The organism is Ruegeria sp. AB7 (genome assembly GCF_056542625.1).
The window spans coordinates 1,066,717-1,123,981 of sequence record NZ_JBQGAC010000001.1 but is presented as its reverse complement, the minus strand read 5'-3'; the positions used below and the strand labels follow the sequence as shown (position 1 = coordinate 1,123,981).

Annotated in this window: 53 protein-coding genes and 5 pseudogenes (2 of these 58 running past the window's edge); 27 read left to right on the top strand and 31 right to left on the bottom strand. The window is 53.7% G+C overall.

The annotated features are described in order from the left end of the window. Together ACR0EN_RS05640 and ACR0EN_RS05635 are read right to left on the bottom strand one after the other, a co-directional pair. Positions 1–44: the 5' end (the start) of a carbohydrate ABC transporter permease gene (locus ACR0EN_RS05640; RefSeq protein ID WP_170819495.1), read on the bottom strand. 904 nt of this gene lie to the left of the window's left edge; only the first 44 of its 948 coding nucleotides appear in the window; its start codon is at positions 42–44; its stop codon lies off the left edge, out of view. 79 nt (positions 45–123) lie between these two features. After that, complete coding sequence (locus ACR0EN_RS05635) at positions 124–1,443, bottom strand: extracellular solute-binding protein (RefSeq protein WP_170399683.1); 1,320 nt, start codon at positions 1,441–1,443, stop codon at positions 124–126. 399 nt (positions 1,444–1,842) lie between these two features. On the opposite strand from ACR0EN_RS05635, the gene ACR0EN_RS05630 reads away from it, so the two are divergent. Continuing rightward, positions 1,843–2,622: an MOSC domain-containing protein gene (locus ACR0EN_RS05630; protein ID WP_170819494.1), complete on the top strand. Its 780-nt coding sequence runs from the start codon at positions 1,843–1,845 to the stop codon at positions 2,620–2,622. 443 nt (positions 2,623–3,065) lie between these two features. Continuing rightward, positions 3,066–3,688: pseudogene (locus tag ACR0EN_RS05625) on the top strand (IS6 family transposase); the annotation flags it as partial. Positions 3,689–3,993: 305 nt separating this feature from the next. Here the strand turns inward: ACR0EN_RS05625 and ACR0EN_RS05620 are convergent. Together ACR0EN_RS05620 and ACR0EN_RS05615 are read right to left on the bottom strand one after the other, a co-directional pair. After that, a complete protein-coding gene (locus ACR0EN_RS05620) occupies positions 3,994–7,608 on the bottom strand; it encodes an autotransporter domain-containing protein (RefSeq protein WP_480585602.1) in 3,615 nt (1,204 codons plus the stop codon). Positions 7,609–7,960: 352 nt separating this feature from the next. After that, positions 7,961–8,863 carry a LysR family transcriptional regulator gene (locus ACR0EN_RS05615; protein WP_480585599.1) on the bottom strand — a complete coding sequence of 301 codons (903 nt, stop codon included), beginning with the start codon at positions 8,861–8,863 and terminating at the stop codon, positions 7,961–7,963. A 107-nt stretch (positions 8,864–8,970) separates the two neighbouring features. On the opposite strand from ACR0EN_RS05615, the gene ACR0EN_RS05610 reads away from it, so the two are divergent. The 3 genes from ACR0EN_RS05610 to ACR0EN_RS05600 are packed head-to-tail and all read left to right on the top strand — an operon-like array spanning position 8,971 to position 12,083. Further along, the gene (locus ACR0EN_RS05610; protein ID WP_170819491.1) at positions 8,971–9,594 is read left to right on the top strand and encodes a glutathione S-transferase; all 624 of its coding nucleotides are present in this window, start codon (positions 8,971–8,973) and stop codon (positions 9,592–9,594) included. A 12-nt stretch (positions 9,595–9,606) separates the two neighbouring features. After that, complete coding sequence (locus ACR0EN_RS05605) at positions 9,607–10,083, top strand: nuclear transport factor 2 family protein (RefSeq protein WP_170567713.1); 477 nt, start codon at positions 9,607–9,609, stop codon at positions 10,081–10,083. A 26-nt stretch (positions 10,084–10,109) separates the two neighbouring features. After that, a complete protein-coding gene (locus tag ACR0EN_RS05600) occupies positions 10,110–12,083 on the top strand; it encodes a pyridoxamine 5'-phosphate oxidase family protein (RefSeq protein WP_480585596.1) in 1,974 nt (657 codons plus the stop codon). Positions 12,084–12,396: 313 nt separating this feature from the next. On the opposite strand, the gene ACR0EN_RS05595 is transcribed toward ACR0EN_RS05600, so the two are convergent. Continuing rightward, on the bottom strand, positions 12,397–13,392 hold the full coding sequence (locus tag ACR0EN_RS05595) for an AraC family transcriptional regulator (RefSeq protein ID WP_480585594.1): 996 nt from the start codon (positions 13,390–13,392) through the stop codon (positions 12,397–12,399). Positions 13,393–13,529: 137 nt separating this feature from the next. Here ACR0EN_RS05595 and ACR0EN_RS05590 point away from each other — a divergent pair, with 137 nt between their 5' ends. After that, complete coding sequence (locus ACR0EN_RS05590; RefSeq protein ID WP_480585591.1) at positions 13,530–14,357, top strand: NmrA family NAD(P)-binding protein; 828 nt, start codon at positions 13,530–13,532, stop codon at positions 14,355–14,357. A gap of 28 nt (positions 14,358–14,385) precedes the next feature. Beyond that, positions 14,386–14,820 carry a DUF4345 domain-containing protein gene (locus tag ACR0EN_RS05585; RefSeq protein WP_480585588.1) on the top strand — a complete coding sequence of 145 codons (435 nt, stop codon included), beginning with the start codon at positions 14,386–14,388 and terminating at the stop codon, positions 14,818–14,820. A gap of 99 nt (positions 14,821–14,919) precedes the next feature. Here the strand turns inward: ACR0EN_RS05585 and ACR0EN_RS05580 are convergent, their stop codons facing one another. Both ACR0EN_RS05580 and ACR0EN_RS05575 read right to left on the bottom strand, forming a co-directional pair. After that, positions 14,920–15,411 carry a P-loop nucleotide/nucleoside kinase family protein gene (locus ACR0EN_RS05580; protein ID WP_480585585.1) on the bottom strand — a complete coding sequence of 164 codons (492 nt, stop codon included), beginning with the start codon at positions 15,409–15,411 and terminating at the stop codon, positions 14,920–14,922. 16 nt (positions 15,412–15,427) lie between these two features. After that, positions 15,428–16,327, bottom strand: coding sequence for a LysR family transcriptional regulator (locus ACR0EN_RS05575; RefSeq protein ID WP_480585581.1), 900 nt, complete (start codon positions 16,325–16,327; stop codon positions 15,428–15,430). A 96-nt stretch (positions 16,328–16,423) separates the two neighbouring features. Here ACR0EN_RS05575 and ACR0EN_RS05570 point away from each other — a divergent pair, with 96 nt between their 5' ends. Then, positions 16,424–17,071: a class I SAM-dependent methyltransferase gene (locus ACR0EN_RS05570; protein ID WP_480585579.1), complete on the top strand. Its 648-nt coding sequence runs from the start codon at positions 16,424–16,426 to the stop codon at positions 17,069–17,071. 297 nt (positions 17,072–17,368) lie between these two features. Here ACR0EN_RS05570 and ACR0EN_RS05565 read toward each other — a convergent pair whose 3' ends face one another. The 7 genes from ACR0EN_RS05565 to ACR0EN_RS05535 all read right to left on the bottom strand — a co-directional run bounded on the left by ACR0EN_RS05565 (position 17,369) and on the right by ACR0EN_RS05535 (position 22,606). Then, positions 17,369–17,545 carry a hypothetical protein gene (locus ACR0EN_RS05565; RefSeq protein ID WP_223117796.1) on the bottom strand — a complete coding sequence of 59 codons (177 nt, stop codon included), beginning with the start codon at positions 17,543–17,545 and terminating at the stop codon, positions 17,369–17,371. Positions 17,546–18,037: 492 nt separating this feature from the next. Then, on the bottom strand, positions 18,038–18,895 hold the full coding sequence (locus ACR0EN_RS05560) for an SDR family oxidoreductase (RefSeq protein WP_170819486.1): 858 nt from the start codon (positions 18,893–18,895) through the stop codon (positions 18,038–18,040). 63 nt (positions 18,896–18,958) lie between these two features. After that, entirely contained in the window at positions 18,959–19,522 is a 564-nt protein-coding gene (locus ACR0EN_RS05555) for a TetR/AcrR family transcriptional regulator (protein WP_170403683.1), read from the bottom strand. Positions 19,523–19,528: 6 nt separating this feature from the next. Then, positions 19,529–20,590 (bottom strand): NAD(P)/FAD-dependent oxidoreductase, encoded by a 1,062-nt coding sequence (locus ACR0EN_RS05550; protein ID WP_170819485.1) that lies wholly within the window; start codon positions 20,588–20,590, stop codon positions 19,529–19,531. A gap of 3 nt (positions 20,591–20,593) precedes the next feature. Further along, positions 20,594–21,277, bottom strand: a complete 684-nt coding sequence (locus ACR0EN_RS05545; protein WP_170423940.1) for an SDR family NAD(P)-dependent oxidoreductase — start codon at positions 21,275–21,277, stop codon at positions 20,594–20,596. 3 nt (positions 21,278–21,280) lie between these two features. Next, complete coding sequence (locus ACR0EN_RS05540; RefSeq protein WP_170511673.1) at positions 21,281–21,949, bottom strand: cupin domain-containing protein; 669 nt, start codon at positions 21,947–21,949, stop codon at positions 21,281–21,283. A gap of 36 nt (positions 21,950–21,985) precedes the next feature. Next, complete coding sequence (locus ACR0EN_RS05535) at positions 21,986–22,606, bottom strand: glutathione S-transferase (RefSeq protein ID WP_170567688.1); 621 nt, start codon at positions 22,604–22,606, stop codon at positions 21,986–21,988. A 160-nt stretch (positions 22,607–22,766) separates the two neighbouring features. Between ACR0EN_RS05535 and ACR0EN_RS05530 the strand changes: the two are divergent. Next, positions 22,767–23,473: pseudogene (locus tag ACR0EN_RS05530) on the top strand (IS6 family transposase). 433 nt (positions 23,474–23,906) lie between these two features. Here the strand turns inward: ACR0EN_RS05530 and ACR0EN_RS05525 are convergent. The 3 genes and pseudogenes from ACR0EN_RS05525 to ACR0EN_RS05515 form a co-directional block, all read right to left on the bottom strand. After that, positions 23,907–24,200, bottom strand: a complete 294-nt coding sequence (locus ACR0EN_RS05525) for a hypothetical protein (RefSeq protein ID WP_170818006.1) — start codon at positions 24,198–24,200, stop codon at positions 23,907–23,909. Beyond that, positions 24,166–24,299: pseudogene (locus tag ACR0EN_RS05520) on the bottom strand (IS5/IS1182 family transposase); the annotation flags it as partial. The pseudogene ACR0EN_RS05520 and the gene ACR0EN_RS05525, both read right to left, overlap by 35 nt. A 366-nt stretch (positions 24,300–24,665) precedes the next feature. Further along, positions 24,666–25,742, bottom strand: coding sequence for a TIGR00180 family glycosyltransferase (locus ACR0EN_RS05515; protein ID WP_480585570.1), 1,077 nt, complete (start codon positions 25,740–25,742; stop codon positions 24,666–24,668). A gap of 589 nt (positions 25,743–26,331) precedes the next feature. Here ACR0EN_RS05515 and rfbF point away from each other — a divergent pair. The 5 genes from rfbF to ACR0EN_RS05490 are packed head-to-tail and all read left to right on the top strand — an operon-like array spanning position 26,332 to position 30,989. Further along, entirely contained in the window at positions 26,332–27,096 is a 765-nt protein-coding gene (rfbF, locus tag ACR0EN_RS05510) for a glucose-1-phosphate cytidylyltransferase (protein WP_170627351.1), read from the top strand. After that, positions 27,081–28,142 carry a CDP-glucose 4,6-dehydratase gene (rfbG, locus tag ACR0EN_RS05505; protein WP_480585566.1) on the top strand — a complete coding sequence of 354 codons (1,062 nt, stop codon included), beginning with the start codon at positions 27,081–27,083 and terminating at the stop codon, positions 28,140–28,142. Before rfbF ends, rfbG begins: the two co-directional genes overlap by 16 nt. Further along, positions 28,139–28,681 (top strand): dTDP-4-dehydrorhamnose 3,5-epimerase, encoded by a 543-nt coding sequence (gene rfbC, locus ACR0EN_RS05500; protein WP_170399817.1) that lies wholly within the window; start codon positions 28,139–28,141, stop codon positions 28,679–28,681. Before rfbG ends, rfbC begins: the two co-directional genes overlap by 4 nt. Further along, positions 28,678–29,889: a class I SAM-dependent methyltransferase gene (locus ACR0EN_RS05495; protein ID WP_170818004.1), complete on the top strand. Its 1,212-nt coding sequence runs from the start codon at positions 28,678–28,680 to the stop codon at positions 29,887–29,889. Before rfbC ends, ACR0EN_RS05495 begins: the two co-directional genes overlap by 4 nt. Beyond that, on the top strand, positions 29,886–30,989 hold the full coding sequence (locus ACR0EN_RS05490; RefSeq protein ID WP_170627347.1) for a DegT/DnrJ/EryC1/StrS family aminotransferase: 1,104 nt from the start codon (positions 29,886–29,888) through the stop codon (positions 30,987–30,989). The genes ACR0EN_RS05495 and ACR0EN_RS05490 overlap by 4 nt, the downstream gene beginning before the upstream one ends. On the opposite strand, the gene ACR0EN_RS05485 is transcribed toward ACR0EN_RS05490, so the two are convergent. The 5 genes from ACR0EN_RS05485 to ACR0EN_RS05465 are packed head-to-tail and all read right to left on the bottom strand — an operon-like array spanning position 30,986 to position 35,440. Next, positions 30,986–31,672, bottom strand: coding sequence for a metallophosphoesterase family protein (locus ACR0EN_RS05485; RefSeq protein WP_170399826.1), 687 nt, complete (start codon positions 31,670–31,672; stop codon positions 30,986–30,988). The two genes, ACR0EN_RS05490 and ACR0EN_RS05485, sit on opposite strands and share 4 nt — an antisense overlap. After that, positions 31,653–32,642, bottom strand: coding sequence for an ATP-grasp domain-containing protein (locus ACR0EN_RS05480; RefSeq protein ID WP_480585563.1), 990 nt, complete (start codon positions 32,640–32,642; stop codon positions 31,653–31,655). Before ACR0EN_RS05480 ends, ACR0EN_RS05485 begins: the two co-directional genes overlap by 20 nt. A 24-nt stretch (positions 32,643–32,666) precedes the next feature. Further along, positions 32,667–33,386: a class I SAM-dependent methyltransferase gene (locus tag ACR0EN_RS05475; protein ID WP_170399832.1), complete on the bottom strand. Its 720-nt coding sequence runs from the start codon at positions 33,384–33,386 to the stop codon at positions 32,667–32,669. A 27-nt stretch (positions 33,387–33,413) separates the two neighbouring features. After that, on the bottom strand, positions 33,414–34,571 hold the full coding sequence (locus ACR0EN_RS05470) for a class I SAM-dependent methyltransferase (RefSeq protein ID WP_480503416.1): 1,158 nt from the start codon (positions 34,569–34,571) through the stop codon (positions 33,414–33,416). A 26-nt stretch (positions 34,572–34,597) separates the two neighbouring features. After that, positions 34,598–35,440, bottom strand: coding sequence for a phytanoyl-CoA dioxygenase family protein (locus ACR0EN_RS05465; RefSeq protein ID WP_480459948.1), 843 nt, complete (start codon positions 35,438–35,440; stop codon positions 34,598–34,600). A gap of 470 nt (positions 35,441–35,910) precedes the next feature. On the opposite strand from ACR0EN_RS05465, the gene ACR0EN_RS05460 reads away from it, so the two are divergent. Next, positions 35,911–36,663: a CmcI family methyltransferase gene (locus ACR0EN_RS05460; protein WP_170399841.1), complete on the top strand. Its 753-nt coding sequence runs from the start codon at positions 35,911–35,913 to the stop codon at positions 36,661–36,663. Further along, a complete protein-coding gene (locus ACR0EN_RS05455) occupies positions 36,660–37,382 on the top strand; it encodes a WbqC family protein (RefSeq protein WP_170627340.1) in 723 nt (240 codons plus the stop codon). The genes ACR0EN_RS05460 and ACR0EN_RS05455 overlap by 4 nt, the downstream gene beginning before the upstream one ends. 1,027 nt (positions 37,383–38,409) lie before the next feature. On the opposite strand, the gene ACR0EN_RS05450 is transcribed toward ACR0EN_RS05455, so the two are convergent. Then, on the bottom strand, positions 38,410–38,754 hold the full coding sequence (locus ACR0EN_RS05450; protein WP_170818002.1) for a hypothetical protein: 345 nt from the start codon (positions 38,752–38,754) through the stop codon (positions 38,410–38,412). A gap of 131 nt (positions 38,755–38,885) precedes the next feature. Further along, positions 38,886–39,080, bottom strand: a pseudogene (locus ACR0EN_RS05445) (hypothetical protein); the annotation flags it as partial. Positions 39,081–39,363: 283 nt separating this feature from the next. Between ACR0EN_RS05445 and ACR0EN_RS05440 the strand changes: the two are divergent. Next, a pseudogene (locus tag ACR0EN_RS05440) lies at positions 39,364–40,070 on the top strand (IS6 family transposase). Between the two features lie 60 nt (positions 40,071–40,130). Here ACR0EN_RS05440 and ACR0EN_RS05435 read toward each other — a convergent pair. The 5 genes from ACR0EN_RS05435 to ACR0EN_RS05415 all read right to left on the bottom strand — a co-directional run bounded on the left by ACR0EN_RS05435 (position 40,131) and on the right by ACR0EN_RS05415 (position 44,444). Then, positions 40,131–40,646, bottom strand: a complete 516-nt coding sequence (locus ACR0EN_RS05435) for a redoxin domain-containing protein (RefSeq protein WP_170396117.1) — start codon at positions 40,644–40,646, stop codon at positions 40,131–40,133. An 84-nt stretch (positions 40,647–40,730) separates the two neighbouring features. Then, entirely contained in the window at positions 40,731–42,011 is a 1,281-nt protein-coding gene (locus ACR0EN_RS05430; RefSeq protein WP_480585557.1) for a TRAP transporter large permease, read from the bottom strand. A gap of 9 nt (positions 42,012–42,020) precedes the next feature. Next, complete coding sequence (locus ACR0EN_RS05425) at positions 42,021–42,548, bottom strand: TRAP transporter small permease (protein WP_170396119.1); 528 nt, start codon at positions 42,546–42,548, stop codon at positions 42,021–42,023. Between the two features lie 75 nt (positions 42,549–42,623). After that, positions 42,624–43,607 carry a TRAP transporter substrate-binding protein gene (locus ACR0EN_RS05420; RefSeq protein WP_170396121.1) on the bottom strand — a complete coding sequence of 328 codons (984 nt, stop codon included), beginning with the start codon at positions 43,605–43,607 and terminating at the stop codon, positions 42,624–42,626. 51 nt (positions 43,608–43,658) lie between these two features. After that, a complete protein-coding gene (locus tag ACR0EN_RS05415; protein WP_480585554.1) occupies positions 43,659–44,444 on the bottom strand; it encodes an SDR family NAD(P)-dependent oxidoreductase in 786 nt (261 codons plus the stop codon). Between the two features lie 260 nt (positions 44,445–44,704). Here ACR0EN_RS05415 and ACR0EN_RS05410 point away from each other — a divergent pair, with 260 nt between their 5' ends. Both ACR0EN_RS05410 and ACR0EN_RS05405 read left to right on the top strand, forming a co-directional pair. Further along, positions 44,705–45,385 carry a GntR family transcriptional regulator gene (locus tag ACR0EN_RS05410; protein WP_170818000.1) on the top strand — a complete coding sequence of 227 codons (681 nt, stop codon included), beginning with the start codon at positions 44,705–44,707 and terminating at the stop codon, positions 45,383–45,385. Between the two features lie 35 nt (positions 45,386–45,420). After that, complete coding sequence (locus ACR0EN_RS05405; RefSeq protein ID WP_170396125.1) at positions 45,421–45,732, top strand: cupin domain-containing protein; 312 nt, start codon at positions 45,421–45,423, stop codon at positions 45,730–45,732. 140 nt (positions 45,733–45,872) lie between these two features. Here the strand turns inward: ACR0EN_RS05405 and ACR0EN_RS05400 are convergent, their stop codons facing one another. Further along, positions 45,873–47,510, bottom strand: a complete 1,638-nt coding sequence (locus tag ACR0EN_RS05400; RefSeq protein ID WP_480585552.1) for a GMC family oxidoreductase — start codon at positions 47,508–47,510, stop codon at positions 45,873–45,875. Between the two features lie 10 nt (positions 47,511–47,520). Further along, positions 47,521–48,549, bottom strand: a complete 1,029-nt coding sequence (locus ACR0EN_RS05395; RefSeq protein WP_170817999.1) for a LacI family DNA-binding transcriptional regulator — start codon at positions 48,547–48,549, stop codon at positions 47,521–47,523. A gap of 247 nt (positions 48,550–48,796) precedes the next feature. Here ACR0EN_RS05395 and ACR0EN_RS05390 point away from each other — a divergent pair, with 247 nt between their 5' ends. The 8 genes from ACR0EN_RS05390 to ACR0EN_RS05355 form a co-directional block, all read left to right on the top strand. After that, positions 48,797–50,254 carry an aldehyde dehydrogenase family protein gene (locus ACR0EN_RS05390; protein ID WP_480585699.1) on the top strand — a complete coding sequence of 486 codons (1,458 nt, stop codon included), beginning with the start codon at positions 48,797–48,799 and terminating at the stop codon, positions 50,252–50,254. Between the two features lie 55 nt (positions 50,255–50,309). Further along, a complete protein-coding gene (locus ACR0EN_RS05385; protein WP_170396129.1) occupies positions 50,310–51,284 on the top strand; it encodes an ABC transporter substrate-binding protein in 975 nt (324 codons plus the stop codon). 67 nt (positions 51,285–51,351) lie between these two features. Continuing rightward, positions 51,352–52,887 (top strand): sugar ABC transporter ATP-binding protein, encoded by a 1,536-nt coding sequence (locus ACR0EN_RS05380; protein ID WP_480453813.1) that lies wholly within the window; start codon positions 51,352–51,354, stop codon positions 52,885–52,887. Further along, on the top strand, positions 52,872–53,849 hold the full coding sequence (locus ACR0EN_RS05375; RefSeq protein ID WP_170396131.1) for an ABC transporter permease: 978 nt from the start codon (positions 52,872–52,874) through the stop codon (positions 53,847–53,849). The genes ACR0EN_RS05380 and ACR0EN_RS05375 overlap by 16 nt, the downstream gene beginning before the upstream one ends. Positions 53,850–53,852: 3 nt before the next feature. Continuing rightward, a complete protein-coding gene (locus tag ACR0EN_RS05370; protein ID WP_170403549.1) occupies positions 53,853–54,848 on the top strand; it encodes an ABC transporter permease in 996 nt (331 codons plus the stop codon). Then, the gene (locus ACR0EN_RS05365) at positions 54,848–55,948 is read left to right on the top strand and encodes a mandelate racemase/muconate lactonizing enzyme family protein (protein WP_223117812.1); all 1,101 of its coding nucleotides are present in this window, start codon (positions 54,848–54,850) and stop codon (positions 55,946–55,948) included. Before ACR0EN_RS05370 ends, ACR0EN_RS05365 begins: the two co-directional genes overlap by 1 nt. Then, entirely contained in the window at positions 55,945–56,985 is a 1,041-nt protein-coding gene (locus ACR0EN_RS05360; RefSeq protein ID WP_480561291.1) for a zinc-dependent alcohol dehydrogenase, read from the top strand. Before ACR0EN_RS05365 ends, ACR0EN_RS05360 begins: the two co-directional genes overlap by 4 nt. Further along, positions 56,982–57,265 carry the beginning of an SDR family oxidoreductase gene (locus tag ACR0EN_RS05355; RefSeq protein WP_170466258.1) on the top strand. The gene runs 487 nt beyond the window's last position, so the window shows 284 of its 771 coding nt (coding positions 1–284); its start codon is at positions 56,982–56,984; its stop codon lies off the right edge, out of view. Before ACR0EN_RS05360 ends, ACR0EN_RS05355 begins: the two co-directional genes overlap by 4 nt.

Genomic DNA, 57,265 nt, shown 5'->3' with positions numbered 1-57,265 from the left:
TCGGGCGTTGCCTGCGCAACGCGATCTACGGTCCTGTCAGACATCTCTTTGCCAGTTCTTGTTGGTTTAGGACTCACGGGTGAAGGTAGAGCGGGTTTGCACCCGCTCCTGCCTGTGTCCGGACTAAAGCTTGCCTTCGTCTTCGAAGACTTCCGTCCAATCTTCGATCAGAAGATCAAGCGCTTCTTGAGCTGTGCCTTGGTCGGCAACCACGTAGTCGTGGATGCGCTTCTGCATTGCCAGCAGCAGTTCCGCGTAGGCAGGCTCTTGCCAGAAATCCTGCACCCCGGCCATTGCTTCCAGGAAGTCACCGGCGAACGGTTGGCTGTCTACGAAACCAGGATCTTCCAGCACCGAATTATGTGCTGAGTAGCCGCCTAGTTCCCACCATTTGGCCTGAACTTCTGGCTGCGCGAACCACTTAATGTACTCAAGCGCGGCGTCCTGTTTGTCAGAGTAGCTGACAACAGAGATACCTTGTCCGCCCAGTGTCGAGCCTGCCTGATTTTGTGGTGGGTTCACGAAGAAGTCGATCTTGTCACCACCGGTATTGGGATCGGCATAGAGACCCGGGAAGAACGCGAACCAGTTCATAGCCATGGCGACCTGACCGGACTTAAAGGCGTCCAAGCTCTCTCCCATGTAGGAGTTTGTGTATCCTGGGGGTGTCGCTGTTTTGTAGAATTCTTTGTAAAACTCTAGCGCTTCGACTGCTTCGGGCGAGTTTACGGCACCCTCCATATCGTAGGATCCTGGCGTGTTTTCATATTTGAAGCCCCACGGATAGAGCGCTCCGGTCACACCCATGGTGATCCCTTCGGACCCACGCTCAGTAAAGATCGCCGCACCGTAGACCGTCTTTCCATCGATCTCACGACCCTGGAAAAACTGCGCGATTTGCAGCAATTCTTTCTGAGACTGAGGTTCACGCAAATCTTGCCCTGTTGCTTCCTTGTACGCAGCTTGGATGTCCGGATTCTCGAACCAGTCCTTGCGATAGAACCAGCCGTTTGCATCCCCCATTGCGGGCAATGCGTAGTAGTTCGGAGTACCTTTAGGCCATGTCGAATAGGCGTAAACCGTTGCCGGCGCGAAATCGTCCATGCTGATGCTCTCGGCATCGAAGAAATCATTCAGTTTTACATAATGGCCGTTTTCAGCGCCCCCGCCGATCCACTGACTATCTCCGATCAACAGGTCGCAGAGCTTCCCGCCGGAGTTCAGCTCGTTCAGCATCCGGTCGGCAAAGTTTGGCCAGGGAACAAATTCGAAGTTCATCGTGTGGCCGGATTCTGCTTCGAATTCTTTTGATAGCTCAACAAGCGCGTTGGCCGGGTCCCATGCAGCCCAACAGAGCGTCAGGTCTTCAGCATTTGCCTTGGTAGAAAGAGTAGTAGCGGCAAGGACTATTGCGCTGGCCGAAGCCAGTTTTGTGTAAGTCATCCATTCCTCCCTTTTTTGCGCCGTCATTCGAGGATGTGCGAATCGCGGCATGTCTATAAGGCTATTTGAGGTACGCACCTCAAGTCCAGAAATATTTGAGGTTCGTACCTCAAAAAGGCGGAGAGGAACGTTCAATTCGCTTCTTAGTCGTTGATTATATGAGAATTTGTTTATTTTTCTTGATACGCATCTATTCTCGTCAGCGAGGTATTAAATGGCTCTATCGACTAAAATTGGCACAGCCTACAATCGCGGCCATCATGCGGCCAACGCGTTTAGCGAACCCTCTGCTGAAGCACTCACAGATTATTTGGTCGATACCTTTGAGAATTGGAGGTAGCGTCAAATAGCGCGGACCACTCGGGAACGTGTATAACTCGTTTGGTCAGGTGCAGACGTATGAACACACTCTCTATCGTCAGATTGAACCGCTATCCAATTAAAGGATTGAGTGCCGAGCCTATGCAAACCGTGACGCTGCGAGCAGGGGAGGGGATTCCAGGTGATCGCCTTTTCGGGTTCGCGCGCTACAACTCCGGATTTAACGCACAGAACCCTCAGCCTCTGCCGAAAGATCGCTTTGTTGTTCTATTAAATGAGGCCGCTCTGGCAGGTGTTAAGACGAATTTTGATATTGAGACCCAAGATCTTGTGATCAAAGCGAGCGGCAAAACACACAGCTTTAACATGCAAGCTGTAGAAGATCGGAAAAATGCGTCAAATTTCCTTTCTTCAGAGATCGGCTTAAAAGATCCCGAACCGCCAATATTCGTTTCGTCGGCTCCTCATCGGTTTACAGATGTGTCTGTCGTATCACCCAAAATGATGAACGCGATATCCGTTTTAAATTTGGCGTCTGTGGAAAAGTTGGGTGAAAAACTGAACGCAGAAATCCACCCAGCGCGCTTCCGGGCGAATATCGAGATGGACGGTTTACCTCCGTTTTCTGAGTTGGATGAAACTGGATCAGTTTTCAGATTTGGCGATGTTGAGTTAAAGATACTTTCACGCACGAAAAGGTGTGCAGCCACTGAAGTGAACCCGGAAACGGCCGAGCGGGACATGAAGATACCCTATCAAATTCGGGTGTTGATGGGTCATACGGACATGGGTGTCTATGTTGAGGTTGCTAAAGGCGGAACGTTGAGAGTCGGCCAAACTGGGGAAATCTTAAATTGAATGTTACTCACACCGCCAAAGTAGCAACCCCGGGCGGTTTGTCCCGCGTTCTCTCAAATGATTTGTGTCTACTCTTAGCAAAGTGGCGATTTCTGCCATTTGAGGCGTTACATCATTTCGCTTCGCAATGAGAAATTCTGCTACGACTTTTTGAACTTAGGAGGGCCTGTCGTGTACCGCGCTGAGTAGGACCTCCTCTGTCCAAAAACTGCATTGTAAAAAATCCGGCGTTCACCGGGCTGCAATCTTTGCACACTATATTGATATTGGGCTGCGACCTCGGGTCCTGCTTCCTTCAGAACGTAACCTATGGCAGCTTCCACTTTGAAAGCATGAAGATCGGGATTGCTGACGTCCATGGGAGAACATGGGTTCCGGTGTTGAAGTCGTTGAACAACCTCAATCTACCGATCAGTCCCGCGGTGCCTCTTTGTCCACCCGGCGTTGCGCTTCGGAATGTCGAAGATTTGTTGCACGCGCGAGGCATCGACGTGAGCCACGAAACTGTCCGGTATTGGTGGAACAGGTTTGGCCCAATGTTTGCTGCTGAGATCAGAAGAAAGCGTGTTCAGCTATTCAGAGCATACTCCAAATGGAAGGGCACGTGGACGAGGTTTTCGTGAAGGCGAATGGCAAGAGACACTACCTCTAGCGGGCCGTCGATCATGAGAGCGAAGTGCTGGAAGCAATCGTTACCAAACATCGAAACAAAGCAGCAGCACTGAAATTCCCCAAGAAATTGATGTAGCGATACGGTAAAGCGGAAACCGTCGTCACGGATCGCTTCGCATCGTACCGGGCCGCTCTTAGAAAGCTTGGCGCTACCGAAAAACAACAGACGGGCAGGTGGCTTAACAACCGAGTCGAGAATTCACACCTTCCTTTCCGACGGCGTGAACGCGCCATGCAACGTTTCGGGCGCATGCGAAGTCTGCAGAAATTCGCCGCCGTCCATTCCTCCGTATACAACCACTTCAACCAGGAAAGATCGCTAACCAGCCGAGACACCGTCAAGCTGACCCGCGCCGCTGCTCTTAGCGAGTGGCGTCAACTTTGTTCCGGGTAGGTTCGCGGTTTCCGTGGCAAACTGAGACTGGTTCGAATTCGTCTGACAGCACTTTGGTCCCGAAGGGCGGGAAGCTGACATTCTCTGCGGTTGCAAACCTATCCGGTAGCGGAGGCGAAATCCGACCTTCGCGGTCGACGCCTACGGCCTGATTCGAAAATACAAAAAAGCCCCTGTGATTTCGTAGGCGTAGATGGCTTGGACGTGCGTGACGAAACTAAACAGACGCTCCCATGTTAAGGCAGTCAGTTTGAAGAGGCTGTTAAGAACCAACATTTGACCAAACAATACGGCAATTCGTTGGTTTAGAACCTTATGGAAGCCGTGAGTTCTCCGACAACACTGGATCCACCACCAAAGGTTGATTGAAACTCGCCGCTGAAGCCTATCGATCGGTTTCCATCTGCAGAGGTATGTTCAAGCGTAAAGCCAAGAAACCCTGCAGCTTCATCTTCCGTTGAAGCTACGAAAGAAAAGGGTGTCGCTGCTACGATTGCGTCCACATCGTCGGATCCTGCATCAAAAGTTGCATCTACTCCAACGGCCCAGTTCAGGTAGGTACTCGATCCATTTGCGGCCTCGTAGAGGCGGGGCAAGTTCAATTGAGCCCGCGTGTTGAACAGCGAAACGTTCCGATCTTCGACAGTCAGCGGATACGCGGTTCCTGTTTCGGTATATTCATCAAGTTTCAGAAAGACATAGCTTGCGCGTGCACTGAAGAAGGCAGGAATTGGCAAGGCGTTGATGGGTGCCGAGATCGAGAGCGATGGCGAAACGAACGTGCCGTCAAAATCGCCTTTCGCTTCGCCGCCATCAACGTTTCGGGTCGCTTCATTGTCGGTTACGCCAGCAAGAAGCGCTGCGTTGAGGCTATATCGTCCGTAGTCCCTTTCGAGGTAAACGCCCCCAAAATATGACGTGATATCGGTATCTCCTGCGTCTTGATCCAGCGAGACATGGCTGTCGTCATATCCGACAAGAACACCAAAATCGCTGTTATCGATAAATTCACTCGTCTCGGCACCAACTACGAAACCGTACATACGATGGCTGAATCCAAGATTTGAACCGTCTTCTTCAACATCGCGATCTCCTCCGAAGGCTGAACCCCAGACATATGGGCCATTATCCTGTTCAACATACCCGAAAGGACCCAGGTTTCTGCTAACCTGGCCACCGGACGAGCCGGACGCATAGGGGCTGGCGGTGTCAATCGTATTGAACACCGCGTTGGTGAGATCGCTGATAAAGGTACCTTGGGCCGCGAATCCCGTCGTATCCACCGAAACCGCAGTGAGGCCATTGTTGGCCACAACGCCGGCCCCTTCAAAATTGACGACTTCGGGGGCGGATGCGAGGTCATTATCGTCACCCGATGCATCAGCAAAATTTACAACCGAATTCATCCCGCGCGCAAAGTTCAACGTGTCAATGTCATTCGGGTTCGTGCCCCCCATGCCATCGTTGCCATTGCCGAAATCGACCGATCCGTTCAGAATCGAGCCGGGCTCGAGATTCAACGTGTCGTTCCCATCGCCGCCATATACGATGGAAAAGCCTTCTCGACCGGTGATGCGGGCGGAGTTTGTGATTATTGCAGCGGCGTTGTTGTCGCGATCTTCGATCTCGATACCGTATTCGAACGCATCAATATTTCCGGTGTTCACAATGGTGATTGAACCGGCTCCGTCCACGTCCACTTCGATCCCGTTATTGTCCAGCGAACGCAACGCCCCGCTGTTGGTCACACGGGCATCGCCGTCACCGTTTAGTTCGATATCGATCGCGTCGGAATCGGCGGTGAGCTGGGCAGAGTTCACAATGCTGACATCGCCGCTTCCCTCGACATCCACTTCGATCGCATCGTCTTCGCGAGAGGTTATCCGCCCCGAGTTTCTAATGAAGACATCGCCATCTCCGAAGATTTCGGCGTCAATTCCCTCGTCGTTTCTGGCGGTTATGGATGCAGCGTTTGTAATGCTTATGTTGCCGTTCTCGGTCACGTGGGCGAAGATTCCGTCAACTTCGGCATCGATGGTACCGGATGCCGAAATAGTAACATCGCCGTTTCCGTCTATTTCAGCGTTAATGCCATCAATATTTTCCGCCGCAATTTCACCCGACGCTTCAACCGAGATGTTTCCGTCGCCAGCAACAAAGCTGCGGATCCCGTGTTCGCTTGCTTCGATATCACCGTTCATCGTGATCGAGATGTCGCCGTCACCATCAACTTCGGCTTCGATGCCGTCATCCGAACCGGCGCGGATATCACCTGTGACCTGAATGTTGATATCACCGGAGTCCTCGGCATCAGCGTCAATGCCGATCGCATCGCCAGTGATATTGCCCACCACAGTGACGTCAATCACACCTCCGGGGCTGCCGGTTTCCACATCAATTGCATCGCTATCGAGGGATTGGACGTCGCCCGTCACATTGACGGTCACATTCCCGTCCTCCGCGTCAGCAAAGATCGCATGTTCTTCTTCAGCAGAAATGTTGCCGTTAGAATTGACCGTTACGTTGCCTGTTCCATTTGCTACGCCGTAAATCCCGTATTCTCTGCCAGTAATATCCCCGATGCTGTCGACGACGACATCACCAGCGCCATTCACCGTGGCGTTGATACCGTCGCCCGCTGCTGCGCCGCTGACATCGCCCCGGTTCGAAATTGTAATGTCGCCATCATTGGTCAGAAGCGCGCGGATGCCGTCCCTTGCGGACGAAATATTGCCCGACGAAGTGACGCTGATATCTCCGTTTCCGCCCCGTTGGCGGACAAAGATACCATCGGCGTTGTTTCCTTCTGTCGTGATATTTCCGGTCGAGCGGATCGTGATGTTGCCATCACCGTCGTCTTGCCGTGCAAAGATCCCGCGGGCGTTATTTCCAGAAGTCGAGAGGTTGCCCTCGGATTCAACTGTGATATCCCCATCGCCGCCATTTTGACGCGCCAAGACGGCGTTCGCGTTGTTTCCTTCTGTTGTGATGTTTCCGGTTGATTGGATCGCGACATCGCCATCGTCATCGCTTTGCTGTCCAAGTATACCGCCAGAGTTGTTTCCAGCCGTCGAGATATTGCCATTCGACACCACCGAGACATCCCCTTCGCCGCCACTCTGAAGAGCGGTGATGCCTGTTGATCGATTTCGAATTGTGCTGATATCGCCCGCTGAGTTGACCGATACCGTGCCGTCTCCACCGTCCTGATTGGCGTAGATTCCGTATGAACGGCTGCCCGATGTGCTTATACGACCCGCTGAAACCACTGACACATCGCCATCACCACCTTGTTGCGTAGCGCCGATACCGGCGCTTCTGCTGCGTCCAGATGTCGTGATATTGCCGGTCGAGTTAACCGAAATGGCACCGTCACCCTCAAGATCGGATCGAATGCCAAAGGATCGACGTCCGTCGGTTGCAATTTCGCCCGTCGATGTGATCGAAACATCCCCGTCGCCGTCCGCATCCACAACAATCCCATCCGCGCCGTTCCCCGTCGTGACAATGCCGTCAGTTCCATTCGTCTGGATGTTAAGGGTTACGTTACCTGTTGGTGTGCTGAAAGCCACTCCGTCTGTTCCACCGCCCGGTGCAATTCCCGGAGCAGTCACGTTATTGATATTGAGCGTTTCGATTGCTGGCCCGTTTGCCTGAACACCCGTTGAAACATCTCCCGTACAGGTGGCGAGGTCACCCGCAACACTGCACGGACCGTTTGATGGAGGAACAACCGTTTGCGCGATCGAAGGAGTTGCCACTCCAATCGATGCACCCAAACCTATCGCACCGGCAGCAACTGGAGCAGCGAAAGCGCGATATGCAGCGGATTTTCCTTGATGGTATTTGCTCGTCTGCGCTTTGGAAAGTGCCGCTGTACGACGGCGCGCTTTGCGGTTCAAACCGCTTACTCGTAACATCTTGTTCACCCCTTAAGAGTGGTCTGGAAACCACCGCAACTTTTTTGCGCGAAAACCTCCGCGTATTTGTTAGCAGCAAAAAAAAGATGGCTTTTTGATGTTCCGATTAACGATATATTAACGAATTTCTGACTGGTCTTTTGTATGATGCAATTTGATCACATGCATGCTCTGAAAAAACCGGCCAGCGGCAGCTCCCTACTTGGATCCGGTGGAATGATAGAATTATTCAAATAACCTCCATCTGTCTGCATGAATGCCAAACGGGTTTAGAACTCGTGCCCACTCAAATTTCTGCTGAGCGCTCTTAGCGCAGAACTTCGGATACACGTCGAATGTCTGCAACGGGCCGTCAGCGCTTTCCATCAGGACATAAAGCCGTGTCGCCTGCTAGGTGATCCAGAAGCGCGCGCACCCGAGTTGTAATGCGCCTGTTCTGTGGAAATAATGCAGCGACGACATATGGCGACACCCGGTTCTCCGGAAACAGCTCGACCAGATCGCCGGACCGTAAGGCATCTGCGACTGTATATGCCGGGCACCGTGCGATGGCGGCGCCTTGTTCAGCAAGGCGAGCTGACGCTGCGGGAGCATTCATTCGGAAGCGTCCGGTCACTTGGACAGCCTCTTCTTGGCCGCCAAAGTCGAACCTCCACACTGTAGGCTCTGTCATATTGCCATCGAGGATACACTCATGTTTGGCCAGTGCCCGTGGATGGTCCGGGCGCCCTGCGCGTTCCAAATAGGTGGGTGAGGCACAGACAACCAAGGGCATGCGGCCCAATTGCCGAACCTTGAGCGAGCTGTCCCGCATTGGGCCAATCCTGACAGCAAGGTCGAGGCCTTCTTCAACAATCGACGCTCTGCGATCAGAAAACTTCAGATCGAGCTCTACATGGGGGTGTTTCTCAGCGAATTTGGCGAGCGAAGGTACCAACCGCAATGCGCCAAACCCCGTTGGCGCCGAGATATGGATCACACCGCGAAGGGAGGCCTGCTCATTTCTGACCCTGTCTTCGAGTTCGTCGAATCCGTCGAGAAGCGGCTCGCACAACATCAGGTATGTTGCACCCGCATCTGTCAACGACACGCTGCGGGTCGTGCGATTGAGCAGCTGTACACCAAGCGCGTTTTCCAGATCAGCGACGTACTTACTGACCAAACGCGCAGACCGCCCCATGCGCTGCGCAGCGACGGTGAACGACGTGTTCTTTGCAACCAGCGCAAAGGCCCGCATGCGGTCTATCTTGTCCATCCCATTGCGCCTTTTGAGGGCTTAAAGTTCGTCAAATATAGGAGATTATCATCAAGAAGCGCAATGTATATTGCTTGTTCAACACCTGCAACCAACCGGAGAAACCCATGTCCAACGCTGTTCGTATTCACCATTTCGCCAAATCTGGCCATGCACACCGAGCTTTGGTCTTTGCGAAACTTGCCGGGATTGCACATGAGGTTGTTCCCGTCGATCTGGCAGCTGGCGCGCATAAGTCGCCTGAATTTCTTGCCATGAACCCAAATGGGCAAGTGCCCGTCCTTGAGGATGGCGAGGTTGTTGTGTCCGACTCGAACGCGATTCTTGTCTATCTTGCGCGGACATATGCGCCTGATTGGATACCGAGTGATGCGGTCGGAGAAGCAAACGTGCAGCGTTGGCTCACTTTAGCGGCTGGAGAGATTGCGTTTGGTTCTTGCGCTGCGCGGTTGATCACCGTCTTTGGCGCGCCGCTGGACCCGAACTTTGCAGCCGCGACTGCCGAAAAAGCGATGCAGAAACTGGAGCATGGGCTCACGGGCCGCGACTGGCTCGTCGGCGAAAAACCCACGATCGCTGATGTGGCTAACTACTCCTATACGGCACACGCGCCGGAGGGGAATGTCTCTCTCGAGCCATACCCGAATGTCCGTGCCTGGCTCGCTCGGTTTGAGGCCTTGCCCGGTTTTGAAGCGATGCCGGCGACGGCTGTTGGTCTTGTTGCAGAGTGAAAGGGCAAACCCATGACGACCGAAGCCCAACGGCATCCTTTGCCACCGTTCTCAAAAGAAACCGCCATTCAAAAGGTGCGCTTGGCTGAGGACGGCTGGAACGGCCGGGATCCGGCCAAGGTCGCGCTGGCCTACACGCCGGACAGCAAGTGGCGCAACCGGATCGAGTTTCCCCAAGGGCGCGATCAGATTGAGGAGTTCTTGACCCGGAAATGGGCCAAGGAACTGGACTACCGTCTGATCAAAGAGCTTTGGGCACATGACGGCAATCGCATCGCGGTCCGCTACGCCTATGAGTACCACGATGACGGCGGAAACTGGTTCCGGGCCTATGGCAATGAAAATTGGGAGTTCGACAAGGATGGCTACATGGAACGCCGGTTTGCCAGCATCAATGAACACCCCATCCAAGAGGCGGACAGAAAGTTCCGCTGGCCGCCGGGGCGCCGTCCGGATGACCACCCCGGTCTGAGCGATCTCGGGCTCTAGCGTGGCTCTGGTGAAAGGATCAAGCGATGGCACAGATACATAAATCGCACAGAGGTGAGTTGATGCTGCAAGAGCGGCGTCTCACTCCCAAAGAGGTGAGCGATGCGATTCCGCACTACATCGAAAGCGATATGCCGAAACAGCATGCGGATTTCTTTGCGGGTCTGTCCTATTTGCCGCTCGCAACGCTTGATCGTAATGGGCGTCCGTGGGTCAGCCTTCTGGTTACACAATCAGACAGCGACCCTTCTGTTGGCATTCAGGTTGCGGGCCAGAACACCACGCATGTGGTCGCGGAAACCAATCCGCATGATCCCTTTGTGCGTGCTGTGAGCCAGGATCCCGCATCGGGCCTCGAAGCTCGGCTCTTTGCCGGGGTTGGGATCGATTTCGGTAACCGCCGACGAAACAAAATTGCGGGCTCCATACGTACCGCAGATGTCGAGGGCGAGGAGAAGATCAGGTTACAGCTGTTGTCCGATCAGCACTTGGGGAACTGTCCAAAGTACATTACAGTCCGTTCCTTAGGGTACACGCGACGCAACCCTGAAATTATCCATGACGGCTTCGATGTGCACTCATCTGTGCTGTCGAATGAGGCCAAATCCGTCGTGGCGCGCGCCAGCACCTTGTTCTTGGCGACAAAACATACAAGCGATGCCACCACTGCAGGCGCTCAGACTGACATGGGCGTCAATCATCGCGGCGGCGCGCCCGGCTTTACCCGGCTCTACGAGGAGAACGACGGGGCGCGGGTTACGACCTATTTGGTTCTGCCCGATCATTCTGGCAATCGCTTCTACCAGTCGCTGGGCAATATCGAAACGGACCCGAAGGTTGGGCTGGTCTTTCCAGACTTTGAAACCGGCGAGATCCTCTACATTACGGGGGATGCTGAAAATCTGCTTGGGGATGACGCAGATGCGCTGATGCCGCGCGTGAGCCTGCTGACACGTATCAAGGTAACGGGCGCGGTTTTTGTGCGTGGAGGCCTAAACCTCAAGCTGGCATCAAAAGAGCAACTCTCCCCCTACAATCCGCCGGTCAAATATTTGCGCGCAGAGTTGGAGAAGATGGGGCATGCAATCAAGGCGCACGACGCCGCTATCCCGTTGACCGCCAAGCTTATCGCTACAAAACCCCTGTCCAGCACAATCAGTACCTTCGAATTCGAGTTGTCTGAGGCAATCAATGCCCCATTGCCTGGTGGCTTTGGCGTCTTTGACTTCTCCGACCTGGTGGACGCCGGATACAGCCACATGAACGAGACAAACCCTCAGCTTGTGAACGAGGACTACGTCCGCACATGGACGCTTTCCGGAGCGCCAAAGTTTGACGAAGAGAACAACGCGTTTCGCACGACCAATCGGATCAGTGTTACGGTCAAACGCAAACCAGGCGGTCTGATGTCCAACCTCCTGCACAACTATGCGGAGAAGCTGATCACGTACAATCTTCCAGTTAAATTCAAGGGCACCGGAGCGGGCTTTTCCTGTTTTTCCGAAGTGGCTGAGGGCAGCCCCCCAAAGTTCCCAGCAAAGATGCTTTGGATCGCGGGTGGCGTTGGCATCACCCCGTTCATGGTGATGTGGGACGGAGTCAAACAAGTGGTAGAGACTTATCCGCAGGACCAGCCCATCGATATCGTGTTTCTGTTTTCCGGTCGGGACGATGACATTGCAGTTCTGCAGCACTTTGCGAAAAAAAACAGCTCTGTTTCGGACCAGGTGACACTACGTATTGTCGCGTTTCAAAGCGCAGGCGAAAACGCATTGGCTGCGAAATCCGCACGCGATGATCTGAACGCGACTTTCACCGACCAGCTGCTGAAGATTGAGGAGCGACGCATGCAAAGCGAAGACGTTCAATCGGTCGCGCATCTCGGAATGCGAGATGTGTACATGTGCGGTCCTGAAGCTATGATGACCAGTACGGAGGCGGCGCTCAACGGGCAGGGCGTTGAGGAAGCAAGACGCCACCGCGAGACATTTGTGTTTTGATAGGGAGACAAAAAGCCTGCCCATGACGTCTCCGGGCAGCATAATCAACTCTATGATTGGGTGTTGGAAAGGTTTTCACCAAGTCGAAACGATACCGGTTTCCTCAGTGCTATCCCGGATCGATGACCGCTATGTGGGCTGCACTCGCGGAAACTGATCGCTCCGCGCAAGGCCCGGTTTGAGCCGTTGGATGTATCGTGGAGAACGGGAAAGGCGCTTGCGCTGCGTCTGCACCGAAGTCTGCAACGAGCCTGAAGCCGACCTGTTTAGACTCAAAGCAAATACGCTTTTCGCAAGACGTGTCTATTTTCGACTAAACAGCGACTTGTGACTGATGTTGCAGCTTGCGGACTTTCCCTGGAGGCATGTTAAAAACCCGTTTGAATGCTTTGTTAAAAGAAGGTTCAGATAGGTACCCGATCTCAGCCACGATTTGCGAGATTGGTTGATCGGTAGCAATTAATCGTTCCCGCGCCAGATGCATTCGCCAAGTTGCGAGGTATTGTATTGCCGGCACACCGACGAGTTCGGTAAACCGTGCGGAAAATGCCGATCTGGACATACCTGCAACCTGTGCAAGAGACTCGACTGTCCAGTTTGCTGCAGGTGCGCGATGAATGGAAACAATGGTGCGGCCAATCTGTTGGTCTCTGGCGGCTTTCAGCCAACCTCGATTGGCGTCGGGCGCACTGTTCAACCATCGGCGAATAGCCTCGATGACAACCACATCGGCCAAGCGTGTAATCACTGTTTCGCCGCCCGGTCGTAATTCACGCGCCTCTCTTGCAATGAATTGCAAAGTTGCTTGTAGCCAGCTCCCTGCATCCTCTTCCCACGGATCGATTTTGAGCACGTCGGGAAGCAAGGCCATCAACATGCCGCTGGCCGCGTGATCTATCCTGACGAGCCCGTACATGATGCCGGTCTCGGCTCCACCACCGCCGTGCTCTAGCGTTTCGTAGAGCTCCGTCACCTTGCGTATGGGCAGTTCTTCCAGTTTCAAAAGTGGGGTGTCTTTTGAGCTGGAGAACCCAACTGGCGCGCCATTTGTCATCAGAACCAAGTCGCCTTTCTCGACTTCAAACGGCACATCTTCTCCGACCCTCATAAAGCAACGCCCGTGCGTAATGACCGCAAAGCTCAGTATTTCGGGGAAACCCGGTATAGAAACGCCCCAAGGCGCAGACATGCGCGACTGGCAATAGAATGTACCCGTCAGTTTCAGAAGATGAAGAATTTCCCCGAGCGGATCACCGATTGGCTGCGCCATTGCATGGGGGTCGGGAATATGGGGGTTGATCTGGCTCACTGCACCAGACTGTTCGATATCTCCCCAATTGTCCACAGTATTTGGATGAATGGATAAAAAGTTAGGACAATGCAGACTTCTTCATCCTTCGTGCTTACCTATTTTGGGGTCATTGACTGATTTTACGGAGATGACCGATGACACAGCAAACCATTCTCGTACTTGGCGCAACAGGTAAAACCGGATCACGTATCGTGACGCGCCTTGAAGACAGGGGCCATGCAGTTCGGCGTGGATCGCGGAATAGCAAAACCCCATTTGATTGGGAAAAACCGCAGACATGGCCCGCAATCCTGGACGGTGTTTCTGCCGCCTATATATCCTATTTTCCTGACATCGCCTTTCCGGGCGCGGTCGAGCAAGTTGCGGCCTTTTCGGCATTGGCTCGAGAAAAAGGACTGCAGCGACTTGTGCTGTTAACAGGTCGCGGAGAATTTCATGCCGAACGTGCCGAAGGGGTTGTTCGGAACTCCGGTGTGCCCTTTACGATCGTCCGTGCGGCGTGGTTTGCGCAAAACTACTCTGAAGGTGCATTGCTGGAGCCGGTAATGGCCGGTGTGTTGCCCATGCCCGCAGGTGACGTGCGTGAACCGATCATCGACGTGGACGACATTGCCGACGTTGCCGTCGCCGCCTTGACCGAGGAAGGACACACTGGCGAGCTGTATGAAGTTACAGGGCCGCGTCTCATGACATTTGCCGAAATGGCTGCCGAACTTTCGCGCGCAATGGGCAGAACCGTGCAATATGTGCCGATTTCGTTTGAAGACTTCCATGCGGAAATCATCAACGCGAGCGGAGAGATGATTGCTGACGTGATTACTGACATAGCGAGGGAAACGCTTGATGGTCGCAATGCGAACACTGCGGACGGTGTTCAACGTGCCTTGGGGAGAGCTCCGCGCGATTTCTCTGATTTTGCTGATGAAGCCGCAAAGTCTGGCGCTTGGGCACAAGCTGCATGAGTCGGTCTGACAACAAAGGAACACAATCATGACGTTTGACGTAAAACGCAGGCTTGTCCTGGGGTTGGCGGGTCTTGTTGCAGCCACCCTGGGGCTGATCATCACGCTGGCCCCACTGGCCTTTTACTCCAGCTACGGCATTGATATTTCGCCGCAACCGAACTTGATGAGCGAATTGCGCGCACCTGCTGCCAATCTGGCTGCACTTGGCCTGATCATTCTGTCGGGAGCGCTATACCAAAAGATGGCCCAGACATCAGCTTGGCTTGGAGCCACTGTGTTCTTCGCCTTTGCCGCGGGGCGCGTGGTCAGCATTATGCTTGATGGACGACCATCGGACAGCATCCTTTCTGCTCTTGGGATAGAGATGGTACTTGGACTGCTGTGTTTGTGGGCCGCGAGCAAAGGGCGGCTAACGAAAGCTGGCATGCACCTCATGTCGTTGCGTAAACTTCGGATTTGAGACACAGTGAAAGCTGCCTGAGTGCATTTGGCCATTCACCGATACAGAGTGGGTGGCCAAAATATCTGAGTGACTCCGCGAAATACTGAATGGCTGGCGCTACCGATTGTGAGTTATGACGTTAAAACCTTCTTCGTGTGATGGTGCCTCGAAATACCTCGCCAAACGCCAATATTGATCTTCCGTTGCTGCAAAGGCATGCGCACCTTCACTGTTGCGCTTGTGCAGCCGGCGCAGACAAACCTCATCCGGCAAGTCCAAAAAGTGAAGCTGGTGCGTCGCAGCAGTTTCTTCCAGCAGCTTGCGCATCCAGGCTCTGTTTTCAATTGTGTTCGCCGGAAAGTCGAGAATGACAGAAACCCCGGCCTTCAGCAACGATGCGATGTGCCGCCCCATGACCGGCCGCAATTTCAAAGCGCAATTTACATAATCCTGCAGGGAGTTCATCTGGTCGCCGAATAGGACGCTAAGCCATTCATCTTCTGAAATGAGCACCGCCCCGCCGCTATTCGCAAGTTTCGCCGCCAGACTTGATTTTCCTGAGGCGACTTTACCACAAAGCAAGTGAAGCGTTGGTTGGACCTGTGACATAGGGTGAACTCCCGGACTACCTAATGGCCCCTGTGCTCAGTTGATCTGCAAGTTGATCAAACACCAACCTGATCCTTCGCGCAGTATGTAATTCCGAGTGCGTCGCCAGCCAAATCGGGAACTTAAACGGCTCTCGGTCGGGTAGCACGCGCTCCACACCTGGTGTCAAGGCAGCCACGTCATCCGACATTACACTGATGCCAAACCCTTGGCGCACCAGCTCCCAGGATACAATTCCGCTTTGCGAGCCAATCCGGAAACTCTTTCGAGTGACCTTAACGCCCGCCGGATCGAGAAAACCGATCATCGTGTCAATGTCGCCAAACCCCACGAAATCCAACTTCGCGAGCTCGTTTTCATTTTTCGGCCTTCCCAACTGATCAAGGTACGCAGGTGCTGCGTAAAAATGTGCCGTCGCCTCGGCAACAAGCTTTGCGGTCAGATCTGGTTGCGTCGGGCGTACATGTCGGATGGCGATATCAGCCTCACGTCTCTGTATGTCTTGTAAGTCATTGGCAGCAACGACGTCGATCTCAAGACGCGGTGCTGCAAGTCGGATCTTTTTCAGTATAGGCGGCAGCTGATAGGCAGACATCACATCTGACGCGGTGATCCTGACTTGCCCTTCGACAGTTTGCGACTGGCTTGTAGCAGTAAGGGAGATCCTGTGCGCGACATCCGCCATTTCTCTGACATGCAACAAAAGCTCGGCGCCAGCGGTCGTTAGACTAAGCGATTTACCAACTCTTTCGAACAGGGTGATCCCAAGCGCCAATTCCAGCGCCGCAACCTGACGACCGACAGTAGGTTGAGTTTGCTCGAGAACGCGCGCCGCTGCGGAAAACGAGCCTTCTTCAGCTGTCGCAAGAAAGGTCCGTACCTGATTCCAGTCGAAATTGATGGCATTCCAGTTCATGCATTTATGCATAACACTTCTACAAATTATGGCAATTTAATAAATGTGCGTATGGATGTATGGGATGCGACAACAAACTTGAAAGAGAGTAATAAAATGGCTGCTTTGTCCAAAGATGCCGCGTTCTGGAGCAGAATCTCGCGAAAGTATGCGGCGGACCCAATCCGGAACATGGAATGGTATCTGAACACACTCGAACATACGAAGTCGCACCTAAAAGCAGAAGACAGTGTACTGGAAATCGGTTGCGGGACGGGTTCAACCGCGCTGTTGCTTGCACCGCATGTCAACCATATCACCGCCTCGGATCTCGCTCCGGGCATGATCGAGATTGCCAACGAGAAGCGTGCTAAAGAAGGACTGGAGAATGTCACTTTCAAGGTGGCCGAAGTTCTCGAGCACGATCCTGTTGAAGGTGGTTACGATGCGGTTTTGGCGCATAACCTGCTTCATCTCCTGCCTGATTTGGATCAAGCGCTAGAGCATATTGCCAAATTGACAAAATCCGGTGGGGTTTTCATATCCAAAACGGTGTGTGCGCCTGAGAATGGTGGGTTCAAGTATGCGATGATCAGTCGTGTCGCGATCCCTATCATGCAGTTTTTTGGGAAAGCCCCGTTTGTGAATTTCGTGTCTATGTCGATGCTTGATAGGAAAATTGAGCGTGCAGGCTTTGAAATCCTGTATACTTCCGATCAAGCCTCGATGCTCCAGAGTCGTTATGTTGTTGCGCAAAAACCTTGAAGCTCTAGTTCATTCAGCTTTGCAAGTGGAAACGCTATCTGTGTCACATCACCAGTAACAGTAAATTCCTGAATGAATGGACTGCATTCAGGTTTGTTTCCACCTTTAGAAAGCTATTGCGATTGGCGGCGTTGCCCGAAAACCATGAGTTAATAAGAACCAGATGTTGCGGCCGCGGCGAAAGTAAGGTCTGTCGGGCCGCAATTCAGCGTTGAGAACTGTTTGCCAATAGAAGGTCTGAGCCGTCCACACGAACGGCCCAAGTGTTTAGATTTCGATAGCTTCTGCAATGGCAAATCACTTAGTGATGGTCCAAAGCGCCATTTGATCGGTTTTTCCGCGGGCATTGTAGGCGGGAAGTTGGGATAGCATTTTGTTAACTTCATCGGACAGTTGTTCCCTGACAGCATCCGAGATCACCACTTCTACTCCGAAGTCTCTGGCAGCACTTTCTATCCGGGCGACGGTGTTCATTGTGTCGCCCAGCAAGGCTAAACGAGTGAGTGCTTTTTCATGATTCTGTGCGAAATTGTTGGGTTCGACGGTGAGTCTGTCGGGCGACCGGATCGAAGGCCCTGCGTTGGATCAGGCAAAGCTCCCACCGCGGGGTGTTATCATTGGATTGTCGGACGCCGCGATTGCCTGCAGGCACCTTTTCTCTAAGCGGTCTGGCTTATACCCCAGACCAATTCGAGAAACGGCGACATTTGGAAGATGCTGAATGGTCTATCACAGAGTGAAATGACGTTACGCGTACAATGGTTTTCATGGCGCTGGTCGCGAAAAGCTTTACGACATTGCCGACAGAAACCGATCCGAAAAGGATCAGGGATTGTACGCATGATCGACGCGTGCTGGTGTTCCTCGACATCGCAAAAAGCGGACGTCGCCGTTGATGCAGCATGGAAACCTGTGGCAATTGCAGCAAGGCTGCCGCATTCCGAGCAGACTTACACCAGTAAGGTTTTAGCGTAGGAACTGCTCAATCACGGCTGCTTGTTGCTTTTTTCCATCCGGGTCTGCTTCGGTTTTCAGGCGAGTAAACGCCTCACCCCAGTTTGAAGTGCGAACGCGGATCGGCGGGTCAGAGGCTTCAACCACGCCCATGACAACTGATGCCACTTGTTCCGAAGTTTGATAGATATCGCTGCCATCCATTCGCGCCTGAGCGCCGCCGATATACTTCTGGAGAATAGGTAGATACTCATCCTCAAGCATCCCGCCCGTGGCCTCGACATGTTTAAGCACATTGGTCGCAAACTCGGATTGAATACCGCCCGGTTCAACTGTCGAGAAATGGATACCGAAATTGGGCGTGACATAGCTGGCCAGAGCCTCAGTGTATCCCTCAACGGCGAACTTTGCGGCGCAGTAGATCTCGTTGAACGGCTGACCCACAAGGCCGCCTACGGATGAGATTGTGATGACGTGGCCCGAGCGTGCTGCGCGCATGTGTGGCATCACCGCTTTTGTGCAGCGCACGACTCCCATGAAATTCACATCCATGACCCAGGCGACGTCTTCTTCGCTGGCTTGTTCGGTTGTGCGAACAAATCCAGCACCCGCATTGTTGATCAGCTTATCGATCCGCCCCTCGTTCGCGATGATCTGATCGACTGCGGCGTTTACGCTGGCGCTGTCTTGCACGTCCAGCTCAAGCACGTTGAAATTGACGCCAGCGTCAGAGGCGGCCGCATCCAAGATGCCGCGCTTGGCGAGGTTTCGCATAGTAGCGTAGACAGTATGGCCCGCATGGGCCGCTTGTACGGCGATTTGAACACCAAGGCCGGTTGACGTGCCGGTGATCAGAATGACTTTGGGCATAATGGAAGCTCCGAATATCAAATGAATTGCTTGCGGCAACGATCCGATGTGTCGGGGCGAAGGTCAACAGCGGGACTTTAAAACGCCCAAAGCCTCATCGAAGGTATTCACATTCTCTTCTGCGCGCGCGGTCAGATGCGCGCCTTCCAAAAGGGCCAGTATCGCACGGGACTCCGAGATCGGATCGGTGATACCGGTGATTGACTTGTCCTCTTGGCCAAGCTTCAGGATCTCTTCGATTTGGGTAACCATCATGGCGCGGAATTTTTTGATCTTTTGGATCACGTCATCCGAAAGGCTTTCACGGCTGCTGATAAGCGACACGCAGAGGCACAAGGTTTTCCCGTCATTGAGTGCATCCCGGTAGAGGTCGATCAGGGCCAGCAATTGCTCGGCCCCGGTTTTGTGTTCTACCCGGATGCGGTTGCACTCTGCCTGCAGGGTCTCATGATAGCGACCCATGAGTGCCGCCGACAGCGCCGCTTTGGTCGGGAAATGATAGTGGATTGACGCCTTGCGAATACCCACCGCCTCTGCCAGATCGGCATAGCTGAACCCGTCAAACCCCCTCGCGCGCGCAGCGTGTTCGGCAACATCCAGAAGGGCCGTCTTGGTATCACTCGTCATACGTGCTCAAACCTTTTCCGTCATGATCAGGGCCAGCGCGTTTTCCGCAGACTCCAGGGCGCCTTCGATATAGCCCCCGAACTGTGGTGCAACTTCGGTCCCGCCAAAGATTAGTCGGCCATCCCACAGACGGGTCATCGCATGGGGCAGCCCGTATTGCGGATGAGCGTATAACGGCTGTTGATCCGCTTCGATAGAGGTGAACGGGTCAAAGGCCCAATCTTTGACAAAGAGTGTCTTTGGCTCCGCAGCTTCGGCGCCGAACAGCCGGGACAGTTGCTCTTTGAGCAACTGCCTCAGCCGTTCTTCGTTGCTGCGGGTGCGCGGGGGTAAGCCGATAAAGCCGAACAACGCGTAAGGTCCGCCCTCGGCAGGGGAGGCGTCGTGTATTTCCTCCATCGGCCCCCTGCGGCTCATCGCGTCACCGGACAGCCCGGCCGTGCGCCAGAACGGGGTATCATAGACAGCGATGACTTTGGCCTGACCGGCCATCCAAGTCGCGATCCCAGTCATTGCCGCTAAAGCTTCATCTGGTAAAGCAGGTGAGAACGCGATCTTGCTCGCCACGCGAGGAGGGAGGGCCAGTACGATTTCCTGAGCATGAATGACCTGCCCAGTTTGAGCGGTCGCGGTGATCCCAGACGCAGACTTCTCTAACCCGACGATAGGCGCGGATAAGATGAGCCGCTTCGGCGGTATCTCAGCGGCAAGCGCATCAGTGAGGGCGCCCAGACCACCTTTCAAGCGATAAGATCCTTGCATCGAGGCAAACCCGCGATCGCGCTCGACCTGGCCGATCTCGTTTTCAAAGCTGAGAGCGCCTGTTGAATATTGCTCGAACCACTCCAGTCCGAGCCGCTTTATTAACGCTGCAATACGCGGCTGTCCGGGCCAGAACCAGGCTGGACCCATGTCGAAATACCCACCCTCCAGCCTTTCCGTCAGGATACGCCCGCCCGGACGATCCCGCGCTTCGACCAGCAGGTAGTCATGGCTTTGTGTCTGTAGCTGTCGCGCAAGGCAGAGGCCAGAAATGCCTGCTCCAATGATCAGAGTTTGCGTCTGCATCGCTCAGAACCCCTCAGATGCCGGGCGCAGGTCCAGCTCATGGGTCCAGGTGGATTGCGGTTGATGAGCCAACTGCCAGTAGGCCTCGGCAATCTCGTCCGGTTTCATCATCTTCGACTGATCCAGCGAGTGCAAATCCCGCGAGCGGGGTGTATCGATGATCCCGTCCAGAACGACGTGCGAGATATGTACGCCAGCCGGTTGATATTCACGAGCCAGCGATTGTGTCAGCCCGCGCAGGGCGAACTTAGCCGACGCAAAAGCGGAAAACCGTGGGCCGCCGCGCAGCGACGCTGTGGCCCCCGAAACGATCAGCGCGCCACCACCGCCGCGCACCATCGGTTGCAGAACACATTGCCCCAGCAGGACCAAAGATTGCACCATTGATGTCCACGTTCTCTGATAGTCTTCCAATGCGGTTTCGGGGAATGGCGCGATCACCAGCTCAGCCGTATTGTGCACCACGATCTTCGGCGGGCCATGCGTAGCGATCAATTCAGAAATCACTGGTGCAACCGCACTCGGATCGGACAGATCGACCTGATGAAACGGCGCGATCGTTTCCTGCGGCTGCGTCCGTCCAAGACCAATGGCCGTCATGCCACCTGCCTGAAACCGCGCGAGAAGGGACTGGCCAAGGCCAGCCCCCGCACCGGCGACAATCGCCAGAGGTTTCTTGCTACTCATGAATTAAACCACCGGTGGCTGTGCAAAGGGCAGGTGGCCAGTCTTCATCCAGACCTTCGCCCCGTCTGGGCCAGCCATAGCCGACAGCGCTTCACCCTCAGGCAGGCGTAGCCAGTCGTTCTTTTTCAGCACGTCACCGCCTGAGGTCAGCGATCCGCCAATCATTAACAGCTCGATACCACCCGGCGCATTCGAAGTAATCTCGGTGCCTGCATCAACATGGCTGTAAGTGACAACCTCGCGGTCGTCCTTGTGCAGCGTCGCAGTGGCGACCCCGTTCACGGGTGCGGCCAGTTCGTCGGCCATGGTTTTGCGGAACTGATTGCGATCATCCATGTCGAATTGCCAGAGTTTGACGAAGATCGTGCAGCCGGGTTCTGAGCCGGGCGTGTGCTCGGTCGTTGGGGGATTGCGCACATAAGTGCCTTCGGGAAAATCGCCATGTTCATCCTGAAAGACGCCGTCCAAAACTATGAACTCTTCACCACCCGTATGGGTGTGGGCCGAGAATTTGCTGCCTGGTGCATAGCGCACAATGGTGGTGGCGCGGGCGACTTCGCCACCAATTCGGTCCAGCATGCGCCGGTCCACACCCTTCATGGGCGAGGCCTGCCACTCAAGCTGATCAGAGTGAACAACGACACGCGAAGAGAAGTCCGAGTTGAGTTCCATGGGAGGGGTCCTTTCAACTTAAATGGCAGTTCTCGCTTAGCCGGCGATAGATGGACGGGCCGCCATCTTAGCACGCCAAGCTTGCAGGTTGGTCAGGGTTTCAGGAATTTCAACTTTGGCAAAATCGGCGAACGCCAATCCTGCAAAGGCGGTGATATCGGCCACAGAGAATGTGTCTCCGGCCAAGTATTCGTTTTCGGCCAATACCGCATCCAGATAGGCCATTGTGTTTCCGGCAACCTCTTTCTGTTTGTTGCCCCATTCGACGCATTGATAGGTTTCCAGGTCCGGGCCGAGGCCAGGTGTGGCATGGTGGAAGTAGGTGCCGACCGCATTCAACAGACCGTTTTCCGCGCGCAGATTCATCATCGAGATTCGGGCGCGCTCTTGCGCAGTCACGCCGGTCAATGATGGGCCATCGAAGGTTGCGTCGATATATTCAGTGATCGCGTTGCATTGAGCGATGTGCGATCCATCTTCCAGTTCCAAACAAGGCACCGCGGCATCGGGGTTTTTGGCTTTGAACTCAGGCGTACGATGTTCGCCGCCCATCACATCCACAGGGATGAATTCAACTTTGTCTGACGCGCCTTTTTCAGCCAGCGCAATACGAACACGGGCAGGGTTCGGGAACCCTTCGACATCATAAATCTTCATCTGAGTGCCTCCGTCGGGGTTTGTGCTTCATACTATCTACCTATCAATAGGTAGATAGTATTACAAGCCTTTTTTACGTCTTGTCAGATTGAATTGCTCTGATGGTCTTGTCAGAAGAACTTTGCTTGAGCGGGGCAGGGTGGTTGCATAGCATTTAGGAATGACCAAACCTGCCTCCTTCAAATACTTCAAAACCAGCCTCGAAATCATCCGCCTGGCGGTGATGCTGTACATCCGATTTCCACTCTCGCTTCGGAATGTCGAAGATCTGCTGCACGAGCGAGGTATCGATGTCAGCCACGAAACTGTCCGATATTGGTGGAACAGGTTTGGCCCGATGTTCGCCGCTGAGATCAGACGGAAGCGTGTGCAGCAACTCCGAACCTTTTCAAAATGGAAGTGGCACGTGGACGAGGTCTTTGTGAAAGTGAATGGCAAACGGCATTATCTTTGGCGCGCTGTGGATGACGAAGGCGAGGTGCTGGAAGCAGTTGTAACGAAGCGCCGTAACAAAGCTGCAGCACTGAAATTTCTCAAGAAATTGACGAAGCGGCACGTCTGCGCCGAAGAGATCGTCACAGATCGCTTCGCTTCCTACAAGGCTGCCCTTAGAGATTTGGGTGCTCTCGAAAAACAACAGACGGGCAGGTGGCTAAACAACCGCGTCGAGAATTCGCACCTGCCGTTTCGACGACGCGAACGCGCGATGCAGCGTTTCAAGCGCATGCGAAGTCTACAGAAATTCGCCTCCGTCCATTCCTCCGTGTACAACCACTTCAACGAGAAAGAGCGCTAGCCAGCCGAGACTCCTTCAAGCAGACACGCACCGCCGCTCTTAGCGAGTGGCGTCAACTTTGTTCCGGATAGGTTCGCGGTTTTCGCGGCAAACTGAGACTGGTTCGAATTCGTCTGACAGCACCGCCACTCATACCTGTCTCACTTCAGTTGTGTTTTTTGACCCGGAATTGTTCCGCAATTCCCGCGAGTTGACGCATGCGCTTTCAATCAGAGTCGGAGCAGTTCGTACACTCGGATCACGATTCAGGCCCCAGTCTCAGTGCCGCATTTTGGTGGGATCGCTTTGGGCAGGATTTCCCTGATATCCGGCAATTCAAAGGGAATTTTTGTGAAACGGGTCTGAGTTCAGTAATTTCACCTGTCAGAACTGAATGTCTTACAGGGGGTTAATGTTGCAAATTCCCTAAAAGGTGGAGCAGGTAATTTTCTCGTGCGAACGGGGAATTGTTCCGCCGGATCAGGGAGGGCGAAGTCTGTATCAGGGACGCAGGATCTGGAGATGTCAGAAGCCGAACAGGCGTTCCTGTTCGGACCAATCAAGTGGGTGGGTCACGCTGACCAGACGCTTGAGTGTAAGTTCGGGCGGCTGGGTGCCGTTGAGAAGCGCGGCCTGAATCTTCGGTGAGAGAAACGCGAGCTGAGCACGGGCAAGGATGAAAGCGCCGGGGACGCTTTCACGCCGCGCAACTTCCATCAGTTGAACTCCAGCTTTCAGATCACGGGTGCAGCCATGGCGCGGATCAACATGGACCGGAGGTGGGGATCGGGTTGCGCCTTTGGTATCTTCGCCTGTCATATTTGTAGGTTTTTTGCGCTGTTTTCCTCCGGGGACACAGGCGCGTATCCCATTGTCTTTCAATGCTTCACGGAACCAATTGGTATCGTACGCGCGATCAGCGAAGGCAACACTTGCAGGTATCGAAGACACACACATGATCCGCGGAGGATAAATTACGCCTGGACTCGGTTAGTTTCAACGCATCGCGGATTTGGCTGCTTTACCTGTTGATCCGACGAAATTTCCACGCTCAGCGATAAATTTCGCGACAGAAATCCGCCCTTTGAAAGCAGGCCCACTTCACTTTCTTTCAAGCGTTTCTGGGGAAAAGCGTATATTAAACCGTGGGCTAATGATCTGCTTTGGTTTTTTTGGTTCGGGCCTCGGCTTCGCACTGTTCTCCGAGCGGCGCGCAGAAAACATCTTAGCAAGTTTGCGCTTAATCTTTCGTCTCATCCATTTACTCCTTAACGAGGCGTTCTGTCATGGCCGCGAAATACCGCCATTGGTCGAAGCCAAAAAATATTCTATTGAATCGTACTTTTCCGGCTCACCGTGATTATCTGAATTAGCCTCACTAATTTCCAACATTGCGTCGACAACCTTCCTTAGATTGCCTCCAAGTTTCTTTTGCTCTGCTGTACCTTGACGAAATAGATCTTGAAACGCGTCATATTGTTTGCGCACAGTTTCATCACGGAACAGCGATGAACACCCAAATCCATCCAAAAACTGCGGGCTGCCACCTGTCCAATGGGCAATTTTCATTGCAATCAGTTTATCTGCGATTGACCGAGCTTCTTGATTGTCAATTGCCGTAGTTGAGGCAATTTTTTCAGCATAGTAATCTCTCAGGTTTAAGGTTTCTTGTGCATGCTCCAGATAATGCAGACGGCTGGGCGGTCCAAACCTACTATGAGTGGCTAGTTTTGTGGTGAAGTAGCCAATTTCTGGCAAGGCCTTGATTTTCCCAGCCAGACAGTCGTGGAGGCCGACATTATAGTCGCCAAATATTTTCATGGCATTAAGCTGTAAGTTGTTACATCTTTCAAGGTAGTGATCGCGGCGTGTCGCAGCATAACTGGTCGCGAAGGCCCATTGGCTGTATTTAGACAGACGAGAAACTATGTCTTCGTCTTGAAGGCTGAATGCATGAAGAAATTTCGCGTTGAACTGATCTTCGTCTAACATTGACAGGCAAATGATCCCGCCGATAGCGACGACGTGGTCGTGGTTTGCGCGCAGGAATTCAACACCTTGATAGAGTGTATCAAGCACAGGAAAATCATCATCTGCTCCGACGAAGATAATGTCATCATCCAACCCGCTCACACAATCAACCATGCGGTCCCGAAAATGCAGATCGGAATCGTACTCCTTATATTCGATCTGCAAAAGACTGTCGTTGTCACGTACCGCTTCCTCATAAGCAGCAAGGTATGAATGATGACTGCCATTGGCGATCACCACACGTTGTCCCGGATTGAACTCGCCCAGATACTTAAGGAGAAAGGACAAAGACATTGGACGGTTACGTGTGGGAATAACTAGAGGGACCATGGTGCATCCTTATGCGGCTAATACCGGAGATCTAGTGGGCTACACGGCGTCGAATTATGGTCTATTAGAAATTTGACGGTGTAGATATGCGGTCCAGCGCGGCTCATAACTTGATATTTTCGCATGTGTCCAACCCCAAAACACGATCGAAGTCAATCTGTGAAAATATAGGTGCTGGCAACTGAACTGGAATTATTCCATGCTAACCAGCTTCTGACTCTTGAATTTTTGGCTTGTTCGGGCGGGAGCAGCCTCACTTCGTTGCGCTCGATCAGATACGCTCAACCTCTGGGCTGACTACTCCGGTAGAATGGCGGCATGAGACAACATCTGCGAATAGATCGCAGTCCGCCGCAGACAACTTGGCAATACCCGAGTTCAATCAGGAACGCCAACTCAACTCACGACCGAACTTTGAGCTGACCCAAAGTGGCAGCTTTGATTCACATGGGTTTTCAAATTATGTAGCAAACTGAGACCAGCTCGACGCGTCTCACACCACTCTCCTTGCTAATCAAAGTTATCATGCTTAAAGGGAATTCAATTATCTGCGGCCTGTTGGTCGATTAGAACAGAGCGGAGCGATGATTTGAAAGCGGTAATTCTAGCGGGCGGGCTTGGAACTCGGATTAGTGAAGAATCTCACCTCCGCCCAAAACCCATGATTGAAATTGGTGGTTTGCCCATATTATGGCACATCATGAAAATCTATGGCGCCCATGGGATCACTGAATTTGTCATCTGCTGCGGCTACAAAGGCTATCTGATCAAAGAGTATTTCGCGAACTACTTTCTACATACATCCGATGTCACATTTGATCTAAAAGACAATAAGATGAAGGTGCACAATCGATACTCGGAGCCTTGGCAGGTTACATTGGTCGACACCGGTCAGCTAACCCAAACCGGTGGCCGCCTAAAGCGTGTGAAGGAGCATCTGACCGACACGTTTTGTCTTACATACGGCGACGGTGTGACGGACCTTGATATTACCAAGCTTTTGGCCTTTCACAAAAGAACTGGCAGCCGTGCGACCGTTACCGCCTTGCAACCAGCAGCGCGGTTCGGAGCCTTGGAGATCGAGGGTGATTTTGTGACCCGGTTTAACGAGAAACCCGATGGAGATGGCTTCTGGGTTAACGGCGGTTTTTTTGTCTGTGAGCCTGAGGTGATTGACTACATCGACGGAGACGAAACGATTTGGGAACGCGCTCCATTGGAAACTCTGGCAACTGAGCGACAGCTTTCAGTGTTCAAGCATTCGGGTTTCTGGGCTCCGATGGATACGATGCGGGATCGTGATTACCTTGAAGAGCTTTGGAAATCCGGCGATGCACCATGGAAAACTTGGTGATGAATGCGTTCTGGAAAGACAAACGCGTTCTGATTACCGGACATACCGGGTTCAAAGGTGCATGGCTTGCGCTGTGGTTGACGCAACTCGGTGCCAAAGTCACTGGCATAGCACTGGCACCTGAAAGTCCCTTTTTTTCCTCTCTGAAACTAGAAGATACCATCAGGCACATTATCGGTGACATTCGAGATTCGTCTGTCGTGACAAACGCAGTAACAGTGTCAGACCCCGAAATCGTTTTTCACATGGCAGCACAATCTTTGGTTTTACGTGGATACGAAACCCCGATTGAGACCTGGTCCACCAATGTGATGGGGACGCTCAATCTGATGGAGGCGCTGCGTGATCTGACCGGTCCACGCGCCGTGGTTATGGTAACTACAGACAAAGTGTATGCCAACGACGAACAAGCGCGGCCATTTCGCGAAACTGATCCCCTAGGTGGTCATGACCCATATAGTTCCAGCAAAGCCGCGATGGAAATTGGCATCGATAGCTGGAGAAAATCTTTTTTTGCACAGACAGAGATCCGTATGGCTTCGGCGCGCGCAGGTAACGTTATTGGCGGTGGCGACTGGGCCGAGAACCGCATCGTGCCCGATATTGCACGTGCCCTGGCCGCCGACATTCCAGTCAAAGTGCGCAACCCGAATTCCGTTCGACCATGGCAACACGTCCTGGAGCCTCTGCGAGGGTATTTGATACTCGCGGAAAAGCTGTTTACGTCGGCAGATCTCGATCTCCAAAGTGCGTTCAATTTTGGACCACCATCTGAGGGGGTTAGAACCGTAAAGGACGTTGTTACAACGGCACTCTCCATGTGGCCGGGCGCATGGGAAGATACTTCTCGGAAATCCAATTCTGCCCACGAAGCTCAGATTCTCCGGCTTGCCACTGACAAGACAGAGGCACTGCTGGGTCATTTCGCCTGTTGGTCTTTCGAAGACGGCATCCGCGCTACAATACAGTGGTACCAGTCTGTTGCGGAGGGCCAGTGCCCTCGTGCGGTCTCACTTAAACAGTTGCAATACTATGGTGAATCTTGAAGCTTATCCCTCAAGATATTGATGGGCTTTACGAAGTCCAGTTGGCGCGCCAGTCCGATGCCCGCGGTGCTTTTGCTCGTACATTCTGTGCTGACGTTTTTGCGCAAGCCGGTCTGCTGACCAATTGGGTACAAATGAATATGTCGCAAACCAAGGGGCAAGGTACTTTGCGCGGTCTGCATTTTCAACGTGCGCCGATGGCTGAGGCAAAGCTTATACGTGCAACCGAAGGAAAGGTATTCGATCTGGCGCTTGACCTGCGCGAAGGCTCTCCAACCTTTGGTCAAAGCAGAGCAATCACATTATGCGCTGAGGCTGGGAACGCAATCTACATTCCTGAAGGCTGCGCTCATGGTTTCCAGACATTGACCGAGACCGCGACGCTACACTATTGCCACACTGCTCCGTACACACCGGAACTTGAGGGTGGTGTGCGTGCGACAGACCCCGATCTGGGCATTGATTGGCCCTTACCTATCACGCTTATGTCGGAAAGAGATCAAAACTTGCCTGCCCTGCTGGATGTTCGCCCCTTATGACCAATACCTGCCGACATTGTCTGTCTTCACGCACTATGGCGTTTCTTGATTTGGGATATGCACCCCCGTCAAACGATTATCTAAATGCGGAAGCGCTTTCTCGTCCCGAACTGACCTATCCGCTGCGGCTTTTCGTGTGCAAGGAGTGCCGCCTTGTACAAACGGAAGACTTCTCGTCGGGCGAGGCGCTATTCACCGAAGAATACGCTTATTTTTCTTCCACCTCGACCTCTTGGCTTGCCCATGCCAAAGCCTATTGCGACACGGTTATCGAACGATTTGCTCTAGATGCGGATTCTCATGTGATCGAGGTTGCATCCAACGACGGTTATCTGCTGCGCAATTTTCGGAAGGCAGGGATCCCCTGCCTAGGTATTGAACCCACACATTCCACCGCCTCCGCAGCGACGGCAATCGGGATCAATGTTGTAGAGGAGTTCTTCGGGGAAGGGTTGGCTAAGGGGCTGGCCAAATCTGATCTTGTCATAGGTAACAATGTCTTTGCCCATGTACCCGACATTAACTGTTTCTCGCGAGGGCTGGCGGTTTGCCTAAAACCTCAGGGCGTGGTCACACTCGAGTTTCCGCATTTGTTGAACCTGGTGACGCAAAACCAGTTCGATACCGTGTATCACGAACATTTCTCCTACATTTCTCTTCTTTCAGCCGAGCGTATTCTGGCGGCGGCAGGTTTGCGGGTGTTCGATGTTGAACAACTAACAACTCATGGCGGCAGCTTGCGTCTCTTTGCCTGTCTTGAAGGAGCCAGACATGCGCAAACCGACGCCGTGAAGGCCATGCGTGATCTCGAAGCATCTCACGGAATGAATGACGATGACTTCTACACAGGTTTCCAACTCAAAGCGGAAAAGGTCAAAGACGATTTCTTGCGGTTCGTGCTGGATGCTAAGGCGGAGGGAAAGTCGGTAGCAGGATACGGCGCAGCCGCGAAAGGCAACACGCTTATGAACTTCGCAGGCGTTGGTCCAGACGCCATTGAATTCGTATGTGATGCTGCAGAATTTAAGATCGGCAAATACCTACCGGGCAGTCATATCCCCATTCTGGCGCCAGACGAGCTACAGAACCGACGTCCAGACTACCTGGTGATATTCCCATGGAACCTGAAAACCGAGATTATGCAATCACTTGATTGGCTTGTAGATACCCGTTTTGTAACTGCTGTGCCAGAACTGCAAATCCTATGACCGACCGCATCGTCTATACCCGACCCTCTATCACCGATCTCGAGGTTAGTTATGCCACAGATGCCGCCCGCACTGGTTGGGGGCCGAAATGTTATGACTACATTCATCGCTTCGAGGCGACCTTCGCAGAGTATGTCGGAACAAAACATGCTATTTCGACTTCCAGTTGCACGGGCGCGATGGAGATGGGTCTGGCTGCGCTAGGTATCGGTCCGGGCGATGAGGTCATCCTTGCCGACACAAATTGGATCGCTACGGTTGCTCCCGTCGTGCATTTGGGCGCAACACCGATTTTCGTTGATATCTTGCCAGACAGTTGGTGTATTGATCCTGATCAGGTCCGCGCGGCGATTACATCGAAAACCAAGGCCATCATAGCCACACATCTCTACGGTAATCTCTGTGAGATGGACACACTGTTGAGCATCGCAGATGAATGTGGAGTGGTGCTTATCGAAGACGCGGCCGAAGCGTTGGGTGCGCGATATCGCGCCATTCATACAGGCGCGATGGGAAAGTTCGGGACCTTCTCTTTTCATGGTACGAAAACGTTGACCACCGGCGAAGGCGGGATGCTGGTGACCGATGACGATGCTTTGGCGGATCGCATTCTGACGCTGTCCAATCACGGACGTGACAAGGCGCAGAAAAAACAATTCTGGGCTGATACGGTCGGCTACAAATTCAAGATGTCAAACATTCAAGCTGCAATAGGAATGGGGCAGATTGAGCGCATTGAGGAACTGACGAACCGCAAAGCGGAGATACTAGCGGCCTACAAAGAGCGGCTGTCGCATCTAGGGCTATCGATGAACCCTGAGCCTCCTCACGTTCGGAATGGCGCGTGGATGCCCACTGTTGTTTTTGACAAGGCACTTGGCGTCTCCCGTGAGAGGGCCTTGGCAGCATTCGAGGCAGCAAACATTGATGCGCGTGTATTTTTCTACCCGCTTTCCAGCCAGCCTATGTTCGTAGAAGCGCCTACCCCGCATGCCCATGATATTTGCGAGCGGGCACTGAACCTGCCCAGTTTTCACGACATGACAGACGGGGACATTGATCGAGTCTGTCGGGTAATCGAGACCTTGGCCTCTCCTTAGGCTTTCACAATCTCGTCAATACGCCCGTTGATCTGGGCGCCTTTGGCAAGTCCGCGATACATGAACTCTTCGTACCCGCGCTCTTTCATCGCGCGTATCGTGCGGTCGATGTCATAAACGACTCTGTGCAGGGCAATCTGGCCATCTGATAAGATTGCGTAAGCTGCACGTGGGTCTCCATCGCGCGGCTGTCCGACCGAGCCCGGATTGCAAAAGACGTGCGTACCGAAGTCTAGAATGCATTGCACATGGGTATGACCCGCAAAGAGCCGTGTTACGCCTTTGGGAAACGTATCGATCCCCACTTTATAGAGGTATTCATCGACATGATCCTGCGGTCCTCCGTGTACAAACAATGTTGTGCCATCCTGGATGCTGTCCATTGATCGGCTCAACCATGCCACGCTGTCCGAACTTAGCTCTGTCTGATGTTTGTCTATGATACCCGCGACGACCTTAGAGCGTTCGCAATTCTGTCCCGACGTAACGTAGCTGTCGTGATTGCCCAGTATATTGCGCACCCCTTCTGCCTTGAGCAGTTGTACGCATTCTTCCGGCTGACCATTATACCCAATAACGTCGCCAAGGCACACAAACTCTGTCACCCCTTTGGACTTCGCGTCAGCCAAAACCGCCTCAAGCGCGGCCAGATTGGCATGAATATCAGAGATCAGGCCCAGCATAACGTATCCGATCTGCGTTGTGACGCTGCGCAATCCCTTCACGCAAGACAGGTTGCGCAGGCCGTCGTCGGTTCAGGTAAAAGTCAACACACATCTCAGCTTCGTTGAACCCGAAAGCGGTTCGCAAGGAACAACTACTTGAAAACCGAGGGTTGATTTCAAGAAGATAGGCATCCTCACCTTCCAAACGGAATTGTAAGTTGGTTGGACCCAGCGGCTTGTAGTAGCGCATGATTGTATCAGTTGCTTTGGATACGGCTTCATGAGTGACGGTCTTTGCCTCGCCAGTGTTCCCGGCACGTGTCAATCGGCGCTGAAAGATCAGTGGGCCAATGTAATCGCCGTCGCCAAAGCCAAATGTACCGACAGTATATTCATCGTCGTCCGTACCAACAATCCGCTGCACAAGAAATTCGCCCGAGGTTTTTCCGCTCCAATAATCAAAATCTACTTCGTCATGAAGAAGTACAATGCCAACGGAGCCTTCCCCAGTGCTGGGTTTCAAAAGAAATGGCGGTTTCCCCAGCGCCGCGCAGGCCGCTTCCCAAGTGCCACCTCCTGTAATCGACGGGATGACTGGCAACCCCAACTGCGCATAGTCGGCTGCAAAATCCGACTTGTTTTCAGTCAACGCGATAAGATGCGATGTGTTTAGGGCCAACGCTACCCCGAGGTCTTCGAAAAAACTTCGGTGGGCGTCTAGAAACGCCATGTCGATGCTGATACCTGGAAAAATTAGTTCAATTCCGTGATCCTGCACCAAATCTTTCCAGAACGTCAGATACGCATCTGAGCTTTCGTCTAGCTTGGGTTTCAGCAGAGTTTCATCGCACAGCTCTGCGCCGAATAGCGACATGCGCCGGTCAAGTCCAATTAACCACGACCGCCCGTCATCCCGCAGACTGCTGGCGATGCCCTGGCCTATGAGCGCTCCTACGCCGGTGACCAGAATACGTCGGCGCTCGTTCACAACTCAGGCCCCGCACAAACAGCTCTAGTCATGAGACACTTCTACAAGAAGACCAACACAAAGATCTGGAAAGTCAACGCCAACAGCCATCATCGCGCGCATGTTCTCTTCAAAGTTATCTAGCGTTCTGAGAACACCCAATGGAAGAGGCTTCAGGTAAAGCCCTTCCTCATGCGTTACTCTGTACCCGGCCAGCTCGATGGCGCTTCGCAATGTATCGCGGCAAAAATTGCGTTGATGTCCGAGCATTAAATCCGTTTCGTTCAGATCATAAATGTCCTCGATCATCCCCATCTCAAGCCCGAGGCGCCGGTTTAACGATTTTGCATTCGGTACAGCAATCCAAATGCGACCGTTGGGAGCTAGAAACTTTTTGTACCGGCTTAGAATGGCGACTGGATCATCCACATGCTCGAGCACGAATCCCATGACAATCAGATCGAAGGTGTCGGTAGGTGTGTAAGTTTCGAAGTACCCCGCCTCCAATGATCCAGTATACCAAGGGTTCTTGGACTGAAAATTCTCGATGACCTTTTGAGAGCCTTCAACGACGACGTGCTGGTCACTCATCTTGAAAAAGAAGGGAACTGTGTAACCATGCCCCAACCCAAGCTCTAGCAAACGCCCAACATGTCCCGCACGCTCAAAAATCCTCTCGGGATACCACCGCATAATGAGATCATTCTCAATCTCGACACTAGGTGGCTGCAAATACTTTGATGCGACGTCGTCTAGGTTTTCCATCAGATAGTCAGCCCTTTCGAATACACGTCATGACAGGTAGAGGAATTTCCGATCAGGGGTCTGAAAATTTGGAATTCCTTCAATTATTCGGCGCGCGTGACGTGGGTTTAGCCCCACCAAAATTGCCGCGGGCTCCGATTGCAAATCTCGCGGGGGGACTATCGGAATGCCATCAATCTCCTTGCCATGCAGAAACGGATTCTGATCGACAAAATAGCTGACGCGGCAGGGTTCTTTCAGACAGGAATAGATGAAATGGCCATAAATCCCGGCACCATATATCGCCAAAGGCATGTCCACCTCGACTGTCTCCTCGAATGTGGTGATCCGTGTTTTGATGTCGCTCCAAAAAACGGCCAACTGCTTGGCATCATCTACCCGGTTCGGGAATTCTGGTGGAGTTAGAACTTTCGCGTCAGTTGCGGTAAGCCGACCTGAAACGACGTAAGCCGACGCATGAGCATCTGGATCAATATCAATGTTATCGAACCCAGCATCGGTCATGAGACGCCACAAAGACGACTCGGAGAAGTGATTTACGTGATCTGCGACTACGAAATCAGCCGCGTTCTGATACATGTCCGGCACGATAAAGTAGAAATACCCTCCTTCTTTGAGCAGTATGCTGACCTCCGCCAGTATCCGATCAAGATGCGGGATATGTTCCAGTGCGTAGAACGAAAGAACGACGTCCATCTGCCGTTGCCAACTCGGGTCAGGTGCATGAGTGGCCCATTTGGCGCTGGTTGGAAAGCGTTCCCAAAACGGTATGTATTTGTCTGTCACATCAAACAAATACGGCTCTATCTCTGGTATTTCTTTGCAAACGGACCTTAGAGTGGGCGCCTTGGCGCAGCCGTAATCTAGTACCTTTCGATGTTTTGAAAGATCAATTTTTGACATCAGCACATTCGCCTGATGTTGCGACCGATAAACTTCCTTGCCGTCTACGACGGCGTAAAGCTGATCATCGTCTTCGCTGTCAATACTGATCTCATACTCGGTGGAATAAAACGCTTCCAGATCGGGCAGTTCATTGGTTTGAGCGTGCTGGCAAACCTCACAGAAATAAACAGTAGTGCGACCCTCAATGAGGTTGTTCATTGTGGTAAGTGATCTGTTTTCGCTGCTTTCAAAAATCGGAGCACCGGAAGGCGTACCGCAGACATTACATGTTGTCGTCATATCTTACGTCTCGTCGTTGTCATACCTTACGTCTCGATAAAATGATCGGGAAACACCTGTGCGACGTCAGTACCGGATGTCACCGACGCTTTCCAACCTACTTTCTGTCCCACAGGATCGCGGTAGTTAAAAAAACGGCTTTGCACTGACCAGCGTGCTCTTTCTGCTCGGTTCACGCCTGAGCCATGGAGCGTCAAAAAATCCATTAACAATAAGTCACCGGGTTCCGTCAGTGGGGCAGCTTGTTCGTATTTGCCGATAATCTCGTCCTCGTCGTGCAGGCCGATCTGATATGCGCCTTGCTTGTCAGCGTAGTTCGCTCCGCGAGAATAAACGCAAAGTCCGTCGCGATGGGATTTGGGTAGAACAATCACAGGGCCATATTCATCAGTTACCGGTAAAAGCGGGGTCCAAAATACAATTCCATCAATGCTTTGAGGCTGGTACATGAATTCTTGATGCCAATGAGAGCGAAATTTGTCTTCGTATGGGACATCAATCCGAATGCCATAAGACGCCGCACCAATCCCCGAATGCGTAGTATTGCGCAAGCTACGAAATAGCGCATCTGATCTCTCGTTACAAACCAAGCGCAGGAACGCCGGTATTTGCTTAACCAGATCGTAAATCTCGCCGCCATAGCTACGGTTCCTAGCAATAAGGGTGTTGTAACCTGCGTCAAATTGTTCGGGTGTAAATCGGGGGCGGTTCAGATCTTCACCATGACGCTCTGCCACCAGACCGATAATTTCATATATATCTTTCTGAATCGGTGTGATTTCTTTAGCGACGTCGTAAAAGCCCTTGATTATCAAATACCCTTCAGCTTCGAAGAATTTCCGGTCCGCTTCGGATAAGATCGCTGTCACGTCAAAGCTCCTCATACCTCAGGACTTCGTCTTTCATAATGTCCCGAGACCGTCAATACCAGACCGACGACCCCAAATAGACGGCGAATTAGCGAGTTCTTTTGTGGTAGGACAGTTAAAGCTGAGGACATTCGAATTGGCTGAACTGATCATGGGCCAATTCATAAGAGACACCGACGCGGCTATGATGTAACGATAGCTACATGGCCCCGGTAGTAGCTAGAACGTTCTAAGAATTCGGCACACTTATTCAAAGTGGGATGCTCTATTGTTTTAGTAGAGACCTTTGAGCTATTGATTTCGGAAGCTAGACAAAAAAAGTGTTCGGGTTGTTCAAAAGCGTGTCGGACCGACGCGAATGTTCGCGATATAAAACCTACTCACACAATGGATGGTGACACGACCTGCAACAAAGCTTAGATGAGAGCTCCAGAGCGTGGCAAATCACTTAAAAATGCTGAAGGCAAATCATGACGTCAAAAGACGACCGCAAAGAGTTTGAAGCTCACAAGAAAAAGCAATGCTTGGCGCTTGGGCAAGACGAGCAGGTTTTTCAAAGTTCAATTGCACATATGTTGCAACTTGATCCTTATGACTACTCTTATCTGTGGAGCTGGATGGGTGCACCCATCATTCAGATGCCTGCAGATGTGATGGCGACACAGGAAGTGATCTGGAACACGAAACCCGATGTCATTATCGAAACTGGCGTGGCACGCGGTGGCTCGGTGCTGTTTATGGCCTCACTATTGCAGTTGATTGGCAACGGCACCGTGATTGGAGTCGACATAGATATCCGCTCTCATAACCGTGACACGATCAACAAACACCCTATGTCGGAACGAGTCACTCTAATTGAGGGGCCGTCGACCAGCGAGGAAACATTGGCCGCTGTGCGTGCCGAGATCCCTGAAGGCGCCAAAGTCATGGTAGTTCTAGATAGCGATCACAGCCGCGATCATGTTCTGACCGAATGCCGTGCCTACGGTCCGTTGGTGACACCCGGCTGCTACATGGTCGTTGCAGATACGATGATCGGGCATGTCGCCCAAAAGGACAGTCCGCAAAATCGGTCGAAATCGTGGTTTACTGGAAACGAGCCGCTGTCAGCGCTCAATGACTATATGTCAGAGGCAGACTTATTCGAAATTGATCCGGTGTTGAACGGCAAGCTTGTGCTATCCTCTTCGCCTGGCGGGTACATTCGCCGCAAACCAGCATGACCACCGTAGTCATTTCGCAACCAATGTATTTTCCTTGGCCGGGGTTTTTGGCTCAACTCGCCTTGGCCGACATAGTCGTTTGGTTGGTAGATGCGCAGTTCTCCAAGGGTTCGTTTACCAATCGGGTGCAGGTAAAGCTGCCAACAGGTACCTCCTGGCTCAGTGTACCGGTAAAACACACCGGCAGTAGCACCAAAATCGCTGATCTCACCGCGGCCAATCCACACTGGCTTGAAAGTCACGTTGCTAAACTCAAACAATCGTTGAAAGACACCCCTTATTTGGACACGACATTGGCGTTGGTTCAAAGACTGGAACGATACGACAAGCTCTGCGACGCCCTGATTGCCAGCAGTGAAGGACTGGCCTCTAGATGTGGAATTGCGCCCAAAAGTACCTGTCTCAGCACTGATTTGAATATTGGCGGACACGGGTCAGAACGGGTCATGCACATCGTAAAGGAATTGGGCGGAACGCGCTATGTCACCGGACATGGCGCTCGCAACTATCTGGAGCACAAGGGGTTTGAATTGGCAGGGATCAACGTCGAATACATGGAATATGATGTCAGGCCGTGGGGGCGTGTTGAAGATGATTTTTCGCCGTTCGTGACCGGGCTTGACCTGTTAGCACATGTAGGCCCTGCTCAAGCTGCATCTTATCTAAACCCGCGCACACGCCACTGGAAAGAATTTCTTCAGAACCACCAACAGACATAGGCTTCCTAATATGGAATCGTTTCCGGTTTGGAACAGGATCGCATCATAGCGTTGACGGCTCGGAGTGTTCTATCTGTACCCCCAACTGTCCGGGGCAGAGGAGGTGATAGCCAAAGGATTGACGCCGCCCGAAGTGAGCTCCCACGCCCAATCTTACTGTGCCGTTAACTATTGGGCGCTAACTTGAGTAATTTAAAAAAATCAGTGCCTTATTGTGGCCCTTAGTTCTGGTCTATATCATTAGCTCCCGGTGTCTGACATCAGTACCATTGGGACAGTATTGATCGATTTGATAAGAGTAGATTTCTGGCTCATCGTAGCTGCCAAGGAGTGGAGATGAGAAAGAACCCCTAAAACAAGCAGAGTCACGGTGAGAAGCCAGCAAAGGACATTTGGCGTTCGACCCGTAAACAGTATTCCGCACAAGAAAAGATCCAGATCGTACTGGTCGGCCAAATAGGCGAGGAAAGTATTGCAGAGCTGTGCCGTCATGAGGGCACCGCGCAAAGCCTGTCCTGGGCGGACGCCTGTGGGCGCACCACCCTTTCGAACTATATTAAACTTGCTACCCCCCAACCCTCGCCGGGAGCAGGTTTTAGAGACGAGCACCCTGAAGGGCTTCGCCCAAAACCAGTTGTTAAAGGGAAATATGTACGACGCAACCACTTGGCAGAAGGCATGGCTGTGCGGCGTAATGGAAAATTTCTATCGCAAAAGGCAAAACTATTTGTCGCACATAGGGAGTAGGTGGCGGACCAAGGGGGAACAACCCTATTTGAGTAACCATTTTTCATGCAAAAAAATAACTGCCACAATATGTACCACGAAGTGGACAAGAATCGGTGGCGTGATCGGTCTACCACTCAGGACTTCGGGCTTTGTGCGGCCTGCCTTGCTCCCAGTTCAAAATGCAGCTTGATGCATGGATCAATCCGAATTGGTAGATTCACTTTCAAGACTTTGGTTTCACTAGGGCAACCTGGGCTCTACAACGCTATAGATTCTAACGCGCGAGCACAGATATTCGCTATAACCAAGCGAATGAATCTTCGCTCAGATCCATAAATGCCAGATCCTCAACTAAGACTTTGGCACCACTTAAATTAAGCAGCACCCCGTCATCCAGATCCCGGTACTTAATGTCGGAGATATCGTCTGCAAATAGACCTGAGCCAATCCCAATCTGATCAATCCCAACTTCAAAATCAGTCATGATGTTGAAGCCATCAAAAAAGTGAAACTCAAGAAGGTCAGCTTCCTCTCCACTAATAAGAACACCGCGGCCTGGTCCGCCTCTCAGGATATCGGCGCTTTCCCCACCATCCAATTTATCTCTTCCAAAGCCATCCTCCAGGATGTCAGCTTCATCCAAGCCATTGATATGGTCTCGTCTCCGACTTCCCGAAAGCGATACGCTGTCATCCAGTATGTTTACAGAAATGAGGGCCGTGGCTTCGGAAGTTCTACCGAACGTGTCTTCAAGTTCATACGTGAATGTCTGGACTATCTCGTCACCGGGGGCGACCAAATCAAGACATCTGAATCTGCTTCATATGTAAACGATCCATCATTATTCAGGTTTGGTAGCCTCTCTTCCGGACCTGAAAGCAGGGATACGGTTAGTCCTCCGCCTGTGTACCAGTTGTCGTTGGCTAGGATGTTTCCAGCGATGACATCGTCTTCGTCAATGTGAAAAACATCGTCTTGTGCATTTTGGTGGAAATGAAGCTGCTATGGCCGTCGCCCCATCGAGATCTTTCACCGTAGATTCCGAACCGGAATAATCGCCCCCTAGAACGATGGTTGTATCGGCAAATCCATCATTGTCTGTGTCTATGCCCAAAATTGCGGACCCCAAATAAACACTCAAATCACTTCGATCAAAACTGACACCATTCAACATAAAGACGTCATCAATCCCAAAGGTCTCGTCGGTAGACCTTGCCTTGAGGCGGGCAGGGGGCTTTCTCAGCATTTACCCATGACAAGACCTGCTTCTTTCAAATACTATAAACACCAGTCCTGAGATCATCCGCCTTGCGGTGATGCAGTACATCCGCTTCCCGCTTTCGTTTCGGAATGTCGAAGTTCTGCTGCACGAACGAGGCATCGACGTGAGCCACGAAACTGTCCGCTATTGGTGGAACAGGTTTGGCCCGATGTTTGCCTCTGAGATCCGAAGAAAGCGGGTGCAACAACTGCGCGCATTCTCGAAATGGAAGTGGCATGTGGATGAGGTTTTGTGAAGGTTAATGGCAAGAAGCATTACCTCTGGCGGGTCGTAGATCATGAGGGCAAGGTGCTGGGAGCCGTTGTCACCAAACGCCGAAACAAAGCTGCGGCGCTGAAATTCCTCAAGAAATTGATGGAGCGACACGGTAAAGCGGAAAACGTTGTCACAGATCGCTTCGCCTCATACAGAACCGCTTTCAGAGAGCTTGGTGCTGACAAAAAACAGAAAACGGGCAGGTGGCTCAACAACTGCGTCGAGAATTCGCGCCTGCCTTTCCGACGACTCGAACGCGCCATGCAACGTTTCAGGCGGATGCGAAGTTTGCAGAAGCTCGCCGCCGTCAACTCCTCTGTTTACAACCACTTCAACGAGAAAGAGCGCTTGCCAGCCGAGGCACCTTCAAGCTGATACTCACCGCCGCTCTCGCCGAGTGGCGGGGTCTTTGTGACGAATGAAGGACAGCTATACTGGCCTAGCTGAGACTGGTTCGAATTCGCCTGACTGCACCGTTGCAGTTAAAAAACTGTTCCCCGGGTCGGTCGGTTGTTTTCGATATTGAACTTCATTCCGTCTAGCAATTCTTCAAGATCCGGGCGCGCAGCAGGGCCATTCGAAATGTCGACCAACATCAAACTGCCATCTGGTCGAATTCCGAATGCGCCGGGCTCTGCAAACAATGTGGTTGTCTCAGCCTCCGAAAGAGGGTCCGACACGTAGAGTCCAAGTGATCGCATCTGCGTTTCGGTCAATCCAAAGCCCAAGTTAAATGTCCAACCGAACTCTTCCTTGTCGGCCAAAGCCTTTTCTTTAGAGTCAGCAGAAACGACCACTACATCCATGACGCTGCTCCAATCAGCCAGCATGGCGTTCAATTTGTTGAGAAATCGCTTGCATCTGGGACAGTGACGCCCGCGATAGACGAAAAGCATCGTCCATCGATCTTTGGGCCGACCAATCTCTATTTCGCCACCGCAGACATCAAAAACACTGATCTGCTCGACTGGAGCATTCACTTTGGGTTTTTGCGACATGTCAGCTTCCTTTTTTCATTAAGAGAGAAACTCGAACACAAGCTTAGCTTCAAGTGTCTGCCTTTAAACTTGAATGTACTTTATTCACCCAACCAAGCTTGGCAGTGTTAGTGAAATCGCGGGTACAAAAGTGATAAGCATTAATGCGAAGAGAATTGCCAAGTAGAAGGGCCATATTGTTCGCACGGCTTTCTCCATTGGCAATTTACCCACGGCGCAACCGACAAACAGGCAGGATCCGACCGGTGGTGTACACAATCCTAATCCCAAATTCACGAGCAAGATCATCCCGAATTGCAGCGGATCAATCCCAAGGCTGTTGGCAACGGGTAGAAAAATGGGTGTGCAGATCAGAATTAGAGCTGCCATATCCATAATCATTCCAAGCAACAACAAAACCGCATTTACCATCAGCAGGATGAATATCGGATTTTCTGTCAACCCAGTAAGCAGATCTACGGTTCTGTCCGGAACTCTGTAAAAGGTCAGCATGTAGGCAAACGCACCAGCGCATGCGATTAATATCATTACCATCGCCGTCGTGCGCACAGCAGAAGAGACGGCAATACAAAAGTTTTCCCACGTTATGCTTCTGTAGACGATCAGAGTGACCACAAATGCGTAAATGGCCCCAAAAGCTCCGGACTCCGTAACGGTGAAAATACCCGACAACACACCGCCGACGATAATCACAGCCGTCAAAAGTCCTGGAATTGCACTGAAGAAGCTCACTACGAGCGCTGACCAACCCGGGAAAGTCTCAGCTTGATAACCTCTGCGCACCGCTACAAGGTACGCCGCCACAGCAAGGCAAAGGCACATTAAAACTCCTGGAACAACGCCCGCAAGAAACAGCTTCGAGATCGATATTCCACCCCCGGCTGCGATCGCGAAAATGATCATATTGTGACTGGGTGGAATAATTATACCGGCAATCGAGGACGTAACGGTCACGTTTACGGCGTAATCTGCATCGTAACCTTTCTCTTTCATCACAGGAACCAAGATAGACCCTAGTGCGGAAATGTCTGCTATGGCCGATCCTGAAATCCCCCCAAAAAGCATCGAAGAAAACACGTTCACAATTCCCAAGCCGCCGCGCACGGCCCCGACAGCGGCTGAAGCAAACCTGACGAGACGCATGGCTATCCCGCCGTGGAACATCAGCTCACCTGCAAAAATGAAGAACGGGATCGCCATCAACGAGAATACATTGATCCCGGAGACGATCCGCTGAAATCCGATCATCAAGGGTAAGCCTTCGAACCAAAATGCCGAAATGGCCGCTATTCCAAGCGCGAATGCTACAGGCGTTCCGATCAGAACGCAGAGGGCGAACACGCCAAGCAACAGAAGTATTCCCATCATTCGCCTCTATTCGATGCTGTCATTGCGCTCGTCAAAACCGACATAGAGGCGGATTAGATGACCAACGGAAAAGAGTAATATGAGTCCTCCGCCAATTGTGAGAGGCAATGAACGCAAGCCTTCGGGGACTTGAATCAATGGGATTAGCGATCCCCACTTAAAGATCGTAAGTCGAGCTCCGAACCACAGCATCAAAGCGCCGAACCCAGACATAAGCACGTCTGTGCAGATAACCAAAATGGTCCTCACACGTGGAGGAACTGCGGAACGCACGAGAGACACGGACAAGTGCGTGTTATCGTGTACACCTACAGCCGCCCCGAGAAACGCTATTGTCATGACGAGTAGCAAGGCGACCTGCTCGACCCAGGTCGGCGTCGCATTCAGGACATAGCGACCAAATACAAGCCATCCGAATATGACCGTGATGACAACCAGTGCGACACCAGTCAAAACCCGGCAAATATCGGCGATCCAATCCAGGATCTGGATCATCTTGCGCACTGGTGCCGGGGGCAGGGAAGTATAACTCATTGGCTCACAACTCTTGATCAGGCGTCCGGACCCGCATGTGCGGGACCGGACAATATCAGACCCAATGTAGCTAAATCAGTCCGTCGCCTGGATAGTCTCGACAAGCGGGCGTAAATCGGGGTTCGTAGTAAAGTAGGCTTCGTAAACCGGGCCCATAGCCGCTTGAAACGGGGCTTTGTCGGCCACTTCATTCACGACCACACCAGCTTCTTCGACGGCTGTACGGCTGGCTGCTTCGCGCTCGGCCCACAATTGCCGCTGAAGTTTTGCAGATTCCTGAGCTGCCTCTCGAACCGCGGCCTGCATCTCAGGTGACAGTGCGTTGAACGTGTCGGTATTAATGCAGATACATTCGGGTATGATCAGGTGCTGAGACAGCGAATAGAAACCTGCAACTTCGAAGTGGCCAGTTGACTCGTACGATGGCCAGTTGTTTTCGGCACCATCGACGACACCGGTTTTCAGCGCCTGATAAACTTCGGCAAACGCCATTGGCGATGGGTTGCCACCAAGCTCAGAAATCATGCCTGTAAAGAGGTCATTATTCATGACCCGAACTTTCATTCCCTCAACATCGGCAGGTGCGTTGATTGCCTTTGTTCCGTTGTAGAAGGAGCGAGCGCCAGCGTCATACCACGCAAGAGGTGTCAAGCCTTTGGCTGCCATGCCCGCTGCAATTGCCTCGCCACCATCACTGTCCAAGACGCGGAACATGTGCGGGACGTCTTTGAATATAAAGGGCAACGATACAACATTGGCCTCGGCGACAATCGGGCCAATTGGGCCCAGGTTAAAGTTGCCGACTTCCAATGCGCCTGCGCGGACCTGTTCAACCGCGTCGGGCTGACTGCCCAGCGTGCCCCCATGGAACATTTGAAGGCTGATTTCACCGCCAGTTTTTTCCGTAATGAGTTCTGCGAATTTGTCCATCGCGATGGTGTTTGGGTAACCGTCCACGTGGATATTCCACCCGCGCCAATCCTCTGCGAAGGATGCGCTCCCGGTAATTGCGACCACGGTCGCGGCGCTCATCAGCGTTTTAGTCAGTTTGATATTCATATTTTCCTCCCTAGAAAACAGACAGTTGACTCGATGCCCGGCGAAGGCCGGTTATGAAAAGAGCAGGCCTCCGTTGATGTCGATGTTCGCGCCCGTAATGAAAGCAGCGGCGTCTGAGGCCAGATAGGCGACCAGATTGGCGACATCCTCAGATGTGCCTTCGCGTTTAAGCGGCGTGGCGCCGGCCACGTTGGTCCGCACTTCGCTTTTTGTGAAGACATTGTGAAAATCGGTGTCGATCATGCCCGGGCAAACCGAATTTACCCGGATGTCCGGCCCCAGTTCTTTGGCCAATCCACGCGTCATCGTCATGACCGCACCCTTCGAGGCCGCATAGGCGACGGCGCCTGGGCCACCCCCGTCACGCCCCGCCTGACTCGCAAACCCGACGATCGCGCCGCCTTTTTTCATATGCGGCAACACGGCCTGAACAGCGCGAGCAAAAGAAGTGGTGTTCAGGTCCATGACATGGCACCAATGCTCCATATCCATCTCAGACAGGGTCTTCCGGGCCAGCAATCCGCCGGTCACGTGGGCAAGAATGTCGATCCGAGGTCCGAATGTCGCAATAGTCTCCGAGATCAGCCTTTCCACATCCGCACCGGAGGTCATGTCGCCCTGTATGGCAATCGCCTTACCTCCGGCAGCCGTTATTTCCTGAACCGCCGATTCCGCACCCGAAGATGAGCTGTGATAGTTGATCGCGATCGACGCTCCAGCCTTGGCCAGTTTCATGACGCAGGCGCGGCCAATGTCCCGTCCGCCGCCGGTTACGATCGCAACCTTCCCTGCCAGTTCCAAGTAAGGGCCAATCTGTTCAGCGTTCAATTCGGTCATTTTCCTGTCCCTTTGGGTCCCCGGTCATCCAGTCAGTGCGCCCGTTTTGGTCTTTGAGCCTTAACGAGCATTCAGCAGTGTTGCCTATTGTAGTCGACTAGGATACTAGTATTGTCAACAATTTTGTTTGGGATCCTCAAAAAGCATCGCACGGCGCGTGCCAATAGGATTGGTTGGAGATACATTGAGGAATATCGGAGGGAGGGGCCTAGTGGCCCAGAATGCCGCCGGTGTTGGTCACGCGCAGAAAAAGGCAGGAAATGCAAAGTATTACGGATAAAATCGAGCGGCGCACCACCACTGACATCGTATATGAGAGTTTGTACGAGGCGATCGTTTCACTGGAAATTCTGCCGGGAACAAAACTGTCCGAAGCAGATATTGCAAAAAAGTTCGAAGTGTCGAGGCAGCCGGTCCGCGATGCTTTCAACAGGCTTGAGGCGCAGGATTTGCTGCTGATCCGGCCACAGAAAGCCACGCGGGTACGTAGTTTTTCCATGGAACGCATCGGTCATGCACGCTTTGTTCGCCTCTCGGTCGAGTTGGAAGTGGTGCGCGCTGCATGTCGGAACTGGAAGCCCGAGTATTCGAAGCAACTGGAAGACAATCTCAAGCAGCAGAAAGATGTCGTTTCAGGGAACGAGGCCGAAAAGTTCCATCAGCTCGACTATGACTTTCACCGGCTGATTTGTGAGTTGAGCGGCAACCCGCTGGCCTTCAATACGATTCAGGAATGCAAAAGAAAGATCGATCGCCTGTGCGTTCTAAGCCTTGGGCGCGAGAGCGAGGCCGACATTCTGGTTCGGGATCATGTTGAGCTGGCAAAAGCGCTAGCAGACCGCGACGAGGCGACTGCGACCGAGACAATACGCCGTCATTTGGGCCGTATCGACAAGACCATCGAGGAGGTTCACTCGAAACATGCCGAGTATTTCGAGTAAATTGAACGCCGCCAACTGACTAAGGACCTCGCATTATGACCAAGAGCTATCCGATTGTATCACCTGCATCAGGTGTCACGCGCCAGGTTTTGGCGGATAATGAAGACCTCATGATGGTTTCATTCCGGTTTGAAGAAGGTGCCGAAGGCGTGTTGCACGACCATCCGCATGTGCAGTCGACATTTGTGCGGTCTGGGCGGTTCAACTTTGTCATCGGAGATCAGGAGCGAGCGTTGGAACCCGGTGACAGCCTGATCATTCCGTCCGGTGTAAGCCATGGTTGTGTTTGCCTGGCTGCCGGAGAGTTGATCGACTGCTTCACGCCCAGGCGGGACGATTTTCTGTAAGGCGTTTTCCGTCCGCGCCATGACCTTTGGCCACGTTCTGCGCATTGAGGCAGGGTAGTCTATTTTCGGTGGGTCGGGCAGGGCGACGCCATATTCTGCGTTAGAAATCGGATCAATGACGGGCGACGCCGCAGCTCAGGTTAGGAATTGCGTATCTCGCGGGCTGATCCGATGCCGAGGATCAGGTCGGCGCATCGTTCGCCCAGCATCATGGCAGGTGCGTTTGTGTTGCCGGCGTTGATGTCGGGCACGGCTGACATGTCGCACACCCGCAAGCTCTCGATTCCGCGCACGCGCATCCTGGCGTCCAGCACGGCCATTCCGTCGCCGTCCCGGCCCATTTTGGCAGTGCCCGCCGGGTGATAGTTGGTTTTTACGAATCGCTTGCAATGTGCTCGTAGCGTCTGGTCGTCGTCCGCTGTGGGAATGACGATTTCGCGAACCCTTTGAGCAAGCGGGCCCGAAGTGAATGCCCGGCGAAAGAACCGCTGCCCCCGGATCATCTCCTGCATGTCGTCTTCATGCTTCAGAAGGTTGGGCGAGACCACTGGCATGGTGTGAGGATCGGCCGAGCGAAGCCGGACCTCTCCGCGTGATTTCGGTTTGACCACGACGGTCGTAACGGTCAGGCCAAAGTCATCCTGCACCTCTTCCAGAGCGTCGCGATCCAGATAAACAATTGGCACGCAAAAAGCTTGAATGGTTGGTTCTCCATCAGGAATCGACGGATTGACAAACGCGCCGGCTTCGACTCCGGCGGAAGTCACCGGTCCGCTGCCGAACAGTTTGAACTGGATGCCGTTGCGAAGCATCCGCCAGCCCTCACCTTGTTTGAAGTATCCGTAGGGACCGTTGGCAAAGGCGGTAATTGGAACTTCGGGGTGGTCGATCAGGTTCTGGCCAACCCCAGGCAATGGGCAGATCACGGGAATACCGTGATCGGCAAGATGTGCATCGGGTCCGATGCCTGATAGCATTAGGATTTTTGGCGTCACCAGAGCGCCCGCCGCAACGACAACTTCACCATCGCACCGGACCGTGTGGGCTCCGCGTTTGTCTCGGTACTGCACGCCGACGGCCTTATCGTTTTCGATGATGACTTTGCTGACCGTTGCGTCAAGCTGGATGGTCAAGTTCGGGTTCGTCTCGAGAGGGGCGAGAAACGCATAGGCAGACGAACTGCGCTTACCGGCGCGATTGGTGAACTGATAGAACCCGACACCGCGCTGCGTTGCGCCGTTAAAGTCCGTGTTGAATGGTTCGCCAAGGGCCTGCACCGACTGAACAAACCAACGTGACATGTCGTCGATATGCCCCGGATCCGAGACCTGCACCGGACCGTTGCTGCCATGCAGGTCATTGTGAAGCCTGTTATTGTCTTCCATTCTACGGAAGTAGGGCAGCACATCATCCCATCCCCAGCCGACCCCGTCGTTGGTCTGTCGTAGCAGGTCGTCCCACGCGTCATAATCAGAAGGGCGGCCGCGCATATAGACCTGGGCATTCACAGACGACCCGCCACCCAGCACGTTGGCCTGCGGAATGTCATGCACGCGACCGTCCAGGTGGTCCTGCGGTTCGGTCTGGTGGTAGGTCATGAACTTGGACCCGTTGATCATCTTGAAGATACCCGGCGGCATGTCCAGCAACGGATGGCGGTGCGAATGCCCGGCCTCCAGCACCAGAACCCTGCACTTGCCCTGGTTGACCAGTCGCGCTGCAGCGGCTGCGCCGGCAGAGCCGCCGCCGATGACGATATGATCGAAGGTTTCCGTCATGAGTTCGCCTTCAGGACCGGCGTTTGGGTTCGCTGATCGAGTCGCGCTCCACCAGTTCGCATTCAAGCTTCACGAGAGGGTGTCGCTGACCATCCGTCGGACCGTGGAACAACTGTTCGATGACCCAGCGTCCCATCGCCCTAGTTGGAAGGATCATCGAGGTCAGGGGGGGCGACAGGTGTCGCGCGGTTTCGTCATCGTCAAATCCGATGACCGAGATGTCTTCGGGGATGGATAGGCCAAGTTCCTTGAGCGCCTCATAGCAGCCGATCGCCATTCGGTCATTCTGACAGAAAATGGCGGTTGGCGGAGAGGGCAGGTCCATCAATTCGCGCGTGGCAGCATAGCCTGCGCTGGGCAGCCAGTTGCCCTCGATGACCAAATCCTCGTCAAATGGGATGTCGGCGGAAGCAAGGGCGTTTCTGTACCCGGTCGTTCGCCCTGCGGCGCATTCCATGAACGGCTCGCCGGTGATGGTGGCGATTCGTTTGTGCCCCGCCTTGATCAGGGCGTTGGTCGCCGTATGTCCAGCAGCGACTTCGCCGGGGATCACCGCAGGAAAAGAGAGGTCGTCGCAAAAGCAGTTCAGCAGCAGAACCGGGGTTGCGGTCTGCCTGAGTATTTCCGGAACGACCACCCGCCGGGTGAAAACGGTTGCGTAAATGATGCCCGCAACCTGTTGGTCGAGGAAATACCTAAGCGTTCTGGGTTCGACCTCGGGGTCGTTTTGGGTTTCTGCCAGCAATACAAGATTTCCCGTGTCCCGAACGGCCTGTTTCACGCCATTAAACGCGTTTACCATTTCGGGGCTCGACGCCAGATCGTCCACGACAAAAGCGATGGTGCCGTCTAACGCCGAGGGTCGAGGCGCGCTGTCCTGGGGTTTCCTGAGTTGAGAGGGCATGGCGTATCCAAGCGTGTTGGCGGCATCCAGGACTCTTTGCTTTGTGTCCTCGGAGATTTTGACGGAATCGTTCTTGTTTAGAACCAGCGATACTGTCGTCTGTGAGCACCCGGCGACGCGTGCAATATCATGCATCGTTATGCGCTGCCGGCCCGCGACTCGTCCCACGCCCCTGTGCTGCCCGGTCTTGTTCGCTTGATCGTTCATCGCTCAACCTTTTTGTTCGCTTCCTTTTTATCGACTATGCGGAGGACACGCAACTAATATTAGTGAATAGTAATTAATATTAGTGTTGACGAAATAATATTATTAGTGTTTTGATCGGCAGTGCGGTCGCCAATGTGGTCTGACCGAGCAAACGCGGGAGGCGAAATTGCGGTCTGTGGTGGGGGAGTTGGGTCAGGTGGTTCGGCATTCGATGTTCATCGATGGCCGCTTTACCGACTCTGACGCGGACACGGTTGGTGTCGAGAACCCTGCAAATGAAGAGATCGTTGCGCAAGTTCCAGATGGCGGTGCCGCTCATGCGGATGCGGCCGTCGAGGCGGCCCATCGTGCTTTTAGCTCGTGGTCCTCGCGTCCGGCGATCGAGCGGGCGCGACTGGTTCAGCGGTTGGCCGAAGCCATCCGGATTGACGCCGGGCGTCTGGCAGCCTTGATCACGGTCGAGCAGGGCAAGCCGATCACGCAGGCCCGAAGTGAAGTTGATGCCGCTGTTACCTTTCTTTGCCATGCGGCTGAAGAGGCCCGGAGGATTTCGGGTGACATAGTGGCATCGGACAACAAGTCCGAGGAAATCCAGATCCGGCGTCATCCTTATGGCGTTGTTGTTGCGTTGACGGCCTGGAACTATCCGTTGGCATTGGCCGCCAGGAAAGTCGGGCCTGCGCTGGTCGCGGGCAACACTGTTGTTCTGTTGGGGCACGAAATCACGCCGCTGTCCGGTCTCGCGATCGCCGAGCTTGCCGAAAAGGTCGGGTTTCCGCCCGGTGTTCTGAATGTTCTGACAGGCAAGGGGCCGGTGGTAGGGCAGCGGTTGGTCGAACACCCCGATACCTCACTGATCACAATGACCGGCAGCACACGAGCCGGTAAAGAGATTTTTCGCGCCGCGGCCGACCGGATCAAGGTTGTCCGGCTCGAGCTTGGCGGCAAGGCTCCGTTCATCGTGATGGAGGATGCGGATATTGACGCCGCCGTTTCGGCCGCGATTGCCGCCCGGTTTGCCAATTGCGGCCAGATTTGCACCTGCAACGAGCGTATGTATCTACATCGCGGCATTGCGGATCAGTTTCTTGAAAAATTCGTGTCTGCGGCCCGTGCTTTGTCGATCGGGGATCCGATGGAGGACTGCGATCTGGGTCCCAAAGTCAGCAAGGCCGAGGTGTCCAAGGTCGACGAAATCATTAAGCGCAGCATCACGGAAGGTGCCACGGTTCATCTGGAAGGCGGGCCCCTGTTGGACAGCGCGCACCGCAAAGGACACTGGATGTCCCCGACGGTTCTTGAGGTCTCAGACAACGGCAATGCCGCGATGCAAGAGGAGGTTTTTGGCCCTGTGGCGACAGCCATGCGAGTCGAAGATTTTGATCAGGCGATAGAATTTGCGAATGACACATCATTCGGGCTGTCTGCCTATCTCTTTACGGGATCGCACCGGCGATTGATGGAGGCCCCGAGCCGTTTGAAGTTCGGCGAATTGTACCTGAACCGCTCCAATGGTGAGGCCGTACAGGGATTTCACACCGGTTGGGGTTTGTCCGGGGTTGGGGGCGAAGACGGCGCGTATGGCTTCGATGGCTATCTGAGGAAACAGACGACTTACATGAATTGGGCATGACCTGAGAACTCGCGGTCAAAACGGAGGCGACCGCACCAATGGAGGAGGAATAACCATGAAACGCAGAACTCTTTTGATCTCGACGGTTGTCGCGGGTGCGCTGTTGGGCACCACGGTGATCGCGCAGGATCTGCCACCGCTTGAGCAGAAGGATCGCTACAAGGTCGGCTTTGCGCAGATGGAATCGAACAACCCGTGGCGCATTGCCGAAACGAAATCTTTCCATGACACAGCCGAGGCCTGTGGCTGGGATCTGATCGCGACGGATGCGGCCGGATCTGCGGCCAAGCAGGTTGCGGATGTGGACAGCATGATCGCCCAAGGCATCGACGTTCTGTTCCTGCCCCCGCGGGAAGAAAAGCCGTTGATCCCAGCCGTTATGAAGGCCCGTGCAGCGGGAATCCCGACCTTTTTGGTGGACCGCTCGGTTGATCCGGCCGTTGCCAAGCCGGGCGAGCATTTTGTGGCGTTCCTTGGGTCGGATTTTATTGATCAGGGCAACCGGGCCGCACAGTGGCTGATGGAGAATTTCGACGGCGACAATGGCGTCATCGTCCAGTTGGAGGGCACGACTGGTTCTTCACCTGCAAATGACCGCAAAAAAGGTTTCGACGACGCGATTGCAGCGGATGACCGCTTTGAGATCGTGGCTTCTCAGACCGGTGACTTTGCGCGCGACCTGGGTCGTCAGGTGATGGAAACCCTGCTGCAGGCGCACCCCGATGTGAACGTGGTCTACGCCCACAATGACGAGATGGCGATCGGTGCGATCCAGGCTCTGGAACTGGCCGGCCGCAAGCCCGGCGAGGACGTGACCATTGTTTCGATCGACGGGACACGCGATGCACTTCAGGCTATTATCGATGGCAAGATGGGGGTGACGGTGGAAAGCTCACCCTTCTTCGGCCCTCTGGCTTGTGAAGTCATGAAAAAATACGCAGCTGGCGAGGCGATCCCGGAATGGGTGAAAGTCGAAGATCGCATCTTTACCAAAGACAATGCGGCCGATCACATCGACGAAGCCTATTGATTCTCCCTGGTGGGTGGTGCTGGCCTGTGGTCGGCGCCGCCTGCAAGCAATCGGAGGAAGACATCTCATGAATGCGCTCGTCTCGATGTCGGGAATTGAAAAGTCCTTTGCCGGCGTGCCGGCACTTAGCCAGGCCAACCTGGAAATCGCGCCCGGCGAGGTTCATGCGCTGATCGGCCAGAACGGTGCGGGCAAATCGACGATGATCAAGGTTCTGACCGGAGTTTACGATCGGGATGCCGGCGACGTTCATCTGGCGGGCGTGCCAAGCCGAATTTCCACTCCGCGCGAAGCGCAGGAATCCGGAATTGCCACCATCTATCAAGAGCTCAACCTGGTACCGCTGCGGTCAGTGACTGAAAACATCATTATGGGGTACGAGCCCAAACGTCTCGGCTTTCTGGTCGACTGGCGCGAGGGCAACAGGCGCGCACGCGAGGTGCTTACGCGCTTTGGCATAGATATCGACGTGACCGAGCCGTTAGGAAATTTCTCGACAGCGATCCAGCAGTTGGTTGCAATTGCGCGGGCTGTTTCGCTGGATGCGAAACTTGTCATCATGGACGAACCCACGTCGTCGCTGGATGCCAGCGAAGTCGAGGTGCTGTTCGGTGTTGTGCGCGAGTTGAAGAAACAGGGCGTGTCTGTTCTTTATGTTTCGCATTTCCTCGATGAGCTGTTCCAAATATGCGATCGAGTCACAACGATGCGAGATGGGCGCACCGTCAGCACGCGTAACGTCCAGGACACGACCAAACTGGAAATGATCGCGGACATGCTGGGCCGCAACAAGGATGAGATCGCGGCAGACGGTTTGACGGACTTCGCAGGTGCCAAGGCCAAGAAAGGCGATATCGTTTTACGGGCGGACTCTGTTTCAACAGGCCCGCGGCTGACGCATTTCGACCTCACGCTCCACCGCGGGGAAATCGTCGGGTTGGGCGGATTGCTGGGCTCTGGCCGGACCGAGGCGGCGCGCGCTTTGTTCGGAGTGGACGGGAAACGCAGCGGCGCAATCGAGTTGCATGGCACGGTCGGTCAACCGTCCGGACCGGGTGACGCGATCGCGAACGGCGTCGGCTTTCTGACCGAAGATCGCAAGGCCGAAGGGATCATTCCAGACATGTCCGTGCGCGAGAACATGACGCTGGCCCTGCTGCCGAAACTGGCCAGCCGTGGTCAGATCGATTTTGCCCGCGAGCGCGAGATTGTTCAGGCGTTCATCGACGATCTGGGCATCAAGGCGGCGCATATGGACCAACCCATTCGCGAATTGTCCGGCGGCAACCAGCAGAAGGTGCTGCTTGCCCGTTGGCTGGCGACGCAGCCCGACATCCTGATACTCGACGAGCCGACCCGAGGCGTGGATGTTGGCGCCAAGCGAGAGATCCAATCGTTCATTCGGTCTTATGTCGAGAAGGGGTTTGGCGTCGTTCTCATCAGTTCGGAATTCGAAGAGCTGGTGGAAGGCGCCGATCGCATCGTTGTCATGCACGAGGGGCGCTCGGTCAAGGAACTGACCAACCCCGGGGTCACCGAGAACATACTGGTGCGTGCGCTTGCGCATCATGAAGAAGGAACTGGTTCATGGACCGCGCAATGAAGTTGCCGCAACGGGTCGCATCAATGCCCTTCCGCTTTCACGGCGGCATCGCCGCGTTAGTCGCCCTGCTGGTGTTCAACGCGTTTTTCACACCTAATTTCCTGCAACTGCAAACCCTGTTCGTAAATATCAGCCAGGTCGCTACGATCGCCATCGTGGCCATGGGGATGACGCTGGTAATCGCCACGGGTGGGATCGATCTGTCGGTTGGGGCGGTCATGGCGCTGGCGGGGGCGCTGGCCCCGCTGATCTTTCTGTCGGATCTGGGCGCTGCCAATCCGATGCTAGGCGTCACTTTGGCCATTGTCCTGCCGCTGTTCATTGCGGGGCTATGCGGGGTGTTCAACGGCGTGATGGTTGCCGTGTTGAACGTGCAGCCCATCGTTGCGACGCTCATTCTCTTCATCTCTGGTCGCGGTATTGCCCAAGTCTTGACTAACGGAAACCTGCAGACGTTTTCAAACCCTTCATTCAGTTATCTTGGAACTGGTAAAGTGCTTGGATTGCCGTTCCAGGGCTGGCTGGCGCTGGCCATTGCCTGTGTGCTGTTTTGGGTGATCACCAGAACCACATGGGGCCGTTACTTGCTGGCCATAGGGGGCAATGAACGCGCGGCCTATCTGTCGGGTGGTCCCGTCCGACGGGTCAAGATCGGGGCCTATGTAATCTGCGCGGTGCTTGCGGGCCTAGCCGGTTTGATCGTGGTTGCAATCAACTCGGCCTCGGACGCCGCGCGCAACGGCAATCTGATGGAGCTTGATGCCATCGCGGCCGCGGTTGTTGGCGGGGCTCTTTTGCAAGGCGGGCGAGCGCCGATCTTTGGTGCCATACTGGGTGCCGTCATCATCCAGTTGGTCAAATATACATTGTTGGCCAACGGGGTAGAGGACGAAGTTGCACTGATCGCCAAGGCCGTCATCATTATCCTGGCCGTTTGGGTCCAGCAGTTTCGGAGGACTTAATCGATGTTGGATGAAACGGCTTTTGACCTGCGAAAATACCTTAGACGTAATTCGGCCTCGGTGACGGTGTGGATCGCACTGCTGGCTTTGATTCTGTTCGGGCTGATGCGCTATGACAACTTTGGCAGCGCCTACAATTTCTCGTCTTTCCTGAATTACAACGCGATGTTCATCGCGATTGCGCTGGGCATGTGTTTTGTGATCATGACCGGCGGGATTGATCTGTCGGTCGGATCCGTGGCGGCCTTTACCTCGGTTGTTGCGGCCTATCTCAGCCCGTATGGGATTCAGGTTGCGTTGCCGGGGGCCGTTCTTGCCGGGGTTGGTTTCGGGGCGATCAACGCCTTTTGCATAATCATCCTTCGGATCCCGCCCTTCATCGCCACGCTGGCCACCATGCTGGCTGCAAAAGGCGGCGCATTGGTGATTTCGGGCGCCCAGACAATTTCGGTCGATTGGGGGTCGAACTTCACCAAGCTTGGCATGGGGCAGGCGTTTGGCCTGTTCCCATGGGCGATCGTCATCGTGGCCGGACTGACTCTGGCACTTTGGCTGGTGCTGGAAAGAACAACCATCGGGCGGACCGTCTTGGCGATCGGTGGCAGCGAGGATGCCTCGAACCTCATGGGTCTGAAGGTCAATCGCGCCAAGGCTTTTGTCTACCTGCTGTCGGGTGGCTGTGCGGGGCTGGCCGGAGTCTTTCTTGCCTCGGGTTTTGGAGCTGGGCAACCCCTTGAAGGCATCGGATGGGAATTGTCAGCCATCGCTTCTGTGGTTGTAGGCGGCACTTTGTTGACGGGTGGGATGGGATCGATCCCTGCGACCGTCGCCGGCGCGCTGTTGCTGGGGCTGGTCTTCAACGTTCTAAACTTTGAAAACGGTCAGGGCACCATCAGTTTCAGTGCCTATTGGCAAATGGTCATACGTGGAGGCTTTCTATTTGCGGTCATCCTTTTACAGTCTCGGGTTATTGCCAGGCAGCAGAAGGTCTTAGGTTAATGAATCGCATAGAAAGTGTATCAGCGCGGCTGTTCAACGTTCCGCTCGCCGAAGTCCTAGTCGATGCCAAACATGGGGATCACACGTTTTTTCAATTGATCACGGTCACCATTCAAACCTCGGATGGGGTCGAGGGGGTCGGGTATACCTATACCGGGGGAAAGGGTGGTCACGCCATTCTGGCGATGATCAAGCATGACCTGGCACCGTTCCTTGTTGGACAAGACGCCGAACAGATCGAAAGCCTGTACGATGCCATGCAGTGGCACGTGCACTACGTGGCACGGGGCGGGATCGCCTCGTTTGCCATCTCGGCCGTGGATATTGCACTGTGGGATATTCGCGGCAGAACGCAGAATGCGCCATTGTGGCAGATGGCCGGTGGAGCGTCGAAAAGGTGCAAGGCCTATGCCGGCGGGATCGACCTGAATTTCTCGTTGGAGAAACTGCTGCGTCAGACCGAAGGGTACCTTGCGCGTGGGTTCAACGCAGTCAAGATCAAGGTCGGTCAACCAGACCTGGCCGACGATCTTGCACGTGCCCGGGCGGTGCGCGAGATGCTGGGGCCGGACCGGTTCTTCATGGTCGATGCGAATTACTCTATGAGTGTCGAACAGGCCATCGTCGCTGCCAGAGGGTTCGCCGACTGCGATATCCTGTGGTTCGAGGAACCGACTATTCCAGACGATTACAAAGGTTATGGTCGGATTGTCGAAGCGACGGGCGTTCCCCTTGCCATGGGTGAAAACCTGCACACCATACACGAATTTGAATACGCCTTTGATGACGCGAAACTGAGTTTTGTCCAGCCCGATGCCTCAAACTGCGGTGGAATCACCGGCTGGCTGCGCGTGGCCGCGCTAAGCGCACAGCACGGCATTCCGGTTTGCAGTCATGGGATGCAGGAGCTGCACGTCAGCCTTGTTTCTGCGCAACCCAACGCAGGCTGGCTAGAAGTACACTCATTCCCGATAGACCAGTACACGACCCGTCCACTAGTTGTCGAAGACTGTCTGGCCGTGGCCCCGGATACCCCGGGAACCGGAGTGGAATTCGACTGGGACAAATTGAATGCGGAACACAAGGAGATGCATAGATGACGACCCAGACGATCACTGCCGCATACTACAGGGGTAAAAAGAGCTTTGCAGTAGAGCAAGCCCAAGCGACAGATCCGGGTCCCGGCGAGGCTGCCATTCGTGTTGCCTATTGTGGGATTTGCGGGACGGATATGCACGTCTACCACGGCAACATGGATGCCCGCGTCGGCCTGAACCGGGTGATTGGGCATGAGATGTCAGGTGTGGTCGAAGCGGTGGGCGAGGGCGTCGATACGGTCAAACCCGGCCAGAAGGTCGTTGTCCGACCGCTTGATCACTGCGGAGAATGCCCAGCTTGCAAGCGGGGGCATCAGCATATCTGTCAGAATCTCAAGTTTCTCGGCCTCGACACCGATGGCGCTATGCAAGAGATCTGGACTGTTCCGGCCCACACGTTGCACGTTCTGCCGGATGACTTGCGCATGGATCATGCGGCGCTGATCGAGCCGGTTGCCGTTGCCTGCCACGATGTGCGGCTGTCTGACCTGCAACCTGGAGAGGACGTTGTCGTTATCGGCGGCGGCCCGATTGGCATCCTGGTTGCCATGGTTGCGCGGGACGCGGGTGGAAATGTCGTAATTTCCGAAGTGAATCCGAACCGTCTTGCGATAGCTGAAAAACTTGGCTTTGACACGATCAACCCAATCGAAACCGATCTGGTGTCCACAATCAACGCGCGCACGGGCGACAAAGGGGCAGATGTAGTTTTCGAAGTGTCGGGAACGCAGCCCGGTGTTGATGCGATGACCGCTGTTGCAGCGACTCGGGCCCGGATCGTAATGGTCGCGATCCATGCTCAAAAGCCCCAGATCGACCTGTTCCAGTTCTTCTGGCGAGAGCTGCAACTGATCGGTGCTCGGGTCTATGAGCCAGAGGATTACGAGAAAGCCATTGCAGTTGTCGCCTCGGGCGGAGTGGACGCGGATGTTGTGATCACGGACGTCAGCCCTCTGGCAGACATCCAGGCCGCGTTCGAAGCACTGGATCGCAGCCCAACCGCAATGAAAAGCCTGATCGAAGTAGGACCGCGTTCATGAGTGTTTTGCAAAGTTTCGACCTGACGGGAAAGACGGCCCTTGTGACCGGGTGCAAACGCGGTATCGGGCGCGGTATGGCCGAAGCATTGGCATCGGCCGGAGCCAATATCATCGGAGTGTCCGCCTCGCTCGAGCTGTCTGGCTCGGATGTCGAAAAAGCCGTGACGGCGATGGGACGCAATTTCCGGGCCTACCAATGCGACTTCTCGGATCGCACCGCGCTGCATGGGTTCATTGATCAGTTGAGGGCCGACGGACAAACCCCTGATATACTTGTCAA

Coding starts and splice junctions, on each gene's coding strand:
- ACR0EN_RS05635 (WP_170399683.1), bottom strand. CDS start 1,443: ATGACTTACACAAAACTGGCTTCGGCCAGCGCAATAGTCCTTGCCGCT.
- ACR0EN_RS05630 (WP_170819494.1), top strand. CDS start 1,843: ATGAACACACTCTCTATCGTCAGATTGAACCGCTATCCAATTAAAGGA.
- ACR0EN_RS05620 (WP_480585602.1), bottom strand. CDS start 7,608: ATGTTACGAGTAAGCGGTTTGAACCGCAAAGCGCGCCGTCGTACAGCG.
- ACR0EN_RS05615 (WP_480585599.1), bottom strand. CDS start 8,863: ATGGACAAGATAGACCGCATGCGGGCCTTTGCGCTGGTTGCAAAGAAC.
- ACR0EN_RS05610 (WP_170819491.1), top strand. CDS start 8,971: ATGTCCAACGCTGTTCGTATTCACCATTTCGCCAAATCTGGCCATGCA.
- ACR0EN_RS05605 (WP_170567713.1), top strand. CDS start 9,607: ATGACGACCGAAGCCCAACGGCATCCTTTGCCACCGTTCTCAAAAGAA.
- ACR0EN_RS05600 (WP_480585596.1), top strand. CDS start 10,110: ATGGCACAGATACATAAATCGCACAGAGGTGAGTTGATGCTGCAAGAG.
- ACR0EN_RS05590 (WP_480585591.1), top strand. CDS start 13,530: ATGACACAGCAAACCATTCTCGTACTTGGCGCAACAGGTAAAACCGGA.
- ACR0EN_RS05585 (WP_480585588.1), top strand. CDS start 14,386: ATGACGTTTGACGTAAAACGCAGGCTTGTCCTGGGGTTGGCGGGTCTT.
- ACR0EN_RS05580 (WP_480585585.1), bottom strand. CDS start 15,411: ATGTCACAGGTCCAACCAACGCTTCACTTGCTTTGTGGTAAAGTCGCC.
- ACR0EN_RS05575 (WP_480585581.1), bottom strand. CDS start 16,327: ATGAACTGGAATGCCATCAATTTCGACTGGAATCAGGTACGGACCTTT.
- ACR0EN_RS05570 (WP_480585579.1), top strand. CDS start 16,424: ATGGCTGCTTTGTCCAAAGATGCCGCGTTCTGGAGCAGAATCTCGCGA.
- ACR0EN_RS05565 (WP_223117796.1), bottom strand. CDS start 17,545: ATGAACACCGTCGCCCGGATAGAAAGTGCTGCCAGAGACTTCGGAGTA.
- ACR0EN_RS05560 (WP_170819486.1), bottom strand. CDS start 18,895: ATGCCCAAAGTCATTCTGATCACCGGCACGTCAACCGGCCTTGGTGTT.
- ACR0EN_RS05555 (WP_170403683.1), bottom strand. CDS start 19,522: ATGACGAGTGATACCAAGACGGCCCTTCTGGATGTTGCCGAACACGCT.
- ACR0EN_RS05550 (WP_170819485.1), bottom strand. CDS start 20,590: ATGCAGACGCAAACTCTGATCATTGGAGCAGGCATTTCTGGCCTCTGC.
- ACR0EN_RS05545 (WP_170423940.1), bottom strand. CDS start 21,277: ATGAGTAGCAAGAAACCTCTGGCGATTGTCGCCGGTGCGGGGGCTGGC.
- ACR0EN_RS05540 (WP_170511673.1), bottom strand. CDS start 21,949: ATGGAACTCAACTCGGACTTCTCTTCGCGTGTCGTTGTTCACTCTGAT.
- ACR0EN_RS05535 (WP_170567688.1), bottom strand. CDS start 22,606: ATGAAGATTTATGATGTCGAAGGGTTCCCGAACCCTGCCCGTGTTCGT.
- ACR0EN_RS05525 (WP_170818006.1), bottom strand. CDS start 24,200: ATGACAGGCGAAGATACCAAAGGCGCAACCCGATCCCCACCTCCGGTC.
- ACR0EN_RS05515 (WP_480585570.1), bottom strand. CDS start 25,742: ATGGTCCCTCTAGTTATTCCCACACGTAACCGTCCAATGTCTTTGTCC.
- rfbG (WP_480585566.1), top strand. CDS start 27,081: ATGGAAAACTTGGTGATGAATGCGTTCTGGAAAGACAAACGCGTTCTG.
- ACR0EN_RS05495 (WP_170818004.1), top strand. CDS start 28,678: ATGACCAATACCTGCCGACATTGTCTGTCTTCACGCACTATGGCGTTT.
- ACR0EN_RS05490 (WP_170627347.1), top strand. CDS start 29,886: ATGACCGACCGCATCGTCTATACCCGACCCTCTATCACCGATCTCGAG.
- ACR0EN_RS05485 (WP_170399826.1), bottom strand. CDS start 31,672: ATGCTGGGCCTGATCTCTGATATTCATGCCAATCTGGCCGCGCTTGAG.
- ACR0EN_RS05475 (WP_170399832.1), bottom strand. CDS start 33,386: ATGGAAAACCTAGACGACGTCGCATCAAAGTATTTGCAGCCACCTAGT.
- ACR0EN_RS05470 (WP_480503416.1), bottom strand. CDS start 34,571: ATGACGACAACATGTAATGTCTGCGGTACGCCTTCCGGTGCTCCGATT.
- ACR0EN_RS05460 (WP_170399841.1), top strand. CDS start 35,911: ATGACGTCAAAAGACGACCGCAAAGAGTTTGAAGCTCACAAGAAAAAG.
- ACR0EN_RS05455 (WP_170627340.1), top strand. CDS start 36,660: ATGACCACCGTAGTCATTTCGCAACCAATGTATTTTCCTTGGCCGGGG.
- ACR0EN_RS05435 (WP_170396117.1), bottom strand. CDS start 40,646: ATGTCGCAAAAACCCAAAGTGAATGCTCCAGTCGAGCAGATCAGTGTT.
- ACR0EN_RS05430 (WP_480585557.1), bottom strand. CDS start 42,011: ATGGGAATACTTCTGTTGCTTGGCGTGTTCGCCCTCTGCGTTCTGATC.
- ACR0EN_RS05425 (WP_170396119.1), bottom strand. CDS start 42,548: ATGAGTTATACTTCCCTGCCCCCGGCACCAGTGCGCAAGATGATCCAG.
- ACR0EN_RS05420 (WP_170396121.1), bottom strand. CDS start 43,607: ATGAATATCAAACTGACTAAAACGCTGATGAGCGCCGCGACCGTGGTC.
- ACR0EN_RS05415 (WP_480585554.1), bottom strand. CDS start 44,444: ATGACCGAATTGAACGCTGAACAGATTGGCCCTTACTTGGAACTGGCA.
- ACR0EN_RS05410 (WP_170818000.1), top strand. CDS start 44,705: ATGCAAAGTATTACGGATAAAATCGAGCGGCGCACCACCACTGACATC.
- ACR0EN_RS05405 (WP_170396125.1), top strand. CDS start 45,421: ATGACCAAGAGCTATCCGATTGTATCACCTGCATCAGGTGTCACGCGC.
- ACR0EN_RS05400 (WP_480585552.1), bottom strand. CDS start 47,510: ATGACGGAAACCTTCGATCATATCGTCATCGGCGGCGGCTCTGCCGGC.
- ACR0EN_RS05395 (WP_170817999.1), bottom strand. CDS start 48,549: ATGCATGATATTGCACGCGTCGCCGGGTGCTCACAGACGACAGTATCG.
- ACR0EN_RS05385 (WP_170396129.1), top strand. CDS start 50,310: ATGAAACGCAGAACTCTTTTGATCTCGACGGTTGTCGCGGGTGCGCTG.
- ACR0EN_RS05380 (WP_480453813.1), top strand. CDS start 51,352: ATGAATGCGCTCGTCTCGATGTCGGGAATTGAAAAGTCCTTTGCCGGC.
- ACR0EN_RS05375 (WP_170396131.1), top strand. CDS start 52,872: ATGGACCGCGCAATGAAGTTGCCGCAACGGGTCGCATCAATGCCCTTC.
- ACR0EN_RS05370 (WP_170403549.1), top strand. CDS start 53,853: ATGTTGGATGAAACGGCTTTTGACCTGCGAAAATACCTTAGACGTAAT.
- ACR0EN_RS05365 (WP_223117812.1), top strand. CDS start 54,848: ATGAATCGCATAGAAAGTGTATCAGCGCGGCTGTTCAACGTTCCGCTC.
- ACR0EN_RS05360 (WP_480561291.1), top strand. CDS start 55,945: ATGACGACCCAGACGATCACTGCCGCATACTACAGGGGTAAAAAGAGC.